The 57,671-nt window shown below is 52.1% G+C and carries 48 protein-coding genes and 1 other annotated feature (1 of these 49 cut by a window edge); of the genes, 33 read left to right on the forward strand and 15 right to left on the reverse strand.

The window, feature by feature from the left end; genetic code table 11:
- Positions 1 to 207 precede the first annotated feature (207 nt).
- The 6 genes from serC to DMB82_RS08915 all read left to right on the forward strand — a co-directional run bounded on the left by serC (position 208) and on the right by DMB82_RS08915 (position 7,889).
- Positions 208 to 1,293: a 3-phosphoserine/phosphohydroxythreonine transaminase gene (serC, locus tag DMB82_RS08890; RefSeq protein ID WP_102116264.1), complete on the forward strand. Its 1,086-nt coding sequence runs from the start codon at positions 208 to 210 to the stop codon at positions 1,291 to 1,293.
- A gap of 81 nt (positions 1,294 to 1,374) precedes the next feature.
- Complete coding sequence (aroA, locus tag DMB82_RS08895) at positions 1,375 to 2,664, forward strand: 3-phosphoshikimate 1-carboxyvinyltransferase (RefSeq protein ID WP_116163452.1); 1,290 nt, start codon at positions 1,375 to 1,377, stop codon at positions 2,662 to 2,664.
- 221 nt (positions 2,665 to 2,885) lie between these two features.
- Positions 2,886 to 3,563: a (d)CMP kinase gene (cmk, locus tag DMB82_RS08900; RefSeq protein ID WP_102116266.1), complete on the forward strand. Its 678-nt coding sequence runs from the start codon at positions 2,886 to 2,888 to the stop codon at positions 3,561 to 3,563.
- 116 nt (positions 3,564 to 3,679) lie between these two features.
- Positions 3,680 to 5,353, forward strand: a complete 1,674-nt coding sequence (gene rpsA, locus DMB82_RS08905) for a 30S ribosomal protein S1 (protein ID WP_095701896.1) — start codon at positions 3,680 to 3,682, stop codon at positions 5,351 to 5,353.
- Between the two features lie 89 nt (positions 5,354 to 5,442).
- Positions 5,443 to 5,727 carry an integration host factor subunit beta gene (gene ihfB / locus DMB82_RS08910; protein WP_005967571.1) on the forward strand — a complete coding sequence of 95 codons (285 nt, stop codon included), beginning with the start codon at positions 5,443 to 5,445 and terminating at the stop codon, positions 5,725 to 5,727.
- A 299-nt stretch (positions 5,728 to 6,026) separates the two neighbouring features.
- Complete coding sequence (locus DMB82_RS08915) at positions 6,027 to 7,889, forward strand: amidohydrolase (RefSeq protein WP_116163450.1); 1,863 nt, start codon at positions 6,027 to 6,029, stop codon at positions 7,887 to 7,889.
- A 62-nt stretch (positions 7,890 to 7,951) separates the two neighbouring features.
- On the opposite strand, the gene hisIE is transcribed toward DMB82_RS08915, so the two are convergent.
- The 9 genes from hisIE to hisL all read right to left on the reverse strand — a co-directional run bounded on the left by hisIE (position 7,952) and on the right by hisL (position 15,250).
- Positions 7,952 to 8,515, reverse strand: coding sequence for a bifunctional phosphoribosyl-AMP cyclohydrolase/phosphoribosyl-ATP diphosphatase HisIE (gene hisIE, locus DMB82_RS08920; RefSeq protein ID WP_230857614.1), 564 nt, complete (start codon positions 8,513 to 8,515; stop codon positions 7,952 to 7,954).
- 62 nt (positions 8,516 to 8,577) lie between these two features.
- Entirely contained in the window at positions 8,578 to 9,354 is a 777-nt protein-coding gene (hisF, locus tag DMB82_RS08925; RefSeq protein ID WP_116163448.1) for an imidazole glycerol phosphate synthase subunit HisF, read from the reverse strand.
- Positions 9,336 to 10,073, reverse strand: coding sequence for a 1-(5-phosphoribosyl)-5-[(5-phosphoribosylamino)methylideneamino]imidazole-4-carboxamide isomerase (hisA, locus tag DMB82_RS08930; protein WP_102116269.1), 738 nt, complete (start codon positions 10,071 to 10,073; stop codon positions 9,336 to 9,338). The genes hisF and hisA overlap by 19 nt, the downstream gene beginning before the upstream one ends.
- Before the next feature lie 6 nt (positions 10,074 to 10,079).
- A complete protein-coding gene (hisH, locus tag DMB82_RS08935; RefSeq protein WP_102116270.1) occupies positions 10,080 to 10,670 on the reverse strand; it encodes an imidazole glycerol phosphate synthase subunit HisH in 591 nt (196 codons plus the stop codon).
- Positions 10,670 to 11,737: a bifunctional histidinol-phosphatase/imidazoleglycerol-phosphate dehydratase HisB gene (gene hisB, locus DMB82_RS08940; protein ID WP_116163446.1), complete on the reverse strand. Its 1,068-nt coding sequence runs from the start codon at positions 11,735 to 11,737 to the stop codon at positions 10,670 to 10,672. The genes hisH and hisB overlap by 1 nt, the downstream gene beginning before the upstream one ends.
- A gap of 15 nt (positions 11,738 to 11,752) precedes the next feature.
- The gene (gene hisC, locus DMB82_RS08945; protein ID WP_102116272.1) at positions 11,753 to 12,826 is read right to left on the reverse strand and encodes a histidinol-phosphate transaminase; all 1,074 of its coding nucleotides are present in this window, start codon (positions 12,824 to 12,826) and stop codon (positions 11,753 to 11,755) included.
- Positions 12,823 to 14,151 carry a histidinol dehydrogenase gene (gene hisD / locus DMB82_RS08950; protein WP_116163530.1) on the reverse strand — a complete coding sequence of 443 codons (1,329 nt, stop codon included), beginning with the start codon at positions 14,149 to 14,151 and terminating at the stop codon, positions 12,823 to 12,825. Before hisD ends, hisC begins: the two co-directional genes overlap by 4 nt.
- A 5-nt stretch (positions 14,152 to 14,156) precedes the next feature.
- A complete protein-coding gene (gene hisG / locus DMB82_RS08955) occupies positions 14,157 to 15,056 on the reverse strand; it encodes an ATP phosphoribosyltransferase (RefSeq protein ID WP_102116273.1) in 900 nt (299 codons plus the stop codon).
- A 49-nt stretch (positions 15,057 to 15,105) separates the two neighbouring features.
- Positions 15,106 to 15,227 (reverse strand) — a sequence feature (His leader region).
- Positions 15,203 to 15,250, reverse strand: a complete 48-nt coding sequence (gene hisL / locus DMB82_RS08960) for a his operon leader peptide (protein WP_106389040.1) — start codon at positions 15,248 to 15,250, stop codon at positions 15,203 to 15,205. (Overlaps the previous feature by 25 nt.)
- A gap of 405 nt (positions 15,251 to 15,655) precedes the next feature.
- Here hisL and DMB82_RS08965 point away from each other — a divergent pair, with 405 nt between their 5' ends.
- On the forward strand, positions 15,656 to 16,492 hold the full coding sequence (locus DMB82_RS08965; RefSeq protein ID WP_102116274.1) for an SDR family oxidoreductase: 837 nt from the start codon (positions 15,656 to 15,658) through the stop codon (positions 16,490 to 16,492).
- Between the two features lie 105 nt (positions 16,493 to 16,597).
- Here DMB82_RS08965 and DMB82_RS08970 read toward each other — a convergent pair whose 3' ends face one another.
- The 4 genes from DMB82_RS08970 to DMB82_RS08985 all read right to left on the reverse strand — a co-directional run bounded on the left by DMB82_RS08970 (position 16,598) and on the right by DMB82_RS08985 (position 23,662).
- Positions 16,598 to 18,550: a methyl-accepting chemotaxis protein gene (locus DMB82_RS08970; RefSeq protein WP_102116275.1), complete on the reverse strand. Its 1,953-nt coding sequence runs from the start codon at positions 18,548 to 18,550 to the stop codon at positions 16,598 to 16,600.
- Positions 18,551 to 18,868: 318 nt separating this feature from the next.
- Complete coding sequence (locus DMB82_RS08975; RefSeq protein ID WP_109225609.1) at positions 18,869 to 20,803, reverse strand: methyl-accepting chemotaxis protein; 1,935 nt, start codon at positions 20,801 to 20,803, stop codon at positions 18,869 to 18,871.
- A 457-nt stretch (positions 20,804 to 21,260) separates the two neighbouring features.
- Positions 21,261 to 21,962, reverse strand: a complete 702-nt coding sequence (locus DMB82_RS08980; protein WP_116163444.1) for a response regulator — start codon at positions 21,960 to 21,962, stop codon at positions 21,261 to 21,263.
- A gap of 95 nt (positions 21,963 to 22,057) precedes the next feature.
- Positions 22,058 to 23,662, reverse strand: a complete 1,605-nt coding sequence (locus DMB82_RS08985) for an ATP-binding protein (RefSeq protein ID WP_116155632.1) — start codon at positions 23,660 to 23,662, stop codon at positions 22,058 to 22,060.
- Positions 23,663 to 24,081: 419 nt separating this feature from the next.
- Here DMB82_RS08985 and DMB82_RS08990 point away from each other — a divergent pair, with 419 nt between their 5' ends.
- The 10 genes from DMB82_RS08990 to DMB82_RS09035 all read left to right on the forward strand — a co-directional run bounded on the left by DMB82_RS08990 (position 24,082) and on the right by DMB82_RS09035 (position 35,066).
- On the forward strand, positions 24,082 to 25,452 hold the full coding sequence (locus DMB82_RS08990; RefSeq protein WP_116163442.1) for a 2-hydroxycarboxylate transporter family protein: 1,371 nt from the start codon (positions 24,082 to 24,084) through the stop codon (positions 25,450 to 25,452).
- A gap of 238 nt (positions 25,453 to 25,690) precedes the next feature.
- Complete coding sequence (locus tag DMB82_RS08995) at positions 25,691 to 26,575, forward strand: fumarylacetoacetate hydrolase family protein (protein WP_102116280.1); 885 nt, start codon at positions 25,691 to 25,693, stop codon at positions 26,573 to 26,575.
- An 87-nt stretch (positions 26,576 to 26,662) separates the two neighbouring features.
- Positions 26,663 to 27,727, forward strand: a complete 1,065-nt coding sequence (gene citC / locus DMB82_RS09000) for a [citrate (pro-3S)-lyase] ligase (RefSeq protein WP_102116281.1) — start codon at positions 26,663 to 26,665, stop codon at positions 27,725 to 27,727.
- Positions 27,728 to 27,750: 23 nt separating this feature from the next.
- Entirely contained in the window at positions 27,751 to 28,041 is a 291-nt protein-coding gene (gene citD, locus DMB82_RS09005; RefSeq protein ID WP_102116282.1) for a citrate lyase acyl carrier protein, read from the forward strand.
- The gene (gene citE, locus DMB82_RS09010; protein WP_039357952.1) at positions 28,041 to 28,916 is read left to right on the forward strand and encodes a citrate (pro-3S)-lyase subunit beta; all 876 of its coding nucleotides are present in this window, start codon (positions 28,041 to 28,043) and stop codon (positions 28,914 to 28,916) included. Before citD ends, citE begins: the two co-directional genes overlap by 1 nt.
- Before the next feature lie 53 nt (positions 28,917 to 28,969).
- Entirely contained in the window at positions 28,970 to 30,499 is a 1,530-nt protein-coding gene (gene citF, locus DMB82_RS09015) for a citrate lyase subunit alpha (protein WP_116163440.1), read from the forward strand.
- Between the two features lie 26 nt (positions 30,500 to 30,525).
- Positions 30,526 to 31,053 (forward strand): citrate lyase holo-[acyl-carrier protein] synthase, encoded by a 528-nt coding sequence (citX, locus tag DMB82_RS09020; protein WP_102116284.1) that lies wholly within the window; start codon positions 30,526 to 30,528, stop codon positions 31,051 to 31,053.
- Positions 31,031 to 31,936: a triphosphoribosyl-dephospho-CoA synthase CitG gene (citG, locus tag DMB82_RS09025; RefSeq protein WP_116163438.1), complete on the forward strand. Its 906-nt coding sequence runs from the start codon at positions 31,031 to 31,033 to the stop codon at positions 31,934 to 31,936. The genes citX and citG overlap by 23 nt, the downstream gene beginning before the upstream one ends.
- A gap of 381 nt (positions 31,937 to 32,317) precedes the next feature.
- Positions 32,318 to 33,073 carry a flagellar brake protein gene (locus DMB82_RS09030; RefSeq protein ID WP_116155630.1) on the forward strand — a complete coding sequence of 252 codons (756 nt, stop codon included), beginning with the start codon at positions 32,318 to 32,320 and terminating at the stop codon, positions 33,071 to 33,073.
- 622 nt (positions 33,074 to 33,695) lie between these two features.
- Positions 33,696 to 35,066 (forward strand): APC family permease, encoded by a 1,371-nt coding sequence (locus DMB82_RS09035; protein ID WP_095699252.1) that lies wholly within the window; start codon positions 33,696 to 33,698, stop codon positions 35,064 to 35,066.
- A 61-nt stretch (positions 35,067 to 35,127) separates the two neighbouring features.
- Here DMB82_RS09035 and sbcB read toward each other — a convergent pair whose 3' ends face one another.
- The gene (sbcB, locus tag DMB82_RS09040; RefSeq protein WP_116163436.1) at positions 35,128 to 36,555 is read right to left on the reverse strand and encodes an exodeoxyribonuclease I; all 1,428 of its coding nucleotides are present in this window, start codon (positions 36,553 to 36,555) and stop codon (positions 35,128 to 35,130) included.
- 303 nt (positions 36,556 to 36,858) lie between these two features.
- Between sbcB and DMB82_RS09045 the strand changes: the two genes are divergently transcribed.
- From DMB82_RS09045 to DMB82_RS09100, 12 genes are all read left to right on the forward strand, one after another.
- Positions 36,859 to 37,803: a siderophore ABC transporter substrate-binding protein gene (locus DMB82_RS09045; protein WP_420875179.1), complete on the forward strand. Its 945-nt coding sequence runs from the start codon at positions 36,859 to 36,861 to the stop codon at positions 37,801 to 37,803.
- A 22-nt stretch (positions 37,804 to 37,825) separates the two neighbouring features.
- Positions 37,826 to 38,788: an ABC transporter permease gene (locus DMB82_RS09050; RefSeq protein ID WP_102116290.1), complete on the forward strand. Its 963-nt coding sequence runs from the start codon at positions 37,826 to 37,828 to the stop codon at positions 38,786 to 38,788.
- The gene (locus tag DMB82_RS09055) at positions 38,775 to 39,782 is read left to right on the forward strand and encodes an iron chelate uptake ABC transporter family permease subunit (protein WP_102116291.1); all 1,008 of its coding nucleotides are present in this window, start codon (positions 38,775 to 38,777) and stop codon (positions 39,780 to 39,782) included. The genes DMB82_RS09050 and DMB82_RS09055 overlap by 14 nt, the downstream gene beginning before the upstream one ends.
- Positions 39,779 to 40,537, forward strand: a complete 759-nt coding sequence (locus tag DMB82_RS09060; RefSeq protein ID WP_116163434.1) for an iron ABC transporter ATP-binding protein — start codon at positions 39,779 to 39,781, stop codon at positions 40,535 to 40,537. The genes DMB82_RS09055 and DMB82_RS09060 overlap by 4 nt, the downstream gene beginning before the upstream one ends.
- 122 nt (positions 40,538 to 40,659) lie before the next feature.
- Positions 40,660 to 40,977, forward strand: coding sequence for a PTS system regulator TmaR (gene tmaR / locus DMB82_RS09065; protein WP_005967626.1), 318 nt, complete (start codon positions 40,660 to 40,662; stop codon positions 40,975 to 40,977).
- Between the two features lie 357 nt (positions 40,978 to 41,334).
- Positions 41,335 to 43,608 carry a ComEC family protein gene (locus DMB82_RS09070; RefSeq protein WP_116163528.1) on the forward strand — a complete coding sequence of 758 codons (2,274 nt, stop codon included), beginning with the start codon at positions 41,335 to 41,337 and terminating at the stop codon, positions 43,606 to 43,608.
- Positions 43,609 to 43,645: 37 nt separating this feature from the next.
- Positions 43,646 to 45,394 (forward strand): lipid A ABC transporter ATP-binding protein/permease MsbA, encoded by a 1,749-nt coding sequence (msbA, locus tag DMB82_RS09075; protein ID WP_102116528.1) that lies wholly within the window; start codon positions 43,646 to 43,648, stop codon positions 45,392 to 45,394.
- Positions 45,391 to 46,392 (forward strand): tetraacyldisaccharide 4'-kinase, encoded by a 1,002-nt coding sequence (lpxK, locus tag DMB82_RS09080; RefSeq protein ID WP_116163432.1) that lies wholly within the window; start codon positions 45,391 to 45,393, stop codon positions 46,390 to 46,392. The genes msbA and lpxK overlap by 4 nt, the downstream gene beginning before the upstream one ends.
- Positions 46,393 to 46,503: 111 nt before the next feature.
- Positions 46,504 to 46,686: a Trm112 family protein gene (locus DMB82_RS09085; RefSeq protein WP_005967647.1), complete on the forward strand. Its 183-nt coding sequence runs from the start codon at positions 46,504 to 46,506 to the stop codon at positions 46,684 to 46,686.
- Positions 46,683 to 47,435: a 3-deoxy-manno-octulosonate cytidylyltransferase gene (gene kdsB / locus DMB82_RS09090; protein WP_102116294.1), complete on the forward strand. Its 753-nt coding sequence runs from the start codon at positions 46,683 to 46,685 to the stop codon at positions 47,433 to 47,435. Before DMB82_RS09085 ends, kdsB begins: the two co-directional genes overlap by 4 nt.
- Positions 47,436 to 47,741: 306 nt before the next feature.
- Positions 47,742 to 49,055 carry a pectate lyase PelN gene (pelN, locus tag DMB82_RS09095; protein ID WP_116155624.1) on the forward strand — a complete coding sequence of 438 codons (1,314 nt, stop codon included), beginning with the start codon at positions 47,742 to 47,744 and terminating at the stop codon, positions 49,053 to 49,055.
- 397 nt (positions 49,056 to 49,452) lie between these two features.
- Positions 49,453 to 50,346 carry a YcbJ family phosphotransferase gene (locus tag DMB82_RS09100; RefSeq protein WP_010309630.1) on the forward strand — a complete coding sequence of 298 codons (894 nt, stop codon included), beginning with the start codon at positions 49,453 to 49,455 and terminating at the stop codon, positions 50,344 to 50,346.
- Here the strand turns inward: DMB82_RS09100 and elyC are convergent.
- A complete protein-coding gene (elyC, locus tag DMB82_RS09105; protein ID WP_116163430.1) occupies positions 50,298 to 51,146 on the reverse strand; it encodes an envelope biogenesis factor ElyC in 849 nt (282 codons plus the stop codon). The genes DMB82_RS09100 and elyC overlap by 49 nt on opposite strands.
- Before the next feature lie 166 nt (positions 51,147 to 51,312).
- Here elyC and cmoM point away from each other — a divergent pair, with 166 nt between their 5' ends.
- The 4 genes in view from cmoM to mukB are tightly spaced (at most 53 nt apart) and all read left to right on the forward strand, a layout consistent with a single transcriptional unit that may run on beyond the window.
- Positions 51,313 to 52,098 (forward strand): tRNA uridine 5-oxyacetic acid(34) methyltransferase CmoM, encoded by a 786-nt coding sequence (cmoM, locus tag DMB82_RS09110; RefSeq protein ID WP_102116298.1) that lies wholly within the window; start codon positions 51,313 to 51,315, stop codon positions 52,096 to 52,098.
- Entirely contained in the window at positions 52,095 to 53,420 is a 1,326-nt protein-coding gene (gene mukF / locus DMB82_RS09115) for a chromosome partition protein MukF (RefSeq protein WP_116163428.1), read from the forward strand. Before cmoM ends, mukF begins: the two co-directional genes overlap by 4 nt.
- Positions 53,401 to 54,123, forward strand: coding sequence for a chromosome partition protein MukE (gene mukE / locus DMB82_RS09120; protein WP_102116300.1), 723 nt, complete (start codon positions 53,401 to 53,403; stop codon positions 54,121 to 54,123). The genes mukF and mukE overlap by 20 nt, the downstream gene beginning before the upstream one ends.
- A gap of 53 nt (positions 54,124 to 54,176) precedes the next feature.
- Positions 54,177 to 57,671, forward strand: partial view of a chromosome partition protein MukB gene (gene mukB / locus DMB82_RS09125; RefSeq protein WP_116155623.1) — the 5' portion only. It continues 945 nt past the right edge of the window; only the first 3,495 of its 4,440 coding nucleotides appear in the window; its start codon is at positions 54,177 to 54,179; the stop codon falls past the right edge of the window.

Below are 57,671 nucleotides of genomic sequence, written 5' to 3' on the forward strand. Positions count from 1 at the left end.
CATAATGAAAGCGCAATAAGCGTTGCAGCCGCGATTGACGAGTGATAAAACCGATAGCAGGGTAAAAGTAGTGTGGTTATGGCGGTTGTTCCGTTATAACTACTATCTTGTAACAGCGGTATTTTTATAACCGTCAGGTTTATAAAAATGGTATTTGTAACAACGGTGATAAAAAGAGCCGCTATTTTTCAGGTGTGGTGAGGGGAAATGACTCAGATTTTTAATTTTAGCGCCGGTCCAGCAATGCTGCCGGTTGAAGTACTGCGTCGTGCTGAACAGGAATTGTGTAATTGGAATGGCCTGGGTACATCGGTCATGGAAATCAGCCACCGCAGTAAAGAGTTTATGCAGGTTGCCGCTGAATCCGAACAAGATCTGCGTGATTTGCTGAAAATCCCCTCCAACTACAAAGTGCTCTTTTGCCACGGTGGTGCGCGTGCGCAATTCGCCGCAGTGCCGTTAAACCTCCTGGGCGAACGCTCAACAGCCGACTACATCGACGGTGGATATTGGGCCCACAGCGCAATCAATGAAGCAGAAAAATACTGCACACCTAACGTGATTGACGTGAAAACGCGTGTAGGCGATCTGCGCGGCATTAAGCCGATGCGTGAATGGAAATTGTCTGATGACGCGGCGTTTGTGCATTACTGTCCGAATGAAACCATTGACGGTATTGCGATCGAAGAAGAGCCGGATTTTGGCGATAAAATTGTGGTCGCCGACTATTCTTCCAGCATTCTGTCTCGCCGTATTGACGTCAGTCGCTATGGTGTGATCTACGCCGGTGCGCAGAAAAATATCGGCCCGGCCGGTCTGACGCTAGTCATCGTGCGTGACGATTTGCTGGGCAAAGCGCGCCGTGAGCTGCCATCGATTCTGGATTATCAGGTTCTGGCGGACAATGACTCCATGTTTAACACGCCACCGACCTTTGCCTGGTACCTGTCCGGCATGGTCTTCAAATGGCTGAAAGAGTACGGCGGTCTGGCTGAAATGGAAAAACGTAACCAAGAGAAGGCCGACCTGCTGTATAGCGCGATTGATGGTAACGATTTCTATCGTAATGACGTCGCGGTAGCGAACCGTTCTCGCATGAATGTGCCGTTCCTGCTGGCGGACTCTGCGCTGGATAAAGTCTTCCTGGAAGAATCCGTTGCTGCGGGTCTGCACGCGCTGAAAGGTCATCGCGTAGTGGGCGGCATGCGTGCTTCTATCTACAATGCGATGCCGCTGGAAGGCGTGAAAGCGCTGACGGAATTTATGGCTGACTTCGCGCGTCGCCACGGTTGATTAAGACCGCCCCTCGATACATTTTGATCAGCCCCGGACTTTCCGGGGTTTTTATGTCCACGTTGAAAGAATAGGCTTTACATGCAGGAATCCCTGACGCTACAACCCATCAAACTGATTAACGGTACCCTTAACCTTCCTGGCTCAAAAAGCGTCTCTAACCGTGCGCTTTTGCTGGCGGCCTTGGCTGAAGGAAAGACCCGGCTGACTAACCTGTTAGACAGTGACGATGTCCGCCATATGCTTACCGCTCTAACGGCGTTGGGAGTGGACTACCACCTGTCGTCTGACCGGGCTGTGTGTGAGATTTCGGGGCTGGGTGGTGCGTTTACGGCATCGCAACCGTTGGAACTGTTTTTAGGGAATGCTGGTACCGCGATGCGTCCACTGGCTGCCGCACTGTGTCTGACCGATGGCGATATTGTGCTGACAGGCGAACCGCGGATGAAAGAGCGCCCAATCGGGCATTTGGTCGATGCACTGCGTCAGGGCGGGGCGAAAATTGACTATCTGGAGCAGGAAAATTACCCACCGCTTCGTCTGCACGGTGGTTTTCAGGGCGGCGAAATCAGCGTAGATGGCAGTGTATCAAGCCAGTTCCTGACTGCGCTGCTGATGACCGCGCCTCTGGCTACGCAGGATACGCAAATCAGCATTCAGGGCGATCTGGTTTCCAAACCGTATATCGATATCACGCTGCATATGATGAAAGCGTTTGGTATTGAAGTGCGTCATGAAAACTATCAGCGATTCTTCGTGGCGGGTCGCCAGCAGTATCGCTCACCGGGTGACTATCTGGTGGAAGGTGATGCGTCATCAGCCTCTTACTTCCTGGCTGCCGCGGCGATTAAAGGCGGTGTTGTGCGTGTGACCGGCGTAGGCCGTAATAGCGTACAGGGCGACATTCGCTTTGCTGATGTGCTGGAAAAAATGGGAGCAACCGTGCGCTGGGGTGAGGATTATATTGAATGTGAACGCGGTGAGCTGCACGCGATCGACATGGATATGAATCACATTCCTGATGCTGCGATGACTATCGCGACGGCGGCGCTTTTCGCGCAGGGTGGTACTACCACGCTGCGTAATATCTTTAACTGGCGCGTGAAAGAAACCGATCGTCTGGCGGCAATGGCGATTGAGCTACGTAAAGTTGGCGCGGAAGTTGAAGAGGGTAATGACTACATTCGCATTACGCCGCCGACTAAGCTAAAAGTGGCAGAAATCGGCACGTACAACGATCACCGTATGGCGATGTGTTTCTCGCTGGTCGCGCTATCGGATACGCCAGTTACGATTCTGGATCCGAAATGTACGGCTAAAACCTTCCCGGACTACTTCGAACAGCTGGCACGCCTCAGCGAGCTAGCCTGATCTCTCTCTAAGGCACGGTTTCCGTGCCTTTTTTCTCTATCGATTTCTCCAAGCTACGCTCAGCATTTCTTCTGAAATTGCGTACCGCGTTCAGAAAATGTCTTATTTTTCGCGCCATTCCGGCATTGGGGTAACCTTTCTCTGTATTGATGCGTATAATGATGCTCCGTAATGCCATAAAACGGCATAAGCGGAACTTCCCAGTATTAAAGGAGAGAGAAATGGCGGTAATGGCACCGGTAATTACGGTTGACGGACCGAGCGGCGCAGGCAAAGGTACCTTGTGTAAGGCATTGGCTGAAGCTTTACAATGGAACCTGCTGGACTCGGGGGCTATCTATCGTGTTTTGGCTCTGGCGGCATTGCACCACCATGTGGATATCAGTTCGGAAGATGCGCTGGTTCCGCTGGCTTCTCATCTCGATGTGCGTTTTGTTGCAGAAGATGGGCAACTGAAAGTCATCCTGGAAGGCGAAGACGTTAGCCATGAAATTCGGACTGAAGCGGTAGGTAACACGGCGTCTCAGGCCGCGGCTTTTCCTCGCGTTCGTGAAGCATTATTACGTCGGCAGCGTGCATTTCGCGAGGCTCCGGGGTTGATTGCTGATGGCCGAGACATGGGAACGGTCGTCTTTCCTGATGCACCCGTGAAGATTTTTTTGGATGCCAGTGCGGAAGAACGCGCACAACGTCGCATGCTACAGTTGCAGGGGAAGGGCTTTAATGTTAACTTTGAACGTCTTTTGTCTGAGATAAAAGAACGGGATGAGCGCGATCGTAGCCGCCCTGTTGCGCCGTTAGTGCCTGCTGCCGATGCGTTGGTGCTGGATTCAACGGAAATGACGATCGATGAAGTGATAGCGCGCGCGTTGGCTTATGCCCGCGAAATTTTAGCGTAATCACAAAAAACTAAATTTTTACCTCGCTGTAAGGATGCACAGCGGGGCATGTTAAACAACCCCATCGAGCAGGATGCCAGATGGACGTTAAATTGAAACCCTTAAGATTATCAAACATGACTGAATCTTTTGCTCAACTCTTTGAAGAATCCCTGAAAGAAATCGAAACCCGTCCTGGTTCCATCGTACGTGGTGTTGTTGTTGCTATTGATAAAGATGTCGTACTGGTTGACGCCGGTCTGAAATCTGAATCTGCTATTCCGGTAGAGCAATTCAAGAACGCACAGGGCGAACTGGAAATTCAGGTTGGTGATGAAGTTGACGTTGCTCTGGACGCTATCGAAGATGGCTTCGGTGAAACGCTGCTTTCTCGCGAAAAAGCTAAACGTCATGAAGCATGGCTGACGCTGGAAAAAGCTTACGAAGAAGCTGCAACGGTTACCGGTATTATCAACGGTAAAGTTAAAGGCGGTTTCACTGTTGAGCTGAACGGCATTCGCGCGTTCCTGCCAGGTTCTCTGGTAGACGTTCGTCCGGTTCGCGACACGCTGCATCTGGAAGGCAAAGAGCTTGAGTTCAAAGTTATCAAGCTGGATCAGAAACGCAACAACGTTGTTGTTTCCCGCCGTGCAGTTATCGAATCTGAAAACAGTGCTGAGCGCGATCAACTGCTGGAAAACCTGCAGGAAGGCATGGAAGTTAAAGGTATCGTTAAGAACCTTACTGACTACGGTGCATTCGTTGATCTGGGCGGCGTTGATGGCCTGCTGCATATCACTGATATGGCTTGGAAACGTGTTAAACATCCAAGCGAAATCGTCAATGTGGGCGACGAAATCACTGTTAAAGTGCTGAAATTCGACCGCGAACGTACCCGTGTGTCTCTGGGTCTGAAACAGCTGGGCGAAGATCCATGGGTCGCTATCGCTAAGCGTTACCCAGAAAGCACGCGTCTGACTGGCCGCGTAACCAACTTGACTGACTACGGCTGCTTCGTTGAAATCGAAGAAGGCGTTGAAGGTCTGGTGCACGTTTCCGAAATGGATTGGACCAACAAAAACATCCACCCATCCAAAGTTGTTAACGTTGGCGACGTAGTAGAAGTCATGGTTCTGGACATCGACGAAGAACGTCGTCGTATCTCTCTGGGCCTGAAACAGTGCAAATCTAACCCATGGCAACTGTTCGCAGAAACCCACAACAAGGGTGACCGCGTTGAAGGTAAAATCAAGTCTATCACTGACTTTGGTATCTTCATCGGTCTGGACGGCGGCATCGACGGTCTGGTTCACCTGTCCGACATCTCTTGGAACGTGGCTGGCGAAGAAGCCGTTCGCGAATTCAAGAAAGGTGATGAAATCGCCGCTGTTGTTCTGCAGGTTGACGCAGAGCGCGAGCGTATCTCCTTGGGTGTGAAACAACTGTCTGAAGACCCGTTCAATAACTACCTGTCTGTTAACAAGAAAGGTGCTATTGTTACTGGTAAAGTTACAGCAGTTGACGCCAAAGGTGCTACAGTTGAATTAGCAGACGGTGTTGAAGGCTATCTGCGTGCTTCTGACGCTTCTCGTGACCGCGTTGAAGATGCAACTCTGGTATTGAGCGTTGGCGACAGCGTTGAAGCGAAATACACCGGTGTTGATCGTAAAAACCGCGTTGTTAGCCTGTCTGTTCGTGCGAAAGACGAAGCTGATGAGAAAGATGCAATCGCAACTGTTAACAACAAGCCGGAAGAAAACAATTTCTCCAGCGCGATGGCAGAAGCGTTCAAAGCAGCTAAAGGCGAGTAATCACTACGGTGGAATGAGCAACGTAAATTGCTCATTCTTGTAACGGTAGTCAGTTATCCTGGTTATTGATAACCGCACTTGGAGGAGCTATGACCAAGTCTGAACTTATTGAAAGGCTTGCTGGACAGCAATCTCATATCCCAGCCAAAGTGGTTGAGGATGCAGTGAAAGAAATGCTCGAACAAATGGCTTCTACGCTAGCCGAAGGCGACCGTATTGAAATCCGTGGGTTTGGCAGTTTTTCACTTCACTACCGTGCACCGCGTGTAGGTCGTAATCCGAAAACGGGTGACAAAGTTGAGTTGGAAGGTAAGTACGTCCCTCACTTTAAGCCAGGTAAGGAACTCCGCGACCGCGCTAATATTTACGGCTAATCGTTAGTCTTAAATACCAGCCTTATAAAAGCACCCATCTCGGGTGCTTTTTTACATTTATCGCTCTTGTTCTCTCCAAACTTCCCACTATTGATGCTTCGAGCTGATTACTCATCAGAATGCGATCCCACGTAATACGCTTCCTTTTTGCCCTTCACGTTTCTAAGTGATCGCCAGCACACGAAATATGAATTTTTTGATTTTCAACTGCTTGGACGTTGACGCTTCTAATTTAATTGCCTATTTTTTATTCGGTACATTAACATTTCTAATGCGTTACCTCTAAATAAGGAAAGTGTATGAGTGAAGCATGTGGCCATTCCGGTAGCATAAGCTGTTCCTGCTGTAGCCCTCTGTGGAAATCATTTTTCCCCGATACGCCAGTTGAGATCCCTGAGGGGGAGAACAGCCTACATATTGAAACGAAGCTATTCCGTTCCGCACCAAATAAGGATGGGAGCCCTGGAGAAGCTATTCTGACGTTAGAGGATGGGAAGGAAGTTGCAGTTGAGGCCATGGGCATTCGTGACGGACTGGTGGTTGCGACGGGTTCGTATCAGGATGTGAAAGCCAAAATGCCGAAAAACACGTCTGAGCATCAATTATCAGGCAAACAAACGCTGTTACCGGGGTTGATTGAGCCGCATGTCCACATCACTAGCTCCGCGATGCTTTCTGGTATTGGTAATGATGTTAGCCCATTTGAAGAGCAAAAATTACGCAAAAGTTATAACCGTAGCTGGGTGATATCCCATCTACAGGAGAAGGCGTTACCGCATAAATCCGATAAATGGCTTATCGGATTTGGTGCTGATCCATCGCTGTTTGTTGAGGGAAATAAGGCATTTGATGCTGATGCTCTCGATAAAATCACGACACTCCAACCGGTATTTGTCCTCAATGCCTCGATGCATCTTGCTTATATCAATCATGCAGCGATTAAGTGTGTTAAAGACTATTATGCAGATAAACCACCCCTTGTCCCACCTATCAGCGAAAACGGTATCCTTAAGGAAATAGTTGGTATCCAGCCAGTGCTAAATGTCATGGTCAGTAGCTACCCTAAAACGGAATTGGCGGTAAAGCTCATTGCCTCAATGAGCAAACTGTTTGCTTTGGCGAGTAAACGTGGCGTGACTTATATGCTCGATGCGGGTGTTGAACCAAAAGGCGATAAGCCTGGCTTCGATCAAGTTGGTTTTCTTGACAAATGGGCTCATCTTTCGATTTGTCCGGTGCGTATAGGCGGTGCGCTGATTGTTACGAGTAGTGAGGATTTTGAAAATAAAGTGGTGAATTATTACTCTCCGGGGTATGGAGATGAACACTTTCACTTGCCGTATATCAAGGTTATTTCAGATGGTTCAAACCAAGGGCTGACGGGGTATCAATCCACCCCGTACTGCTGTAATCACCTCTATGAAAAAACGCCGAGCGTGGATAATGTCGGTGCCTTCAACTTTGACCCATCCACTAATATCAATACGCTGGTGCAGAACGTTGTAGATAAAAACTGGTCATTGATGATTCATACGAATGGCGATGAAGCCATCAAGCTGACCTTAGCGTCTTTTAAACTGGCTGGCGTGACATCAGATACTTACGAACTGCGGCGGGATCGTTTGGAACATGCCTCCCTGCTCACTGACGATCATCTTGTGGAAATGAAACAGCTCGGTATTTCCCCCAGTTTCTTAATTGGTCATGTGGGGTATTGGGGCTGGGCATTCCAGCAAACCATTCTGGGAGAGGATCGCGCTAATCACCTTGATCGCTGCCAATCCGCTCTTAATCACGGGATGAGGATTACGCTACACAGCGATAATGGTGTTACACCGCTTGGCCCGCTGCGCATGATGGAACAGGCGATTTCTCGTGTTATGGAAGGCGCACCTCAACAGGTGACTCCTGCTGTGTTGCGCGAGCAAGAGCGGATTTCCCGTTTCGCCGCGCTTAAAGCCGCAACTTATGATGCCGCCTGGCAGTGTCATGCAGATCAATGGGTCGGATCGTTGGTCGCTGGTAAATGTGCTGATTTTATTATTCTGGCAGATTCCCCGCTGACCTATGATTCAGCAGATAAAAATAATCCCGTGAAAGGTATGCGTGATATTCCGGTTCTGGAAACCTGGAAAGGGGGGCGTAAGGTGTACTCAAGCTAACACGGCGATGTTGCCATCATAAAGCCCCGCGTTATCAGCAAGCGATAACGCAGGGAACTGACTTACTTATTATGACGGGCTTTCAGGCGATTGATAATCGTCGCCAGATCTAAATCCTGATCCTGCAACAGCACCAGCAGGTGGTACATCAAATCCGCGGCTTCGTTGGTCAGTTCTTCGCGGTCATGCACCGTTGCTGCTAATGCCGCTTCCAATCCTTCCTCACCGACTTTCTGCGCAATGCGCTTGGTGCCGCTGGCATACAGACGCGCAGTGTAAGAACTATCTGGGTCAGCATGCTTACGCTCGGCTAGCAGTTGCTCTAGCTGATAGAGGAACGTCCAGTCGCTGGCAGCAGGCGAGAAGCAACTGCTGGTGCCAAGGTGACAGGTTGGTCCGATAGGGTTAACCAGAATCAGCAGTGTATCGTTATCGCAGTCTGGCGTAATAGAGACGACATTCAGGAAATGGCCGGAAGATTCGCCTTTAGTCCACAGACGCTGCTTGGTACGCGAAAAAAACGTCACTTTGCCGCTCTTTTCTGTGGCCTGTAAGGCATCCTGATTCATGTAGCCCAGCATCAACACTTCACCGGATACGGCATGTTGCACGACAACTGGCAGCATACCGTCCGTTTTTTCCCAATCGAGTTGGTTTCGTTGTTCGTCGTTTAGAAAAACTGCTTCGCTTAACACACTCGAATCTCCACACCCTGTTGCTTAAGATATTGTTTCAGTTCGCCAATATTAATAATTTGCTTGTGAAACACCGATGCAGCCAGCGCGCCATCAACGTGGGCGGTTTGGAATGCATCCAGAAAATGTTCCATGGTGCCTGCGCCGCCGGAAGCAATAAGCGGGACATGACAGACATTACGCACCAGATTTAACTGGTGTAAATCATAGCCGTTGCGCACGCCGTCCTGATTCATCATGTTCAGGACAATCTCACCCGCGCCACGCTTTTGCACTTCTTCAACCCAATCCAGCGTTTCCCAGGTGGTGACTTTGGTGCGCGCTTCATCGCCAGTGTACTGATTGACATGGTAGCGGCCCGTCGCAGCATCGTGCCAGGTATCAATCCCAACAACGATGCACTGGACGCCATAGCGGTCAGCCAGTCGGGTAATCAGCTCAGGGTCGGCCAGCGCCGGTGAGTTGATGGAAATCTTATCCGCGCCGAAAGAGAGGATCTGACCTGCTTCTTCCACGCTTTTAATGCCGCCCGCCACGCAGAACGGAATATCAATCACTTCCGCGACGCGGGATACCCAGCTTTTATCGACTACACGGCCATCGGAAGAGGCGGTGATATCATAAAAGACTAACTCATCGGCCCCTTCCTGCGCGTAGCGCTGCGCCAGTGGGACGATGTCGCCGATGATTTCGTGGTTGCGAAACTGTACACCTTTGACGACCTGACCGTTACGCACGTCCAGACAGGGAATTATCCGTTTTGCCAGCATGAAATAGCCTCCGCGACGTTGAATTTACCTTCCAGCAGCGCACGACCCACGATCACACCCTGCACACCGCTGCCGCGTAAATTGGCGATATCCGTCAGATTACCGATGCCGCCGGATGCCTGAAAGGCAATCTGCGGGTAGCGCTGGCTGATTTCACGATAGAGCTCGACGTTGGAGCCGCTCAGCGTACCGTCACGAGAAATGTCAGTGCACAGCACATGTTTCAGACCAAACGGCAGATATTGTTCGACGACCTGCTCAAGCGTGGCGTTTGAATTTTCCTGCCAGCCGCTGATAGCGACGAACTTCGTGCCGTTAGCATCGATGCGCACGTCCAGCGCCAGCACCAGCGCTTCTGCGCCGTAGCGGGTGAACCATTGTTGAACGAGTTCCGGCTGCTTAACGGCGGTGGAGCCGATGACGACACGGCTGGCTCCGGCTTTTAATAACGCTTCCACGTCCTGTTCGGTGCGGATACCGCCGCCGATTTGAACCGGTACGCTAACGCCTGCCAACAGCGTGGTTAACAATGGGATTTGGCGGGCAGAAGGATCTTTTGCACCGGTTAAATCCACCAAATGCAACACGCCAGCCCCTTGTTGCTGATAATCCTGTAAACGGGGAAGCGGATCGCTGCCGTACTGGCGCTGTTGGCCATAATCACCCTGATGTAGACGGACAACCTGTCCATCAATCAGATCTAATGCGGGAATAATCATGACGCTCTACATCTCCAGAAAGTTTTTCAGCAGTTGCGCGCCCGCAGCACCCGAACGCTCAGGGTGGAACTGCACGCCAAAGAAGTTATCTTTTTCCAGCGCAGCGGTGAAGGCTTCGCCATAGTTGGCTTGTGCAATCGTGTTTTCGCAGACCGGCATGGCATAGCTGTGAACGAAATAGAAATAGGCCCCGTCATCGATATCGCGGAACAAACGATGCCCGGCCTTTGGAATGACCTGGTTCCAGCCCATATGCGGCAGCGGTAAGCCGTGGTCAACCATCTTTTTCACTGGCGTGTCGACAATCCCCAGCGTGGGGATACCGCCGTTTTCGTCGCTGTTTGTGCCCAACAACTGCATGCCGAGGCAAATACCGAGCACAGGTTGAGTACAGGCTTTGATCAGCGCGATCAGTTCACGTTCTTCCAGTTGATTCATCGCCGCCTGCGCGGTGCCAACGCCCGGCAGAAACAGCTTGTCCGCTTGTAGGACAATCTCGGCCTCGCGGCTCACAATGGGCGTGTACCCCAACCGCTGCACGGCGTAGGTCACCGAAGAGAGGTTAGCGCAGCCGGTATCAAGAATGACGACCTTCATCAGAGCACTCCTTTCGAGCTCGGCAGCGTGTCACCCTCGACGCGAATGGCCTGACGCAGCGTGCGTCCGAAGACTTTGAACAAGCTTTCCACACGGTGATGATCGTTACGCCCTTTGGTTTTCAGGTGCAGCGTGCAGGCCATGGAATAAGACAGTGAGCGGAAGAAGTGTTCGACCATTTCCGTACTCAGATCGCCGACGCGCTGGTAGCTGAACTCCGCTTTGTATTCCAGATGCGGACGGCCTGAAATATCCAGCGCACAGCGTGCCAGACACTCATCCATCGGCAGGACGAAGCCAAAGCGGCCAATGCCGCGTTTGTCACCCAGCGCTTTATTCAGGGCTTCGCCCAGCGCCAGACCGGTATCTTCTACCGTGTGGTGATCGTCGATATATAGATCGCCTTTCACCTCAATGTTCATGCGGAATCCACCGTGGGTGGCGATTTGATCCAACATGTGATCGAAGAAGCCGACGCCGGTGTTGATCTTGCTGCCGCCTTCCTGATCCAGCCAGACGTTCACGTCAATTGCGGTTTCACGCGTGACGCGGTTGACATGTGCGTGGCGGTTACGCTTGGTTAACTGGTTGGTAATCGCTTGCCAATTCAGTGCACCGCGTTGGTAGAGGAGGCCGGTTATGCCCATATTTTGTGCCAGTTGGATATCGGTCTGGCGATCGCCGATGACGTAGCTATTTGCTACATCCATCAGGCCATTATTCAAATAGGCAGTGACCAGTTCAGTCTTGGGCTTGCGGCAAGTGCAGTTATCCGCCGGCAGATGCGGGCAGATCAGCACTTGCTCAAAACGGATGCCCTGCGATGTCAGAATCTGCATCATCAGGTTGTGCGGTGGATCGAAGGTTTCCTGCGGAAAGCTCTCGGTTCCCAACCCATCCTGATTCGTAATCATCACCAGCGTATAGCCCGCTTTTTGCAGCGCCAGCAGCGAGGGAATGACATCTGGTTCCAGCGCCAGTTTATCCAGACGGTCAACCTGAAAATCTTCAGGCGGTTCAGCAATCAATGTTCCGTCACGGTCGATAAAGAGGTATTTCTGGCCCACGTGAGCTCCTTAAAATTAAGCGTTGATGCCCGGCAATGATTGTAATGCAGCAACAACGCGTTCACATTCGTAGCGGTTGCCGATAGTAATGCGCAAACAGCCTGCTAGGCTCGGTTGCTTATTTTGGTCACGCAGAATAATGCCTTGATCCCACAGCGTTTTAAATACAGAGGGGGAGGCGGTAAAGCGCACCAGCAGATAGTTACTCTCACTGGGGAAGATTTCTTCAATGCAGGGAATGTCTTTTAAGGCATCGCTCAGCCAGCGGCGAGTGGAGGTAATTTCCTCAACATTCGCCTTCATTTTAGCGATCCCTTCGTGACTCAGCGCCTGCGCGGCGATATCTGCCACTGGGGTAGACAGCGGGTAAGGGGCAATCACCTTCAGCAGAAGCTGAATGACCTCAGGGTTCGCTAGCGTGAAGCCACAGCGCAATCCAGCGAGTGAAAAGGCTTTGGACAAGGTACGCAGAATCACCAAATGTGGGAATTCGTCCAGCCAGACCGAGGTGGTCGCCTGCGGACAGAATTCAATGTAGGCTTCATCAATAACGACCAACGCTTTGCCCTGTGCCAGCGTGAGCAACTGGCGTAAATCCTCCCGTGCAATCAGGTTGCCGGTTGGGTTGTTCGGGCTACATACGTAAATGACCTTAGTGCCGTCTAACTGTGCTTCAATCGCATCGAGATCCAACTGCCAGTCTGATTTACTGGCTACGGTGCGACGTTCGACGCCAAACGTCTCAGCGCTGACGGCGTACATGCCATAGGTTGGCGGACAGAACAGGATGGCATCTTTCCCCGGTTCGCAGAACGCGCGGATCAGCAGCTCGATACCTTCGTCGGCACCGCGGCTGACCAGAACCTGCTCAGGCGTTACGCCAGCATATTCAGCGTAACGGTTGATCACCATGACCGGCTGACATTCCGGGTAGCGGTTCAGCGTCTGTAGCGTTAACTGAAATGCTGGTGCTTCCGGATATTCATTGGCATTCAGCCAGACATCGCCGTTCCCACCCAGACGACGGGCAGATTGGTAGGGGGTCAACGCACGGACGTTGGCGCGTGCCAATTCTTCAATGCTGCTCATACTTGCTCCTTCAGTGCTGCAACACGCAGGGTAACGGCGTTTTTGTGGGCAGTCAGCTGTTCGGCCTGTGCCAATATTTCTATGGTCGGCGCCAGTTGCAGTAACCCCTGCGGCGTGAGCTGCTGTACGGTCATGCGTTTCTGGAAATCGGCTAAACCCAAGCTTGAATAGGTCGAGGTATAGCCATAGGTCGGCAGAACGTGGTTGGTGCCGGAGGCGTAGTCGCCCGCGGATTCCGGTGACCAGTCACCAAGGAACACGGAACCCGCGCTGGTGATGCTATCAACCAGTGATTCGGCGTCGCGCGTCTGGATGATCAGGTGCTCTGGGCCATATTGATTGCTGATTTCAATGCATTGTGCCAAATCACGCGCGACGATGACACGGCTGCTGGCAAGTGCCTGACGCGCGATGTCCGCACGGGACAGTTGTGTGAGCTGCTCTTCAACGGCGTCCGCCACGGCTTTGGCCATTGCTGCGTCAGGCGTGAGCAGGATGACCTGTGAATCCGGACCGTGTTCTGCCTGCGACAACAGGTCGGAGGCGACAAACGCGGGCGTCGCGCCGCTGTCGGCGATCACTAATACTTCGGATGGCCCAGCAGGCATATCAATGGCCGCGCCATCGAGTTGCTGACTAACCTGCCGCTTGGCTTCTGTCACATAGGCGTTGCCGGGGCCAAAGATTTTATCCACTTTCGGCACGCTCTCGGTGCCAAATGCCATCGCGGCAATCGCTTGCGCCCCTCCGAGCTGAAAGACTTCTTTGATGCCGCACAACTGTGCAGCATACAGAATTTCATCGGCAATCGGCGGCGGTGAGCACAGCACCACGCGGCCGCAGCCTGCGATGCGTGAAGGTGTTCCCAGCATCAGCACGGTTGACGGCAGCGGGGCTGAGCCCCCAGGAATATACAGCCCGACGGTTGCGATAGGGCGCGTGAGCTGCTGGCAACGTACGCCCGGCTGTGTTTCGATATCGACAATCGGCAGCTTTTGCGCGTTGTGGAATGTCTCGATATTACGCACGGCGATCGCCATCGCCTGTTTGACGTCATCGCCCAGACGAGTGGAGGCGGCGGTAATCTCGGCCTCGGTCACGCGAATCGCATTGACCTGAACCTTATCGAACTGTGCACTGTAGTCACGTAACGCGCCATCACCACGGCTTTTCACGTTTGCCAGAATATCGCTCACGACAGCGGTAATGCGATCTGACGCGGAAATCGCCGGACGAGTCAGTAGCTGACGCTGTTCTTCAACTGAACAGCGTTGCCAGTCGACGAGCGTGCTGAAGCTGCCAGTGCTTTTGGTGTTGTCAGCCATCGTCATCACTCCATCATTTTTTCAATCGGCAGGACCAGAATGGAGCTGGCACCTAATGATTTCAGCTTTTCCATCGTTTCCCAGAACAGCGTTTCGCTGCTGACCATGTGCATGGCAACACGACGCTGATCGCCGGCCAGCGGGAGAATGGTCGGACGTTCGGCACCAGGCAACAGGGAAATAATTTCGTCCAGACGTTCGCTAGGTGCGTGCAGCATGATGTATTTTGATTCACGCGCCTGAATCACGCCTTGCATACGGGTCAGTAGCTTATCGATTAGCTGCTGTTTCTCTGCTGGCATTTCGCCGTCGCGCTGAATCAGGCAGGCTTTGGAACGGTAAATCACTTCGACTTCGCGCAGGCCGTTGGCTTCAAGCGTAGCACCGGTTGATACCAGATCGCAGATAGCATCGGCCAGACCGGCACGCGGTGCGACTTCGACGGAACCGTTGAGCAGACAGGATTTGAAATTGACAGACTGTCTGTCGAGATATTGTTTGAGCAGGTGAGGATAAGAGGTGGCGATACGTTTGTTTTGCAGACATTCAGGACCGGTATAGGCTTCGTCCAATGGCATCGCCAGCGACAGGCGGCAGCCGCCGAAATCCAGACGACGCAGTGTGAAGTAACGCGGATCTTCGCCCTGTGCACGACGGTTTAACAGCTCTTCTTCCAGCACGTTTTCGCCGATAATGCCCAGATCGACCACGCCATCCATGACCAGACCGGGGATGTCGTCATCGCGTACGCGCAGGATATCAATCGGCATATTTTCTGCAAACGCAATCAGACGCTGTTGCTGTAAGTTGATTTTGATCCCGCAGCGCGCCAGCAGTTCGCGTGAATCGTCGCTCAGACGGCCTGACTTCTGCATTGCTATCCGTAAACGTGTTTTATCCAGCATGGAAACCTCATTAACCTGTCAAATTTAAATTTTTGGAAATAGAGCGAGCATAAAAAAACCCTCGGAAGGTGATCTTCCGAGGGCTCTCTTTGTGTTCTGCGCCACTGGAAGATCTTAACGTCTTCCAGCACCAACTGCCCGAAAGACTAATCAGGATGATGGTGATGATGGTGGTTAAACAGAACGCGTGTCATAAAGTGTCTCTTTGTTGTGTCAGTGTTTATTAAATCAATAACGATTTCTGTCGAATAACCTAAACCATGTTCGGGCTGTTGTGCAACATTTTTTTAGCAGATGTGGGAAGTTCGTTTTGGTTGCGTGATGTGCCAGCATAATCGCGCTGGATATCCGCTTTTGATAGGCAGAAAAGACTACGGAATCGGACAGGCATCCGTAGCGGTGGGCGTCAAAGCCGTTTACTCTGTAGGCGTGTATGTACTCGTCATACTTCAAGTTGCATGTGCGTTGGCTGCATTCAGTCACCCGAATCACTTACTTGAGTAAGCTCATCGGGATTCCTTCTCTTGCCGCCTGCCTGAAACTCGAATTATTTAGAGTACTAAGTGTTATAACAGGCTCCTTGCAGGGGAGAACGGCTGATGAAAAAAGTATCGATTGTGGGATTGGGCTGGTTGGGTATGCCGCTAGCTCTGGCGCTCAATGGGCACGGCTACCACGTGACAGGGACGAAAACCACTCAGGATGGCGTGGAAGCAGCGCGAATGAGCGGCATTGAGTGCTATCAACTGGCGCTGACGCCTGAACTGGAATGTGACGCTGATGAACTTAGCGTATTACTACAGGTTGACGTATTGATCGTGACCTTGCCCGCTAGCCGAACGGCGGAAGGGGGCGAAGGGTATGCGCAAGCGGTACAGCAATTGGTGAATATGGCGCGTGTGTTTCATGTCCCGCGTATTATCTTCACCAGTTCAACCTCGGTTTATGGCGATAGCAGCGGCACGGCAAAAGAACACTCGCCGCTACAGCCGACGACGGTAGCAGGGAAAACACTGGTGTCCCTCGAACAGTGGTTGCAGCATCTACCTGATACCTCCGTCGATATCTTGCGTCTTGCGGGGCTGATCGGTGGTGAACGCCATCCTGGACGTTTCCTTGCGGGCAAAACCAATCTGCCGCGCGGTAATCATGGCGTGAATCTGGTGCATCAGGAAGATGTGCTGGCGGCGATCCTGTTGCTGCTTAAGCTTCCGAACGGCGGGCATATCTATAATCTGTGTGCACCAGAACATCCTGCCAGACAGGATTTTTACCCGGAACAGGCGCGCAGATTGCACCTGTCTCCGCCGCAGTTTTCGCCCGTAACCGACAGCGCTCAGGGGAAAATTGTTGATGGACAGCGTATCTGCCATGAACTCGGGTTTGAGTATCAGTACCCTAATCCCTCAACGATGCCGTTGAACGAGGGCTTGTAGCGCTAACCACCATGCGTGCTGATTTGTTGATACCCCGATTTTTTTGAGACCACTATAGGTTTTCTGATATGCCCGGATGTATGTGACGCATCCGGGCTTGAGGCCTTAAAATGACGTCCAGTCGCTTTCTGACGACGCGGATTTTTTGTCTGCCGTTGACACCCGTTTTGGCAACGCGTGGCGTGGCGTAGAGGATGACGCAAGTGAAGCGGATCGGGTGTCGGATTGAGACACGCGGAAGTGTTCGAGCAGCTTCTCTAGCAGCACCGCCTGCTCTTCCAGCGAATTGGCGGCAATAGACGATTCCATCACCAGCGACGCGTTCTGCTGCGTGGTGGTATCCAACTCGCCGATCGCCTGCGCGATTTGCCCAATACCTCGGCTCTGTTCCTCAGAAGCAGAGGAAATTTCCCCCATGATGTCGTTCACGCGGGAAACGGAATCGACGATTTGTTCCATCGTATCTCCGGCAACGGCCACAAGATGGCTACCCGCATTGGTGCGTTCGACCGATTCTGAAATCAACGCTGCGATGTCTTTGGCTGCCTGCGCACTGCGTTGTGCCAAATTGCGGACTTCGCCTGCCACCACGGCAAAACCGCGCCCTTGTTCACCGGCGCGTGCGGCTTCTACCGCGGCGTTCAGCGCCAGAATGTTAGTCTGGAAGGCAATACTGTTGATGACGCTGGTGATATCAGCGATTTTTTTGGAGCTGGCCGCGATATTGTCCATCGTTGTCACCACCTGTTTCACGACCTCACCACCTTTCAGCGCATTCTTGGAGGCATCGGCAGCGATTTGGCTAGCATGCTTGGCGTTGTCGGCGTTGTTTTTCACCGTTGACGTCAGTTCTTCCATGCTAGCCGCGGTTTCAACTACGGCGGCCGACTGCTGCTCTGTACGTGAAGACAGATCGCTATTGCCTGTGGCAATTTTGCTTGCCGACTGGCTGACGCTACCAACGCTGTCCCGCACTTCGGAGATAACGTGGCGCAGCTGTTCATTCATCGTCCCCATTGCGTGGGTAAGCCGCCCCAGTTCATCGTGGCGATCGGTTTGAATCGAGGTGGTGAGATCGCCACTGGCAATACGTTCCGCCAGCGACAGGTTATGGATGATGGGGCGGGTAATAATCCGGGTGATGTAGATCGAAATAATGATACCGATGATGACGGCGATGAGACCGATAATCATGGTAATGGTGGCAGAGTTATAGGCCAGCTCATCGTTTTTCGCTTTGATAATGGCCGTCAGTGCGTTGATGTCGGCACTGCTTTTCGTTCCTGCTCTCATGACCAGATATTCTGCTTTTTTCACGTCATCGAAAGCGGTGTAATAGTCTGCGTTAATCTGTTGATATTGCTTGATGTAATTGCGTAATGCGTCAGCCTGACCTTTCAGATCGGCAGGTAAAATCGGTAAGGCCTGATAGGCTGATTCCGTTTCCGCATAACGGTTATTCAGTGCAGTGACGGTTTTCTCATCTTTTGTTATTTGCAGCTCATAACTCAGCTTTTGCACTTCACTTAACAAGAAAGCGAGTCTACTAATCGCGTAATAGGCATCATTATCGGGGAATGAACTGGTGCTATGAATGGTCTGTGCAACAGGTTCCAGCGTGGCTTGTGCATGGAGTTGATTTATTTTTCCCTGAATAGCAACCGCTTTTTGTGTTGCAACAGACATTGCGGATACCGATGTCTGAAAGCCTTCTAAGTTTTCTTTTAAGCTGTTGATGTGGCCTAACTCATCGGTGCTCCAGGCCAGCGTTTTTGCACTGTCTGTTAAGTCTGTCGCGCTTTTAACGAATTTCGCCAGAATATCTTTTGTCTTTTCATCAGGGGCGTAGAAATATTTAACACGATTTATTTTTGCCTGAAACACCTCAATATTGATGCTGTAAATAAGATTGGTTTTCTCATAGATATCTTTGATGTCTTTAAATCTTTTTGTACTAAGCGATGAGGCAACAATAACGAGTAATAAAATAATGCCGAATCCCGCATACAGTTTATGTGCGATTTTTGTGTTACGGATTCGACTGGCAAGATTCTGCATTATAACTCTCCATGTAGGACGATTTATTAGTAATAATGATCACGATTTTATTGCTAACGATTATTTCACGGTTAATAACGATGTCATGTTTCACGACGGTTTCATTGCTAGCTACTATGAGTTATCGGGCTTTCTTATCGCGATGTTAGTGCCAGAGTAGGGGATAATAACATTTTGTGATGGATATCAAGGCGGGCTGTGCAAATGCACAGTGTTTTATGGGGATACATCCAAAACAACGTAGCTTACTGATTATTTAACGATTTATTGATCATTGAATTCAGCCCTGACGTCATATCAGGGCTGAAGGATCTAATGTTAGAACGTTGTCCAGCCTGAATCCTGCGACTGTTTTGATGCAGGTGGCAGGCGTTTCTGCTGTGGCGGCAAACCGGAGAGATTTGCTTTGGGTTTGCGCCCCTCTTGATCGGACAGGCGGAAGTTCGCCACCATACTTTCGAGTATTGCAGACTGTTCTTCCAGCGAGTTAGCGGAGATTGAGGATTCCATTACCAGCGCCGCATTCTGCTGCGTGGTGGTATCAAGCTCGCTGATGGCGCGAGAAATTTGCTCAATACCGCGGCTTTGCTCATCGGAGGCGGAGGCGATTTCCCCCATGATGTCGTTAACCCGCGAGACAGACGAGACAATCTGATCCATCGCGGTTCCCGCGTTTGCCACCAACTGCGTGCCGACATTGATACGGGATACTGACTCAGATATCAGAGTAGCGATTTCTTTCGCCGCTTGAGAGGTGCGTTGAGAAAGCGTCCGTACCTCGCTGGCAACCACGGCGAATCCACGGCCTTGCTCCCCAGCTCGAGCGGCCTCTACGGCGGCGTTAAGCGCCAGAATATTGGTCTGGAAAGCAATGCTGTTGATAACGGCGGTGATGTCGGCAATCTTTCGTGAGCTGTCTGAAATCCCTGACATGGTATCCACTACATCGCGTACTACTTCGCCGCCTTTGTGCGCATTTTGCGAGGCTTCAGTACTGATTTGGCTCGCTTGTTTGGCGTTTTCGGCGTTGTTTTTCACGGTCGACGTCAGTTCTTCCATGCTGGCGGCAGTTTCTACCACAGCGGCAGACTGCTGCTCGGTGCGCGAGGAGAGGTCGCTGTTACCTGCGGCAATCTTGGCCGCAGAGGTGGACACGCTGTCCACGCTGTCGCGCACATCGCTGATCATATGGCGCAGCTTCTCGTTCATTCTTCCCATGGCGGACGTTAGCTGACCCAATTCATCATCGCGGTCAGCCACGATCGTTGACGTCAGATCGCCTGCGGCGATTTTTTCCGCCAGAGAAAGGTTGTGAATCACGGGGCGGGTGATTTGGCGGGTAATCAGCAGCGAAATGATAATGCCGATCACGACGGCGATGAGGCCAATGATCATCGTGATGGTAGCGGAACCGTATGCCAGTGCATCATTCTTCTCTTTGACGATAGCGATAAGCGCTTTAATAGAGGCGCTGCTTTTATCCCCGCCGACCTTCACGCCGTCTTCGGCTTTTTTCAGATTGTTGACGCTCTGGAAGTAGTCAGCGTTGAGCTTTTTATAGCTGGTGACATAGCTCCGCAGGCCCTCTGCGGCGACCTGCTGTTCAGGCGTCAGTGCCGCAGTGGCGGCCTGGTAGTTGCTGTCAAAGCGACCAAAAGCCTCATCGAGCTTCTTCGCGGCATCGGCATTTTGCTTAAGCTGCAACTCATAGGATAACTGCTTGAGTTCTGAAACCTGCGTTGCCAAATCTTCAGCCTGATATTGCGTTGCGCTATCAGAAGGCTGCTGGCGCAGTTTGGTGTAAAAATCCGCGGTAATGTTTTGCCCGTTGGCGGCGCTGATTTTGTCGCGATTTTCTACCACGCGCTGCGTGGATTTCCCCATCTCGGTGATAGCGTTCTGGAATTCGGTCAGGTTCTGGCCGAGATCGTTGACGAGGGGAGCGCCTTCCGGACTCCATGAGAGCGTTTTCGCTTCAGTGGTTAACTCTGAAGCATGTTTAACGAAGCCCGCCATAGTTTCACGTGACTTCTCTTCATACGAGTAAAAATACTTCAGGCGATTTATTTTGGCCTGAAAGACTTCGATGTTGATGTTGTAAATAAGATTGGTTTTTTCATAGATATCACGAATTTCTCTGAAGCGACCTGCGCTCAGTAGCGATGCAATGATGACCAGTAGCAAGATCACCCCAAACCCAAGATACAACTTTTGGGATATTTTAAGATTTCTGATTTTTTTGGCTAAGAACATGACGTCTCTCCGGGGATGAATTACTGGTGTCGGGTAACGAATTAATAGCGTATATGACCCATAATGCTTATCGGATTTATAGTGGTTTTTTTTAGTGTGAGTGAAGAAACGAATAATAATTTGTGAGGCTTCTCTCGTATTGTTGGACAATTGCACTGCAAGCGCTGGTCGAATTACCAATCTGCGTTACGGTAACCGCTGTAGAGATAAATACAGGGAACTATGATTATTTTTAAAAACTTGAGAAGGAACGGGGTAATTTAGAATTTTTTTTTGAAATATAAGCAGGGTAAAAATAACGAATGGTTAAGTTTTGAATTAATAGAGGTAAGGTGCACTGAGTAGTGCATGACGTTATTACGTTAGCGGATTTTTATCTCAATTTTTATCGTACATTGTTGTCTGACTGTGCCGAATGCCCTATGACGGCTAATCTCACCGTCATAGGATAGGGGGGCTAGTGGGTGCTTTTGGTACGATACAGCCGACGTGGGTGACCAATCTTGCCGTAACGCATTTCGATATCGAGGAACTGATTTTCAACGCAGAACTCCAGATAGCGACGCGCCGTCGTTTTACTGAGTCCGGTTTTTTCGACGATATCATCGATAGAATAGAGTGTATCGCCGTCATCGTTAGCAAAAATCTGCTTGATCAGCCCCAGCGTGTTCTCTTCAATGCCTTTCGCTGAGGAGGAGGAGACTGCGCCGGACGATTGCAACTGATAGAGAATATCTACGTTCTGCTGATCGACAATTTTGTAAGTGTGCTGAGTTTTCACGAATTGAATAAATCGCTCCAGCGAAGAGCGCAGCCGTGGGTAGGAGAGCGGTTTGATAATGTAGTCAAAGGCCCCGCAGCGAATCGCCTGAGCGCAGGTATTCATATCGCTGGCGGCGGTAATGAAGATGACGGAACAGTTCATTCCTTTGAGTAGTTGGCTTTCAATCAGCGAAACCCCTTCGCCGTCAGGCAAATAGTTATCCAGCAAAATCAGGCGCGGCCTGTGCTGCTGAAGGAGCTTTTTGGCTTCAAAAAGCGTAGCGGCAATCCCGACGACACGCAGATTGAAATGTTTTTCAATAAATTCAGCATGAATATTTGCCAGCTTACTTTCATCTTCAACGATTAAGACATCGAAATGTTCAGTGTGCTGCATGGTGTGAATCCCTGTTAGTCTCTGAATTATAAATAAAATAGTGTGTCCGTTATACCTCAAGCGGCCTGTGCGTTGTTCACTACGCGCCGCTCAAATTATTGGGGGGACATCGGAATAAATAGGGAAAATATGCTGCCATTCGGCTGGTTGGCCGAGACTTCGATCATTCCCTGAGCCTGATTGACGTAGCTGGCAACCAGATGCAGCCCCAGCCCGTGATCGCCCTGCGTTTTACTGGTCACGCCGATTTCAAACAGGCTATCGGCAATGGCCGGATCGATACCCGTCCCTTGATCGGCGACTTCAATGACCAATTCTTGTTCGCTGTCATAGATATACACCTCGACAGGATAATGTGGTGCGGTGGTGGCTAATGTGGCTTCCATCGCGTTGTCCAGCAAATTACCAATGATGGACATCAGTTCCGTTTCGCTCAGCGCCGGTGGAATATGGGTAAGCTGGCAGCGTGGATCGAAAACAATCTCAATGCCTTTTTCCCGTGCCGTCGCGTATTTGCCCAGCAGCAGCCCGCACAGCGCGGGTGAACAGAAGCGGCGCGACACAAAATCCAGCACCACCTGCGCGCTTTCGGACTGCGCTTCAATATATTTGATGGCTTCGTCATAGCGTTTTAGGTGTAGCAACCCGGCCAGCGTCGCCGTCCAGTTCAACTGCTCATGGCGCAAAATGCGCAGACTATTCGCGTAACGTTTTACCTGACTGAGCTGCATGCTAAGCGTGTGGATATCGTTTTTACTGCGGAAGCTGATGACCCAGCCCTGAAGCTCATCCTCCAGCATGATCCGCACTCGGCTGGCAATCACGGTGGCGTGGTTAAAACGGCAGATTTCATCGTGGGTGTCGCTGTTCCACATAGCCTCGCCGGAGAAAAAGGGCACAGGCTTAATGACGGTATCAATCGGCTTGCCGCGCAACAGATAGGACGGTTCGTTCAGCCCGAGGATTTCTTTGGCGGCATGGTTAATGGCGGCAATACGGTGCTGCTTATCGATGGCGATCACCCCTTCGTAGATCGATTCGAGCAGCGCCTTCTGCTGCCTGACCAGCATACGAATCTCAAGCGGTTCGAGGCCAAACATTTGTTTCTTTAGATTACGCGAGAACCACCAGGAAAAGAGAAACAGCGCGACAAACATCGCCAGAATCGCCAGCAGAATATGCGCCAGCTTACTGAATGTCAGGTTATCGATGTGGGTTTTCAAATAGCCGACGGAAACAATACCAATGACCTGACCGTCAGCCACGATTGGCGCCTTGCTGCGTAGTGAGACGCCTATGCTGCCGTGGCGCACGGTGATCACGCTTTTTCCCGCTAATACGTCGAAGTTATCGCCGCCCACCATCTGCGTGCCTACGAGCTTGTCACTTTCCGCGTATTCAGAATGAAACAGATGACGCGCCTGATTATCCCCGATCACAATATAGCTGGCATCGCTGCGCTGCTTTAACTGTTGAACGAGTGCATCTATCTGTTTGATATCTTTATTCTTCACTGATTCAACCAAGGAGGGAATGATGGCGATTTCTCTGGCCTGTACCTGCGCGCGCGTACCCAGCTCGGAATACAGCTGCTTGTCAATATCGTGATAATAATAAATGCCCGTCATCAGAAGTAACGAAGAGAAGAAGACGATCAAATAGATAAATAATTTGATATGAAAGGAAAGTCTCACTCTCATGATGTGCGGTAGCCTGCCAGTGAACGAAAAATAGCTGGTGAATTTATCACGAATGGTAATAAGAATGGGCCGAGAGGAAAAAACTTGTGAGCAATAACACGTTTAAATAGGTTGTTATCAATATGAAGGCAGTAATAAATAGATAAAATTAAACGACTCTGTTTTGTTTAATAAACAACTTAATTACTTTTCATCAACATAGTCATTTTTAGGAAATAAAAACCATAAACTCCATAGAAACCGTAAAATTTATTCTGAACGTAAAATCATCTAATCGACTGTGTAATAAACGATTTTCTAATATAAACCATAAAAACCATAAACGCCTTTAAAACTCGTTTTTTAATTTGAAGAGAATCACATAATAATATGTTCCCGCCCCCTATGATGCGCGGACAAAATAAAACGGGGACAGAGTTATGAGCACGACTGATGATTCATATATTGTGGTAAATAATGAGGCGGCTGGGAAGGCCTCATTAAAGGAAAAATGGTGGCATGTTCTGGATACCTATAAAGTAGGTATTATTCCTGTGCCGCTCTTTGTGCTGGCGGGGGTATTAATCGGCATCGACTGCCTGAGTGGCAAGTTGCCGAGCGACATCGTCGTGATGGTCGCGACGCTGGCATTCTTCGGGTTCGCCTGTGGTGAATTTGGTAAACGTCTGCCGATTATCGGCAAGATGGGGGCGGCGGCAATCTGTGCGACCTTTATCCCCTCGGCGATGGTGCATTACGGCCTGCTGCCGGACGTTGTCGTTGAATCCACGACCAAATTCTATAAAAGTACCAACATCCTGTATCTCTACATCTGCTGCATTATTGTCGGCAGCATCATGAGTATGAATCGGCAGACGCTGATTCAGGGCTTCCTGCGTATTTTCTTCCCTATGCTGTGCGGTGAAGCTGCTGGGATGCTGGTGGGCATGGGTGTAGGTATGGCGCTCGGTCTGGATCCATTCCAAATCTTCTTCTTCCTGATTCTGCCGATTATGGCGGGCGGGGTGGGTGAAGGCGCTATCCCGCTGTCTATCGGCTATGCCACGATTTTGCATATGGATCAGGGCGTTGCGCTGGGGCGCGTTTTGCCTATCGTCATGTTGGGTAGCCTGACCGCGATCATTCTTGCTGGTGTGCTGAATCAGTTGGGTAAACGCTTTCCACACCTGACCGGTGAAGGAGAACTGATGCCAAATAAAGATAATAGTCTGGGCAGCAGCGCAAGCAGCACTCCGGTTTCAGCCTTTAGCGGCAAAGCCGACGTCACGACGATTGCTTCTGGCGCGCTGCTGGCAATCCTGCTGTACATGGTGGGTATGCTTGGTCACAAAGTCATCGGCCTGCCTGCACCGGTTGGCATGCTGTTCGCGGCGGTGCTGGTGAAGCTGGCTCACGGTGTTTCACCGAAAATGCTGGAAGGTTCTCAGGTCGTTTACAAATTCTTCCAGACCTCTGTGACGTATCCGATTCTGTTTGCCGTTGGCGTGGCGATTACGCCATGGCAGGAACTGGTGAACGCTTTTACGATTCAAAACCTGCTGGTGATTATTTCTACCGTGGTGACGTTGGTCGCGACCGGCTTCTTTGTGGGTAGAAAAATCGGTATGCACCCGATTGATGTTGCCATTATCTCCTGCTGCCAGAGCGGACAGGGCGGCACCGGTGACGTCGCGATTCTGACGGCAGGTAACCGTATGGTGCTGATGCCATTCGCGCAGATTGCTACGCGTATCGGCGGTGCGATTAACGTTTCGATTTCACTGCTGGTGCTCGCCAACTTTTTAGTCTGATGTCATTCAGAAAATAAAAAGCGCTGAGCTATACCCGTCATACTTCAAGTTGCATGTGCGTTGACTGCGTTCACTCACCCGAATCACTTACTTGAGTAAGTTCATCGGGATTCGCTCTCTTGCCGCCTTCCTGAAACTCGAATTATTTAGGGTATATAAATATTACGTTGAAGAATGAGCTGAGTTAACAGAATAAAAGCCGCCACTGCGCGTGGGTTTATTTTGCACAGGAAATATTATGAAACTTGCAAGCTATCGTTATAACGGTAAGGACAGTTACGGTATTTATACGCCAACGGGATTAATCGATCTCGGCGGTAAAATTGGTCACCGTTACCCCGATCTGAAAACACTGCTGGCACAGAATGCGTTACACGTGGCACAGGAATTCAGTATGAATACGCCGGATATTCCGGTTGCGGATGTGACGTTCTTACCGGTTATTACCGCTCCAGGGAAAATACTGTGCGTGGGGATGAATTACGCCGCTAAACGTCATGAATTTAATGAAGAAAATCCCGCACCAACATTATTTGTGCGCTTTGCGGATTCACAAACTGGACATGCGACGCCGGTGATCAAACCGCATTATTCCAGCGAGTTTGATTATGAAGGCGAGCTGGCGGTCGTTATCGGTAAAGGCGGACAGAATATTGCTCAGGATGTCGCGCTCTCTCATGTCGCAGGCTACAGCTGCTACATGGATGGTTCTGCGCGTGACTGGCAGCACAGCTGGTTTACCGCTGGCAAAAACTGGCAGAAAACGGGTGCGTTTGGCCCTTATCTGACCACTACGGATGAAATTCCCGATCCGCATGTGCTGGCGATCCGCACGTATCTGAATGGCCGCATGGTACAGGACGACAATACCAGCAGCATGATCCACAAGGTCGCTGAACTGATTGAATACATCAGCACCTTTACCGAGCTGAGTGCTGGCGACGTGATCATTACCGGTTCACCGGGCGGCGTGGGTAAAAAACGCAATCCGCCGCTGTTTATGAAAGCGGGCGATTGTATTGAAGTTGAAATCGAAAACATTGGCCATTTGCGTAACACGATCGTGGATGCGGCTGTGCCGGTGAAATCGGTTCCGGCAGCAGTTGAAGCCGTCGCGCACTGAATAGTCGTGTAAGTACCAGGCTGCCGGCGCTAAACCGGCAGCCTGCAATAGATTGCCTAAATAATTCGAGTTGCAGGAAAAACCGTGATGTATGCCAATGATTCCGTCTTTTTTGACACGCTGGATGTGCGCCTTCGGGAGCAGGAAAGGGACGCAGTGCGCCAGTTCCTTGCATACTGCCAGCTCGGCATGGATGACGATATTGACATCGTGGTGGTTGGCAAACGGAGCGGGCGGCTGATTGCCTGCGCAGGGCTAGCTTCCAACACCATTAAATGCGTTGCGGTCGATCCTGAATTCAGACACCTCAATCTGGGCGTGCAGGTGGTGAATGAAGTCATACAGCAGGCGGCGCAGCGCGGCCACTTCCACCTGTTTCTCTATACCCGACCGGAAAATGTCGACATCTTTCGCGGATGTGGTTTCTACCCGCTGGCGTGCTATCAGGACAGCGCGGTGCTGATGGAAAACACGCCGATTGGCATCCAGCAGTATTGTCAGTCTTTAGCGGCCTTTGCTCATCCTGAACCGCTCGCGACGCGGACAGATAAAAAAATCGGCGCGATTGTGATGAACGCGAACCCTTTCACGCTGGGCCACCGCTATCTGGCAGAGCATGCGGCGCAGTCGTGTGACTGGCTGCACGTTTTCGTGGTGCGTGAAGATGTGTCCTTTTTCCCATTCAGTGAACGTCTGGAGATGGTACAGCGCGGTGTGGAATCTATCCGCAATGTGACAGTCCATGCTGGTTCGAACTACATGATCTCTAAAGCGACGTTTCCCGGCTATTTCCTGAAGGAAGAGAAACTCATCACCCGTGCCCATGCGGCGCTGGATTTAATCATTTTCAGGAAATATATCGCGCCGGCGCTCGGTATTACCCAGCGCTTCGTCGGCACCGAACCCTTTTGCCCGGTGACGTATCAATACAATCAGGACATGCACTACTGGCTGGAGAAAGACCAAACGGTGTCTTCCCCCGCGTTAAACGTGGTTGAAATTGAACGCAAACGGCAAACCTCAGGACTGGCTATTTCCGCTTCGGAAGTCAGGAAATTACTCAAGCTTCGGCAGTACAGCCGTATTCAGGACATCGTGCCAGCCTCAACTTTTGCGCATTTACAGCGCTACTACGAACCCGAATACGCGTAATTAAAATTAATCAGGATAAGTCTATGAAGATTGTTAAGGAGTCCTTAGCAGGCACCTTTGAATCCAGCGATTTGCTGGTCAAAGTGGCACCGGCTGACGGGAAACTCACCGTGGTCATCAACAGCGAAGTCATGAAACAGTTCGGCCACCAAATCAACCAGGTTGTGAATGACACGCTAAAAGAACTGGGCGTACAGGAAGGGACGATCATAGTGGATGACAAAGGTGCGCTGGATTGTGTCATCCGTGCTCGCGTGCAAAGCGCAGTACTGCGCGCCGCAGATGGACAGCAGATTGAATGGGAGAAATTGTAATGAATAAGCTTCGCCGCAGTATGTTATTCCTCCCAGGCGCGAACGCCGCCATGCTGTCCAATGCGTTTATCTACAAGCCTGACTCCATCATGTTCGATCTGGAAGATGCGGTTTCCCTGCGTGAGAAAGACACCGCGCGCCTGCTGGTTTTCCATGCGCTCCAGCACCCGATGTACCGTGATATTGAAACCGTGGTACGCATCAACCAGCTCAGTACGCCGTTTGGCCTGCTGGATCTGGAAGCTGCTGTGCGCGGTGGTGCCGATGTGATCCGCCTGCCAAAAACTGACTCCACCGACGATGTCGATGAGCTGGAACATCATCTGGTTCGTATCGAAAAAGCCTGTGGCCGTGAAGTCGGCTCCACGCGCATCATGGCGGCGATTGAGTCAGCGGTGGGCGTGATTAACGCCGTTGCGATTGCCCGTTCTTCCGAGCGCATGATCGGGATTGCGCTGGCGGCGTTCGACTATGTGATGGATATGCAGACGGAACGCGGTGACGGCACGGAACTGTTTTATGCCCGTTGTGCGGTGCTGCACGCGGCTCGCGCTGCCGGTATCGACGCCTTCGATGTGGTCTATCCCAATGTTAATGACGATGCGGGCTTCCTGAAAGAGGTCGATCTGATCCGCAGACTGGGTTTCAACGGTAAATCCCTGATTAACCCGCGCCAGATTGAGCTGTTACACAACGCTTATGCCCCTACGCAGGATGAAGTGGACTATTCCCATCTGGTGATCAAAGCCGCTGAAGAGGGTGAACGTGCCGGCTTGGGCGTTATTTCCCTGAACGGGAAAATGATCGACGGGCCCATTATCGACCACGCCAGAAGAGTATTGGAACGTGCTCAGGCCTCCGGCGTCCGCAAATAGCCATTGCGTGATTACACCGCAATGGCCGCTCTCAGGAATTACAGGATTAGACAATGAGTCATTTTATTGAAGCACTGCAAAAGCAGTACCCGGAAAAACGTCATCTGCAACCCTTCGTCAACGCCAACCACAATACGCCGTGGCTGAATGATGTCGCCCAGAAACATGAGCGCAAACTGTGTGCCGATTTGGAGGAGGCGATTCGTCACAGCGGACTGAAAGACGGGATGACGATCTCTTTCCACCACCATTTCCGCGAAGGCGATAAAGTCATTAATCGGGTGATTGAGACGCTGGCTCGCATGGGTTTTCGCGATCTGACATTGGCATCCAGCTCGCTGATGAGCTGTAACGCGCCGCTGATCGACCACATTAAAGCGGGCGTGATCAGCCGGATTTACACTTCGGGGATGCGTGGCAAGCTGGCCGATGCGATTTCTCATGGATTAATGAAAGAACCGGTACAGATTCATTCTCACGGTGGTCGCGTCCATTTGCTGCAAAGCGGTGAACTGAATATCGATGTCGCTTTCCTCGGGGTACCGTGCAGCGATGAATTTGGCAACGCCAACGGCACCACCGGGAAATCCAGTTGCGGCTCACTGGGCTATGCGATGGTCGATGCGCAGTTTGCTCGAAAAGTAGTGCTGTTGACTGAAGCGCTGGTGCCGTTCCCGAACATGCCGGCCAGCATTGTGCAGGATCAGGTGGATTACATCGTTCAGGTGGATGAAGTCGGCGATCCGGCCAAAATTAGCGTAGGCGCGGCGCGCGTCACCAGCAACCCGCGTGAGCTGCTAATTGCCCGTTCCGCGGCAGACGTGATTGAACATGCCGGTTATTTCAAAAATGGTTTCTCGATCCAGACCGGCTCCGGCGCGGCCTCGACGGCCTGTACGCGTTTCCTCGAAGATAAAATGCGTCAGCAGAACATCGTGGCACGCTTCGCCCTCGGCGGCATCACGGGCGGGATCGTCGATCTGCACGAAAAAGGGCTGATCGAGAAACTGATCGATACCCAGTGTTTCGATGCCAATGCGGCTGCATCGCTGGCGAAGAACCCGAATCACGTCGAGATTTCCACTAACGTTTACGCCAACCCAAGCTCTAAAGCAGCCTGCTGCGATCAGCTCGATATGGTGATTCTCAGCGCGCTGGAAATTGACACTGATTTTAATGTCAACGTGATCACCGGTTCAGACGGCGTGATGCGCGGTGCGTCCGGCGGACACTGTGACGTCGCGACGGCAGCGAACCTGACCATCGTTGTTGCGCCGCTGATTCGTAGCCGCATCCCGACTGTGGTGCGTCAGGTGACGACGCGGGTTACACCGGGAGAAAGTATTGACGTACTGGTGACCGATCACGGCATTGCCGTCAACCCGGCGCGACCTGAAGTTGCTGAACGCCTGAAACAGGCGGGTCTGACTGTGATGACGATTGAAGATCTGTATCAGCGTGCGATTGCGCTGGTGGGGGAACCACGCGCTATCGAGTTTCACGATCGCATCGTCGGCGTTATTCGCTATCGTGATGGCAGCGTGATTGACGTCGTTCGTCAGGTGAAGGAAGCCGACGAATAAGCGGTAAACGCATGAGGGAATCGATAATGACAAATGCTGTTTCCATCTCGCTGGAAACCTTACTCGCGGCGAAGGAACGCCGCGCAGTTCGCCAACAAGAGTGGCTTGCCCGCCACGGTGTGACGCTGGTGTCGCTGACGCTGGTCACGCCAGGGCCGATAAAAGATAGCGAAGGCTATCGGCAGGTGATGGCCGAAGCTATCAAATCGTTTGCCTTGCTGTGTCAGACGCGGGGATGGACGGTGCTGGAGCAGCAAACACTCTGGCTGGCAACGGGCGCGGAAGGGCTGTGGGCGATCACCAAAGATGCGCTGTCCGTGAAGGCTGCGACTATTGCGCTGGAAGATAGCCATGAGCTGGGGCGGCTATGGGATTTCGACATCTTCAGCCCGGAAGAGGGATCGATTGGCCGGTCGATGCTGGCGCACAGCGGGCGCACCTGCCTATTGTGCGACCAGATGGCACACGCCTGTAGCCGTTCGCGCCGCCATTCACTACCTGAGCTGCTTGAGCACATTGAGGAAAAGGTTCATGCCTACTTTACGCCAGCCTGACGGTATCCTGTCGGCCGCGGTATCCCGTTTCGCCATCGGCGATTATCGGGAACGCGACGCGTTACCCGATATCGACCGACGGGTGGCCAATGCGCTGACGATGGAAGTCATGCTGACGCCGAAGCCCGGACTGGTGGATCGCGCCAATAACGGATCTCACCGCGATATGGATGTTGCGCTGTTTCAGACCAGCATTCAGGCGATCTCTCCCTGGTTCCGGCATTTTACCGAGGCGGGTTATCAGCACGCCAGCGTACCGCTAGCGCAACTGCTGTTTCAGGTTCGGCCTATCGGCATCGCCTGTGAACAGGCGATGCTGTCGGCGACGAAAGGCGTGAATACCCATAAAGGTGGGATTTTCGCATTTGGCCTATTGTGTACCGCCGCCGGTTGGCTGGCAGGACGGGGAGAGCGTGTAACGCAGCGCAGTCTATGCGATAGCGTCGCCGCCATGTGTCACGATCTGGTGCGTAATGAGCTAGCGGCATGTTCTGGTGCAGCGACGGCGGGTGAACATCTTTATCAGCGTCATGGACTGACGGGGGCGAGGGGAGAGGCTGCCAGTGGGTTCAATACCGTATGCCAGTACGCGTTGCCCGCCCTGATTCAGGCGATTGCTACTGGGGGGGACGATGAAACTGCGCTGTTACGGACGCTGCTGGTGTTGATGGCCCACAATCCGGACACCAATGTCGTTTCACGCGGCGGCATGGACGGATTAGCGTTTGTGCAAGATTACGCACGGAGATTGCTGACGGGTCCGCTGGATCGTCAGGCGCTAAGAGAGATGGACGACGCGCTGATTGCCAGAAACCTTAGCCCAGGCGGTAGCGCCGATCTACTGGCCTTAACTTGGCTGCTGTATCACTATCCTGCAGAATAGCAAACGAACAGGTGCGATAAAAGGCGCTGGCAGCGATGCGATTCATTATTTGACTGCGCCTTAACACTTTTCCTCTTGTTCCACTAAATTTATTGAGAAAATTGCCGATATAGTTTTCACTAACTATACCCCTCATACTTCGAGTTGCCTCTGTGCTGGCTGGTTAAATTCATTCTCGACGAATGTGTTCTTTGCTTGCCACCCTCCTGTAACTCGAATTATTTAGGGTATGTATCATGCTATTTCAGGGACTCCGAGTAATCGTTTTCAATATGCAGCCAGTGCGGTGGCATCGTGTTGGCACACATGACTTGAAAGATAACGAAGAGGCGTGCATCAATATAAACCATTGACACATAGTCCATGTAAATAATGGTGGGGATGAAAGCGGTGGATGAAAATTTGAAAGAGCAGTTTGTTAAGCGCAACAAACTGGCCATCTGTGCAACGCTGCGCGAATTAAAGAAGAATGCTACGTCTCTGATGGTTCACCATCCTCATGGACAGTTTATCAGTAAAATTCTTGACGTTGCACCCGACAACAACCTGTTTGTCTTCGATTTAGGCGGCATTGAGCGTGAGAATAACCGCGCGCTGTATGCAGGTGCACTGTCTTTTGTCGCTGAACCCGCAGGGGCAAAAGTCGAATTTAATGCCGAAATTGCAAAAACGGTGGACTACGACGGGCTGCCAGCCTTTAGCGCGCAGATTCCTGAACTGCTTTATCTCATCCAGCGTAGAACCTATTTCCGCATCAATACGCCGCTGTGGCCGCCATTGACGTGCCGTGGCGAACTACCGGATGAGAGCATTTTCCTGTTCACCATCAAAGATCTTTCTCTGGGAGGATTGAGCCTGTATACCGACCGTGATACCACGGGGCTGTTGACCGAAGGCGATATCATTAAGAGCGTGGAGATGGATCTGGCTGACCACGGTTTTTTCTGTGTTGATTTGCAGTTCGTCGGTCAGGCAATGGTGAAGATCGTCGATAACAAAGGTGAAGTGAAGCTGACGCAGCGTTTGAGCTTCAAGTTCCCTTCACTGAACGCGGCGCAGGAACGCGATCTTCAGCAGGTGATTTTTGAATTGGAAAGATTACAAAACGAAAAGAAAAAGCGATTCCAGGAGTGGTAATTTTTAAGCACCACTTTTTGTGTGGGCTTCACACATAACAGCAACGTTTTTATAACGAGTATTATCTTATTTATCCTACTTATTTACCGATAAGTTATGCGAAAAGCCAACGTACAGGCAGCGCGAAGAAGGGTGGGGATAAATAAATGGTTTCCAACGTTCTCAGAGCCTTGTCAGATGAGATCGAGTGGTGCAGAATACGCGCCTTGCAAATAACCGACGTCTAATAGCGTCGGTTATTTTTTTACATTTATGCTCGTCAACCTTCTGGTTACAGGGGTATTGGTGTGGTTTCTTACCTTTCTCTGTAGCTCAGGTTGGCTGGGTATAGGGTCTTCAACCAAAGAGGCCGGACAACGATCCGGATAGATAATTTTGTGTGTGCCTGTGAGCACAGTGAGGAAAGGAAAGATGGGGCAATTAACACGTTTCGCACCGGTGCCCGCCGGTTTGTGCTGCAAAGGTATTGGTTATGGCGCGACGCAGTCGCAAGTTATCTCTGGTGCTGTTACAGCCACCTCTTCTCATCGTGATTCAGGCGAGTCCTGTATCCACTCCCTTATTTTTAGTGTGTTCGCCGACAACAGTGCCGCTTTTGCTGTGACTGACGGAGGTGCGCGCCATGTCGCTTGATTCTCAACTGCCTAATGCTGGCGCAAAACGTGCTCAGTTAAAAAGAACGCTCACGCTGTGGCCTGTCGTTATGATGGGGCTGGCGTACATGCAACCGATGACCATTTTTGATACCTTCGGTATCGTGTCTGGCCTGACCGACGGCCATGTGGCGACTGCCTATGCGTTTGCGCTGGTCGCCATTCTGTTCACGGCGCTGAGCTATGGCAAATTGGTAAAACGTTTCCCATCTGCGGGTTCTGCGTATACCTACGCGCAAAAAGCGATCAGCCCGCACGTCGGGTTTATGGTCGGCTGGTCGTCGCTGCTGGACTATCTGTTCATGCCGATGATCAACATCCTGCTGGCGAAAATCTATCTGGAAGCGATCTTCCCCGGCGTACCGTCATGGATTTTTGTGGCGGCGCTGGTCGGGTTGATGACGCTGTTTAACCTGCGTGGCATCAGTCTGGTTGCTAACCTGAACTCCATTATCGTGGTGGTGCAGGTTGCGATCATGGCGGTGTTCCTGGGGCTGGTGATTCACGGTGTTTATCTGGGCGAAGGTGCCGGTACGCTAACTAGTACGCGTCCGTTCTGGTCTGAGAATGCTCACGTCGTGCCGATGATCACCGGGGCAACCATTCTCTGCTTCTCGTTCCTCGGTTTTGACGGCATCAGCTCGCTGTCAGAAGAAACGCAGGATGCAGGTCGGGTGATTCCAAAAGCCATCTTCCTGACGGCGCTGATCGGCGGCGTGATCTTTGTTGCCGTGGCGTACTTCCTGCAACTGTATTTCCCGGATATTTCGCGCTTTAAAGAGCCGGATGCGTCTCAGCCGGAAATCATGCTGTATGTCGCGGGTAAATTCTTCCAGTCCGTTATTCTGGTGTTCTCCTGCGTCACTGTGCTGGCATCGGGTATGGCGGCACATGCAGGCGTGTCTCGCCTGATGTATGTGATGGGGCGTGATGGCGTATTCCCAGAGCGCTTCTTCGGCTATATCCACCCGAAATGGCGTACGCCGTCTTTGAACGTCTTGCTGGTTGGCGTCATTGCACTGTCTGCGGTGTCGTTCGATCTGGTGACGGCAACCGCGCTGATCAACTTCGGTGCACTGGTGGCGTTTACGTTCGTGAACCTGTCGGTCATTTCACAGTTCTATATTCGTGAACGCCGTAACCGCACAGTGAAAGACACCATTAACTTCCTCGTGATGCCCGTGCTGGGCGCGTTGACGGTGGGGGCGCTGTGGGTGAATCTGGAAGCCAGCTCAATGACGCTGGGTCTGGTGTGGGCAACGATTGGATTGCTCTATCTGGCATTCGTGACGCGCAGCTTCCGTCAGCCAGTACCGCAATGTAGTGAAGAGCCGGTTTAAATAAACTGACGGCTTACATAAAAGAGAAAAGCGGAGCCAGTGCGCTCCGCTTTTTTATGCTTTAGCCCACTAGTTCCTGCGCATAGGCGTACAGCGCTTTTAGCTGTGCCATCTTCTCTTTATCGTCTTCATGCAACTGATACAGGTTGCTGAGTTCCGACAGATAGGACTGCAAGCGCTCCGGCGTAAATACCGCACGCCGATGCTGCAACCAACGCTGCTGTTCCCGGTCATCCAGCGTGCCGGGGAAATTGCGGGCACGGTAGCGGAAGAACAGCGGTTCCAGACGATTATCGGCAAACGTGAGGTCCAGCGCGGGCAGGTTCTGCGGGGCGGTCTCCTGAATAATCGTCATCGCTATGCGGTCGGCATCGCTAAAGAAGCCATCATAAAGCCGCAGATCGACATCATCAGAAGCGGTGAAAGCAGGGGCGTCGGCAAACAGTTCCACCACTTTTTCTCTGACGCTCGCGTTGTTACGCAGTAGCTCTAAATTGTCCAGACAGCGTTGACGATCGATCCCTAATCTTTCTGCGTCTTCTGGCCGTAAGGTATTGGCTGGCGCTAATACCGGACATTTGTTGATGTGCACTAGCTTAAGTGGAACCGCGCTCTGATTGGCTTCCAGTGCATTCCGGCGGGTGTATAACCGTTCGCGCAAGGCTGCGCTGTCCAGTTCCAGCAGCGGCGTCATATCGCCAGCCAGATCGCACATGATGACCGCATTACGGTTGTCCGGGTGCCAGGCGAGCGGCACAACCCAACTGGTGTTGCTCCTTGCCGCGCCAAACATGCCAGACACGTGAACGAGCGGCTTCATTTGCGGGATATCAATCAGCGCGGAAATTTTGTTTTTGTTACGTAGCGGGAACAGATAGTCAAACAGCTTAGGCTGCGCCTGCTTGAACAGCTTCGCCATAGCGATGGTGGCATAAACGTCGGACATCGCATCATGCGCCTGCTCGTGCGCGATGCCGTTGGCTTTTGTCAGATGTTCAAGGCGAAAACTGGGCAGGCCGTCATCATTTTCCGGCCAGACGATACCTTCCGGCCGCAGGGCATAGCAGGCGCGTAACGCATCCAGCAAATCCCAACGGGAATTCCCGTTTTGCCAGCTGTAGGCATAAGGATCGTAGAAGTTACGATAGAAAATATTACGGCTGACTTCATCATCAAAGCGAATGTTGTTGTAGCCCATGATGCAGGTGCCGGGCACGCTGAATGCTTCGTGGATCTGACGGGCGAACTCCGCTTCATTGACGCCTTTTGCCAGCGCGACCTGCGGCGTAATTCCGGTGATCATTACCGCTTCCGGTTCTGGCAGGTAATCATCCGACGGACGGCAATAAATGACGAGCGGTTCACCGATAATATTGAAATCCATATCGGTACGGACACCCGCAAACTGCGCGGGGCGATCGCGCGCCGGATGCTTACCGAACGTCTCGTAGTCGTGTATGAAAAAAGTGGGTTGTGTTTTCTCGGCCATATATGCAGTTAGCTACGTGTGCGCGCTAAGCCTGAAATCAGGCAAAACAATCTGGAAAACGGCAAGGATACCATTGAATCGACTTTTCTGTGGCGCTTTCCTGATTTGCATCACTTCCCTGACTTACATCAATAGGAGGGTAGACATAATCGCTAGGCATGACTGTGTCCATTCGGTTACAATTTTCGTTTTAATGCGAATGATAATTAAATTCTTTATTGCCGCGTAGCGTCCGCTGCGGGGTAGCATTCGGCGACAAACAGCGAAATGGAGAACACACTTATGCGGTTAAATGCGGTGCGATTGAATGCAACGTTTGCAGTGAAGGCGACGTTATTGGCATCTATGTTTGTTCTGACCGGCTGCGATCAGCAGGCATCGTCTTCAGAAGGAAGCCACACGGTCAGCATTGAGCATGCGCAGGGCACCACTCAGGTTCCACAGCCGCCGAAGAAAGTGATGGTGTTTGATCCTGCCTCATTGGATACGCTGGACGCGTTGAAGGTTGAAGGGATTGCCGGTGTACCCAAAAGCAGCACGCCACTGCCTGCGTTTTTATCAAAATACAACAGCGATACTTACCTGAACGCCGGGACGCTGTTTGAACCTGCCTATGAAGCGCTGAGCAGCGCGAAGCCCGATCTGATTATTGCCGGTGGACGTACGCGCGACGCCTACGAGAAGCTGAGCGGTATTGCACCGACGATCTCGATGGATGTGGATGAGCACCAGTTTATGACGAGCTTTATCCAGCGCATCGAACAACTGGGCACGATCTTCGGCAAAGAAGATGAAGCGAAAAAACAGATTGATGATTTCAAGCAGCAGATCGCCCAAACGCGTGCCAAAACAGAAAAAGCAGGCAATGCGCTGGTTCTGATGGTCAGCGGCGGCAAGATGTCGGCCTACGGTCCTAAGTCGCGCTTTGGCTTCGTGTTTGATGAGCTGGGCTTTAAACCGGCGACCGAATTTCCTGAATCCGGGCGTCATGGCAACGTGGTGACCTCCGAATTCTTACTGAGCGTGAACCCAGAATGGTTGTTCATCCTCGATCGTGACAGTGCGATTGGTCGCCCGGGTGGGGAATCGGCCCAGCAGGTGCTGGATAACCCGCTGATTCACAAAACCAACGCCTGGAAAAACAATCGCGTGATCTATCTGGATTCTGCATCGCTGTATATCGCTGGGGGGCTGCAAAGCTATAAAAACCTCGTGACTACCGTCAGCGACGCGTTAGATAAGCAATAACGGCAGGGTTACGGCAGAATCAATGAAGTCTTTTTACTCTTCGCTGGGTCTTGCGTTTCTGGCCTGCATGATCGTTGTCAGCCTGTTTGTTGGGGCAGGGCAACTGAACATGCAGGCCGTCTGGAACGACCCGGAAATGCGCGATATTTTCTTTATCAGCCGCGTTCCCCGCACGCTAGCGTTGCTGCTGGCAGGCAGTGCCATGAGTGTGGCGGGTCTCATCATGCAGTTGCTGACGCAAAACCGTTTTGTCGAACCGTCTCTGGCGGGGACCACACAGTCGGCTAGCTTAGGTTTGCTGGTGGTGATGATCGCCGTGCCCGGCGCGACGATTTTCACCAAAATGGTGGTGGCGAGCCTGTTCGCTTTAGCGGGTACCTTCCTGTTCATGATGCTGCTACAGCGAATTGTGCTGAAATCCGCGCTGGTGGTGCCGCTGGTCGGCATTATGCTGGGTGCGGTTATCAGTTCAATCACCACGTTTGGCGCGATGTATTTTGATCTGCTACAGGCGCTCGGCAGTTGGGAATCTGGTGATTTCTCCGGTGTCTTGCAAGGGCGTTACGAGCTGCTCTGGCTGGTTGGTGCGTTAACGCTGGTGGCCTGCTGGATTGCTGACCGCTTCACGGTCGCAGGCATGGGGCGTGAATTTTCCGTCAATGTCGGCCTCAACTATCGGCAGGTGATGCTGATGGGGCTGAGCATTATCGCCATCGTCAGCGGCGTGGTGGTCGTGGTGGTGGGTAGCTTGCCGTTTATCGGACTGATCGTGCCGAACTTGATCAGCATGATGATGGGCGACAATGTGCGCAAAACGATCCCTTGGGTGTGCCTGCTTGGCGGCGGTCTGGTGCTGTGCTGCGACATTATCAGCCGCGTGATTCGCTACCCTTTCGAGATTCCGGTGAGCGTGATTCTTGGCGTCATTGGCGCTGCCGTTTTCCTTCTTTTATTGCTAAGCCAGAAACGCCATGTCAGTCAATGAACGTAATACGGTGCTGACCGGAACCGTCAGCGAAAAACATGCGGGGTTATCGCCGACGCAGCGGTTGATGTGGCTGGCTGTTGCGGCTGTCGTGGTGATCGTGCTGTTTATGACCATCAATCTAGGCAGCAACCTGCGCTATATTTTGACGCACCGCGGGCTGATGCTAACGACGATGCTGCTGGTGGCGTTTGCTGCCAGCGCGTCGACGGTGCTGTTCCAAACGGTGACGAATAACCGGGTACTGACGCCATCAATTATGGGGTTTGAAGCCCTGTTTATCCTGATTCAGACCTCGCTGGTGTTTGTTTTCGGCATTAGCGGTATTCCGGCTCTGGGCGTTGAAGGCAAATTCGTTCTTGAGACGCTGCTGCTCATCCTCTTCTCCGCGCTGCTGTACCGCTGGCTGTTTACCGGCAGCCGCAATAACCTGCATCTGGTTTTACTGGTCGGGATTATCTGCGGCACGCTGTTTCGCAGCATGGCGGGCTTAATGCAGCGTCTGCTGACGCCCGGTGAGTTCGCCATTCTACAGGGGCGGATGTTTGCCACCTTTACCCGTACCGTGCCTGAACTGGTGGCGCTGTCGGTTGGCATTACGCTGGTGGTCGCGGTGGTGATCTGGCGTATGCGCTTTCGCTTTGATGTGCTGGCGCTGGGGCGTAATAACGCGATTAACCTGGGCATCGACTACAAGCGCAGCGTCACGGTCATTCTGCTGCTGGTTTCCGTGCTGGTCGCCATTTCAACGGCGCTGGTCGGCCCGCTTACCTTTTTGGGCTTTATGGTCGCGAACCTTGCCTATTTAGTGATTGGCTCCAGCCAGCATCGCCTGTTGCTGCCCGCGGCTTTCCTGCTGGGCGTGATTTCACTGGTTGGCGGACAGTTGGTGCTTGAGCATCTTCTGGATATGTCTGGAGCGCTGTCGGTCGTGATCGAATTTGTGGGTGGATCGCTGTTTATTGTGTTGCTACTGAAAAAGGTTTCCGTGTGATTGAGATCGGCAATGTAACTAAAACGTATAATAACGTTAAGGTATTAAACAATGTCACGGCGACGGTGCCGCGTGGTGGCGTCACGTCGATTATCGGCCCGAATGGGGCAGGGAAGTCGACATTGTTGTCCATCATCAGTCGCCTGCTAGACGCGGATCGCGGACAGGTCAAAGTCAACGGCATGGACGTGATGACCACGCCAAGCGATAAGCTGGCGACGTGTTTGTCCGTGCTGCGGCAGGAAAACCAGTTTACCAGTCGCTTAACGGTAGCGGAGCTGGTAGGGTTCGGTCGCTATCCGTATACCAAAGGGCGGCTGAATGCTAACGATCGTGAACGTATCAGCGCCGCGCTGGCGTTCCTCAATCTGACCGAATTGAAAGATCGCTTTTTAGATGAGCTTTCTGGCGGCCAGCGGCAGCGGGCCTATGTCGCGATGGTGCTGTGTCAGGACACGGAATACGTGCTGCTGGATGAACCTCTGAATAATCTGGATATGAAACACGCCGTAGCGATGATGAAGCAGATTCGCCGTGCGGCCGACGAGCTAGGCAAAACCATCGTGCTGGTTATCCACGATATCAACTTTGCTTCCGCCTATTCGGATTACATTATTGCGATGCGCAAAGGGCAGATCATCTACACGGGAAAACCGGAAGACATCATGGTATCCGAGGTGTTGGAAGATATTTTCGATACGGAAGTGGCCATCGAGCAGGTTCATAATCAGCGTATCGCGGTATATTATCGATGACAGAGTATCCGCTCAGCGAGGTGTTAACGCAAAGGGCGTAAGCACTGCTTGAAAGACGCTGGGTATAACCTGTATGGTGAATGCATAAAGAATTTATGTATGACTTAAGGTAAGGGTAAAAGATGGATAAGGACACTAAGCCGTGTTTCCAGGATGTGCTGGAATTCGTGCGTATGTTTCGTCGTAAAAACAAACTTCAGCGTGAAATCGTCGACAACGAGAAGAAAATTCGTGATAACCAGAAGCGCGTTCTGCTGCTGGACAACCTGAGTGAATATCTTAAACCTGGCATGTCCATTGAGGACGTACAGAACATCATCGCTAATATGCGCGGTGATTATGAAGATCGCGTCGATGACTACATCATCAAAAACGCCGATCTGTCGAAAGAACGCCGTGAGCTGTCTAAAAAGCTGAAAGCGATGGGTGAAGTTAAGTAACCTGACCCACCGCTTTTACTGTAAACAACGTTACAGTAAATAGCGCCTGTAAAAGGATCGCTTCTGCGGTCCTTTTTCTTTTAGTCCTGTTCCATCGCTTTTCCTTTCTACACGTTACCTGTTTTTGGCGCCGATGAGTTTGGCGCTGATGATCGTATCTAACGCTCAGAGAATTGGAATCCAGCTCGCACGCTGGATGCCATTGTTCGCAAGACTATCGCTTTTTTGCGAGGCGTTTCCCTACCTGAATTTTTTGTCCTGTTGCATCCGCTTGGATTACTGCAACATTTCAGCGCGAACCACAGGGAAAGAGAGAAATATGTGTCATGGCAAAGGACGATGTCAGTAAAAGGGACGATGTCAGTCAATAGCCTGGCTTTGGCGAGTGTGCTGGGTATTCTGCCGCTGCTTTTTTTACCGCAGATCCCCGCACCAACGCTGCTGTGGTGGGGGATGGGGCTATCCACCTGCGTGATGTTAGCCGGATATCGTCACGCGGGGATACGCTGCGTGGCGCTTGTTGCCATGAGTTTTTGCTGGGCATCGTTGAATGCTCAAACTTTACTGTTACAAATCGAGCGCGTTACGCAGGGTCAGGTTAACGCTGTCGTGACGATCAGTAGCATTCGGTTCAATGAGCATGATGATGATTTGATCACGGTGCGGCTGGAAGAGATCAATCAGCACAGAGTCTTCCCTCCATTATATGCCCAACTGACCTTATCTCCGGCGATGGAAAACTGGTGTGGTGGTCAACGTTGGGCAATCACCGCCAGTCTACGACCTATTCACAGTCGACTAAATGAAGGCGGTTTTGATAGCCAACGCTGGGCGATAGCCAAACGGCAACCGGTGTCGGGTCGTGTGATAACGGCAAAGGCGGTTGATAGCCAGTGTGACTTTCGCCAGCGCACGATTATACAGGCGGAGCAGCAGGTGCAGGGATTAGCGTGGCGTTCTATTTTACTGGCGCTGACGTTTGGTGAGATGAAAACGGTTAGCCCGGAACTCAAGGCGCTACTTCAGAATACTGGGACGATGCACCTGATGGCGATCTCTGGCCTCCATATCGTACTTGCGGGGCTAGTGGGTTGGGGAATGGCACGGGCGTTACAGTATGGCTTTCCTGTGCAGTGGATTGGCTATCGCTTCCCATTACTGACGAGCGCTGTGGCTGCCTGGGGATATGTCTGGCTGGCAGGAGGAAATCCGCCTGCGGTGCGATCGGCACTGGCGCTTAGCGTATGGGTTTGCCTAAAAGTGTGGAGCGTCAACGGTTCAGCCTGGCAGGTCTGGCTATGGTGTGTTGCGCTGATTCTGGTCAGCGATCCATTGAGCGTACTGTCAGACAGTTTTTGGCTATCTTGCCTCGCTGTCGCATCGCTCATTTTCTGGTTTCAGTGGGCACCGCTTCCTCATCGGCTACAGACCCGACGGCGCTGGTTCTGGCTGCGCTGGGTCCACCTGCAAACGGGAATCACGCTGCTATTGATGCCCTTGCAGCTTCATATTTTCCACGGTTTCAGTATCACTTCGCTGCCCGCAAACCTTTGGGCTGTGCCTTTGGTGTCCTTCGTTACCACGCCGCTCATTTTGCTGGCATTGAGCACGCTGGCATTCGCGCCGCTGAGTGAAATGCTCTGGTGGCTGGCGGATATTTCGCTGCGTGTGGTATTCGCTCCGCTGACGTATCTACAGACGGGGTGGGTATATCTTGATGCATCGCTGCTGCTCGTGAGCGTCGCGGGCTGGGGCGCGGTGGTGATATGGCGCTTTAGCTGGTGGCTCGTCTATCCGATGAGTGTCAGTGCTCTGATTGTGGTTTTACTGGTTTTTCGCATAAAGACTGATGAACCGGACTGGCGCGTGGACATGTTGGATGTCGGGCATGGTCTGGCGATTGTGATCGAGCAGCGTGGGAAAGCAGTGCTATACGACACGGGAAACCGCTGGGAAGGAGGCGATATGGCGACGCGAGAAATTCTACCTTACCTGCGATGGCGGGGCGTCGACGTGGAAAACATTATTCTGAGCCACAGCCATAGGGATCACATCGGCGGGTTGGAAACGCTACGGGTGGCTTACCCTGAAGCAACGATATATAGCGCGACCAACGCGATGCATCATCGTCCTTGTCTACGCGGCGAACGTTGGCGTTGGCAGGATCTCACGTTTACCGTGCTGTGGCCGTTAGCGCTAGTAGAACGGGCGGAAAATAACGACTCCTGCGTTATTCGCGTTGATGATGGAAAATACAGCGTCTTACTGACAGGCGATCTGGAATTAGATGCGGAAAAGGCATTGATTAGGCTAGATCGTCATGCCCTGCGTGCGAATTTGTTACAAATCCCTCACCATGGCAGTAAGACATCTTCGTCGCCTCCTTTTATTCGTGCGGTTAATGCCGAATTCGTTATGGCTTCTGCGGCGCGCTATAACCCGTGGCGCCTGCCTTCAGTAAAGGTTGTTGAACGATATCGGCAATATGGCTACTCATGGCTGGATACTGCGTCATTCGGGCAGTTAAGTGCACATTTTTTCAGCGATTCATGGCACATTCTGCGGTTCAGGGATCACATATCGCCCCGTTGGTATCATCAGTGGTTTGGCGTAGAGCGGTATAATGAGTAAAATAGTCGGCTATTTCTTCCCGATTCAGGTTCACTACATGCTGAATGATAAAGATCTCTCCACTTGGCAGACTTTTCGCCGCCTATGGCCGATGATCTCTCCTTTTAAGGCAGGGCTTGCTGCTGCTGCAATCGCACTCATTATTAACGCAGCTGGCGATACGTTAATGCTTTCTCTGCTCAAGCCCCTATTAGATGAGGGATTTGGTAAAGCAGAACGTTCCGTATTGCTGTGGATGCCGCTGGTCGTCATTGGGTTGATGCTCGTGCGGGGGGCGTCAGGTTTTGTTTCCAGCTATTGCGTTTCCTGGGTTTCCGGCAAAGTGGTGATGAATATGCGTCGCCGCCTATTCTCCCATATTATGGGTATGCCGGTGTCGTTCTTCGATCAGCAGTCAACTGGGACATTGTTATCCCGCATTACCTATGATTCGGAGCAGGTTGCAGCGTCGTCATCTGGCGCGTTGATTACGGTTGTCAGGGAAGGGGCATCGATTATCGGCCTGTTTATTCTGATGTTCTACTACAGTTGGCAACTGTCCATCATCCTGATTGTGATTGCGCCGATCGTATCGATTGCTATGCGTGTGGTATCCAAACGCTTCCGCAATATCAGTAAAAACATGCAGGACACGATGGGCCATGTCACTACCAGCACGGAACAAATGCTTAAAGGCCACAAAGAAGTGCTGATGTTTGGCGGTCAGGACGTTGAGACTAAACGTTTCGATCAGGTCAGCAACCGGATGCGTCAGCAGGGCATGAAAATGGTGTCCGCCTCGTCAATTTCCGATCCCATCATTCAGTTGATTGCTTCGCTGGCATTGGCCTTTGTGCTGTATGCCGCTAGTTTCCCCAGCGTGATGGAAACCTTAACGGCTGGGACGATCACGGTGGTGTTCTCTTCCATGATTGCGCTGATGCGTCCGCTAAAATCACTGACCAACGTGAACGCGCAGTTCCAACGCGGTATGGCTGCATGCCAAACGCTGTTCGCCATTCTGGATATGGAACAGGAACGTGATACCGGCAAACTGGAAATCGAACGTGCTAAAGGTGAACTCGAATTCCGTCAGGTGAATTTCGCCTATCCAGGAAGAGAAAATCTGGCGCTGAAGAATATCAATCTGCATATTCCCGTGGGTAAAACGGTGGCGTTGGTTGGTCGTTCTGGGTCAGGTAAATCGACTATTGCCAGTTTGATCACGCGTTTTTACGATATTCAATCCGGTGAAATTCTGCTCGATGGTCACGATCTACGTGAGTATCGTTTGTCTTCCTTACGCAATCAGGTGGCACTGGTTTCTCAAAACGTTCATTTGTTCAACGATACGGTAGCGAACAACATCGCCTATGCCCGCAATGAGCACTATAGCCGTGAGGACATCGAGCGTGCGGCCACAATGGCGTATGCGATGGACTTCATCAATAAGATGGAACATGGTCTGGATACGATCATTGGTGAAAATGGCGTGATGCTTTCCGGTGGACAGCGGCAGCGCATCGCGATTGCCCGTGCGCTATTACGTAATAGCCCGATACTGATATTGGATGAGGCGACGTCGGCGCTGGACACGGAATCTGAACGTGCCATTCAGTCTGCACTAGACGAACTGCAAAAAGATCGTACCGCACTGGTGATTGCACACCGCCTTTCCACGATTGAAAAGGCAGATGAGATTCTGGTGGTTGAAGACGGCAGAATTATTGAACGTGGTGACCATACTGCCTTGCTGGCGGCGAACGGTGCCTATGCTCAACTGCATAGAATGCAGTTTGGCGAATGATTGAGCGCATCTGGTCTGGGCGGTCGCCGCTCTATTGGCTGCTGCTGCCGCTTTCGTGGCTATACGGACTCATCACGTTTCTGATTCGCCAGAGCTATCGACTAGGATGGCGGAAAAGCTGGCGATCGCCCGTTCCCGTTGTGGTCGTGGGGAATCTGACGGCAGGCGGTAATGGGAAAACACCCGTCGTCATTTGGCTCGTCGAACAGCTGCAACGCAGAGGCTATCGTGTCGGCGTAGTATCACGTGGTTACGGTGGGAACGCTGAACGTTATCCGCTGCTACTGGATGAGTCGGTCACGACGGCGCAGGCAGGTGATGAGCCAGTGCTGATTTTCCAGCGCACCGGTGCGCCCGTGGCGGTTGCCCCGCGTCGGCGGGATGCGGTGAGCGCATTATTGGCACAGCACACGCTAGATGTGGTGATCACCGACGATGGATTACAGCACTATGCGTTAGAAAGAGATATCGAACTGGTGGTGATTGACGGAGTGCGGCGTTTTGGCAACGGATGGTGGCTGCCTGCTGGCCCAATGCGGGAAAGAGAAAGTCGTCTGGCGTCGGTGGATGCCGTTATTGTTAACGGCGGCACGCCGCGCGCAAACGAGATAGGCATGACACTCACGGCAGGTATGGCGGTTAATTTGCTTTCTGGTGAATCCCGCCCGCTGAACCAGTTGCATGATGTCGTTGCGATGGCAGGCATCGGACATCCGCCGCGTTTTTTTGCGACGCTGCGCGAGGCTGGCGTTAGCATTGCACGTGAAGTCGCCTTTGCTGACCATCAATCGTACCAGCCAGAACAGCTCGACTCGCTGACTCAGGATGCGATGCAACCGTTGCTAATGACGGAAAAAGATGCCGTAAAATGTAAGGCGTTTGCTCAGGGTAACTGGTGGTATCTGCCCGTCGATGCCGTGTTAGCCGAGCCCTACGGCACGCAATTGCTCGACAAACTGGAACATGTGCTTAATCGGAATGCGGGCAGCAGAGCATAAATTGGTCTGCTACCACGGTTTCAGATATCCCTTGTGGGTATCACCTTATTAGATCGCTGCTGTAGCGAGAAAGAATATGCCGGTCATCGATCGGCCAAATATGGAGGAAGCATGGATCACCGTTTACTTGAGATTGTTGCCTGTCCTGTTTGTAATGGTCGGCTGTACTTTAATAAAGAGAAACTGGAACTGATATGCAAGGTCGATGGTTTGGCCTATCCGGTTCGTGATGGTATCCCTGTGCTGCTGGAAAATGAGGCGCGTAAACTGGGGGCTGATGAGATAACACAATGACCTTTACTGTGATCATTCCTGCGCGTTTTGCGTCAAGCCGGCTGCCGGGTAAACCGCTGGCGGACATCAACGGCAAACCAATGGTCGTCCATGTGATGGAACGAGCGCTGGAATCGGGGGCACAGCGCGTTATTGTGGCCACCGATCATCCCGACGTCGAGGCTGCCGTGCAGCAAGCCGGTGGAGAAGTGTGCCTGACCCGTGCCGATCATAATTCTGGTACGGAGCGTCTGGCTGAAGTCATCGAACGTTACGGTTTTACTGATGATGACATCATCGTGAACGTTCAGGGCGATGAACCGCTCATTCCTTCGGTTATCATTCGTCAGGTGGCGGAAAACCTTGCTGCCAGTAAAGCGGGAATGGCAACGCTGGCGGTGCCGATTGAAACCAGCGAAGAAGCATTCAACCCGAACGCGGTAAAAGTGGTTACCGACGCAGAGGGATACGCGCTGTATTTTTCCCGTGCGACGATTCCCTGGGACAGAGAGCGTTTTGCTCAGTCTAAGGAAACCATTGGCGATCACTTCCTGCGCCATATCGGTATCTATGCTTACCGTGCGGGCTTTGTGCGTCGTTATGTCAGTTGGGCACCGAGCCAACTGGAGCAAATCGAATTACTGGAGCAACTACGCGTGCTGTGGTACGGCGAGAAGATTCATGTTGCGGTCGCCAAAGCCATTCCTAGCGTCGGCGTGGATACCCCAGAAGATCTGGCCCGCGTACGGCATGTCATGGCGAGTCAGTAAGTCCTACCATACCCGCCTGTTATAAGCACGTCATGGGGGAATCTATTCTCTTGCCGGAATAGACTTTCCCCCATGATGTTTCTCTTAATAGGATACTTTATCTTTTAAATTATTTAGCACTTATTTAGATAACTATTCTTAAAAATTCTTAAATTACGCGGCGTCGCTTTATTTATGCGGATGGTTTATTCCCATGCTGAATTGAATCATCGCGAGGGGAACTTTTATTTTCATAGTTAAATGCTACTATCAATTTGCCATGTTTTTGCATGGCGTTTTGTTATTTCAACTAAGGACGGTAATGATATGAATGCTAAACGTTACATCGCAAAAATTCTTCTCGGCGGCATGTTAATGGGGGCTGCCGCGGGCAGCAGCGCGGCGGTTTATTACATGGCTCCCAACGGCGACGACGCGAATAACGGCAGTAAAAACTCGCCCTGGAAAACAATCGACCGTGCACAGAAAACATTAAACCCTGGCGACCGCCTGTGGATCCGTGGCGGTAAATATGTATTTACCAAAGGGCTAAACGTCTGTACGACGCGTACCGATGTGGTGAACGCGATCACGCTGAGTAAGAGCGGCACTGAAGGTAAGCGCATTGAGTATTGGGCCTCTAGCGGGGAAGTGCCGATTTTTGATTTCAGCCAGATGCAGGATGATTGCCGGGTTAAAGGGTTCAACGTCGTTGCAGATTGGGTTTCCGTAAAAGGGCTGGAAATAACCGGTGTCCCACAGCGTAATAACCTTAACCATGAATCCTGGGGGGTGTGGATAAGGGGCAGCAATAATATATTCGAGCAGTTGAATATTCACCATATTATGGGAACCGGGCTGTTCATCCAGCGTGGTGGGAATAACCTGGTATTGAATAGTGACTCTCACCATAATTACGATCCACTGACCTCTAATGGTGCTGGCCAAAGTGGTGATGGCTTTGGTGCGCATATCCCTGCTAACCAACCGGGTAATATTTTCCGCGGTTGCCGGGCGTGGTCAAACTCGGATGATGGCTTCGATTTAATTAATGCCTATTCTCCGGTGCTCATTGAAAATTCCTGGGCCTGGTCGCACGGTTATTTACCGGGGACGACACAATCACTGGCTGCGGGTAACGGTAACGGTTTTAAAATCGGTGGCTACGGCGGTGTTTATGTGGCGAATGCGGTGAAGCATACCGTGCGTAACTCGGTGGCGTTTTTAAATAAAGCAGCGGGTTTTTATGCCAATCACCATCCGGTAGCGAACGATTTCTTTAACAACACGGGCTATAAAAATAACCCGAACTTTACTATCCGCGGCATCGATGCAAACGGAAAAGCGATTGGGCTGGGTACGCTACGCAACAACGTTTCTCACGGTGGTAAAGACCTGTCGTTCTCCGATGGCGCGAACATGCGCTATAACTCGTGGGATCTGAAAATTGCAGTATCAGATTCTGACTTCGAGAGCGTGTCCGTGACCGGATGGGATGCACCGCGTCAGGCCGACGGCAGTTTACCAGTGCTGAAGAGTCTGCGTCTTGCTTCAGGTAGCGCGCTGATCAACAAGGGTGGCGATGTCAAACTGCCTTATAAAGGATCAGCACCAGACCTGGGTGCCTTTGAACGCGAATAATGGCGACGTATTAACACGCTAGCCTATCACTCTCGATATTCCCTGCTGACGGGCAGGGAATATCGCTGCAACAACCCCGGCAGGGTGTGCTCCCTGCCGTCATGAGATCCCCGCTTATACGCTAAATAATTCGAGTTTCAGGCAGGCGGCAAGCGAGGGACAAATTCGTCGGGAACGAATTTGACCAGCCAAAGGCTGGCCTTCGGTGAGAGACAGGATGTCTCTCATTTCATCCCGATGAGCTTACATAGGTAAGTGATTCGGGTGACTGAACGATGCCAACGCACATGCAACTTGAAGTATGACGAGTATATTTGATCTGCGTTGAAGTATTTGTCATCCGCTCACCGCATCATGGTGAATGGAGCTATTTGGCTCAACTGAGGTATCGCCGTTTATGGAACAGTTGAAATCGGAACTCAGTACGGTGTTAGGGGAAAGCCTCAGCCGACTTGAGCGCATAAGCGAACAGCCGTATGCGGATCTGTATGCCTTGTATGATAAAGAAGGCAACGCCATTCCTTTGTTGGCTAAAAGTTATGTTTGTCAGGGCGTGGCACAGCAGGAAGCTTACAAACTCTCGATGCTGGCGCGTGAGGGCGACGTGCGTCTGCCAACCGTTTACGGGCTGGTGCTGACGCAACAGCAGCCTTATCGGGAACTGCTGCTGATTGAGCGTTTGCGCGGTGTGTCGGTGGAAGCGCCACCACGAAGCGGCCAGCGCTGGACCTTGCTGATGGACCAAATCGTTGAAAATGTATTGGCCTGGCACCGAATTGATAGTCATGGCTGCGTCGGTTCGGTGGACAGCACGCAGGACAATGATTGGTTCAGTTGGTATCAACAGCGTCTGGAAGTCCTGTGGTCCACGTTGCTCAATGTCAATGCGCCACAGCTTACGCAGCAGGACCGGAGCGTGCTTTATCGTTCGCGCCAGTGTTTAGAGATGCTGTTTGAGGATTTCGAAGATGGCTGCGTGCTGGTACACGGTAACCTGTCGCTGCGCAGTATGTTGAAGGACGCACGTAGCGATCAGCTATTGGCCATGATCAATCCGGGAATGATGCTGTGGGCACCCAGAGAGTATGAACTCTTCCGCCTTTGTGAGTCCGGCATGCCGGAGCAGTTGCTTTATCACTATCTGAAACAGGCACCGGTGTCTGAATCCTTTGTCTACCGGCGCTGGCTATATGTCATTTGGGAAGCGGTATCCCGCTATATCCACACGGGACAGCTAGACCGTCAGCTATTTGATGTGGCTTCCCGTGAGTTGTCCCCTTGGCTGGAGTGAGCCTGCGGTTGTTCCGCGTCGTGCGGTGCTGCCGTGGTTCCCTTCAGTGCCTGCCAGAGGCGACCGAGCGTTTCATACCAGGCTCGCTCGCTGTGCGATAAATAGTAAGCGGAAGGGAATACTTTTTCCCACGGGTTGAGCGCGGAGGTGATCGCCATCTGGTTGGCTGGCGCGGGAATCGGCGCTAACCCCTGAGCCTGGAAGAATCGCATGGCGCGAGGTAAATGGTTGGCTGAGGTCACCAGCAAGAAAGGGCGTTCGCCAACAATCTTAGCCGTTGCCGCCGCTTCCTCTTCCGTATCCCTTGGCGTATCCAGAATGATGATGTCCTGCTGGGGAATGCCCAAGCTTTCGGCGACCAGTGCCGCGGTTTTCGCACTGCTGACAGGGTTCCCCTGAGCGGCTCCACCGGTAAAAATCAATTTTGCGCCGGGATTGGCATGATAAAGGCGAACCCCTTCCGTGACGCGCGGGAGGCTGTTGCTGATGAGATTAGAACTGGGTGCCCATTCTGCGTTATAGGTATATCCCCCGCCTAGCACGACAATATACTCGGCTTTGCTCGCCTGTGGCGTCTGTCGCCAGGTCGGGTAGTGTGATTCCAGTGGTAATAAAAGTCGATCGGCAACAGGTTGTAGGCTGAGCAGAATAAGCATCAGCCAACTGGCTAATATTATCGTTTTCCCCGTGCGCTGCCGCTGGGTAAACCAAAGCAGCAACAGGCCAACACCCATCAGAAGCAATAGCAATGGCAGGGGCTGAAGAAGGCCACCGACGAACTTTTTGAGTGTGAAAAGCATAAAATTGCATTCCTTTTGAGTGAAAAAACCGCATTTGGGAAGATATCATGCGGTAAGGCCATTTATTCTAAGCCAGCCTGTGCCAAAATGGCAGACTGTAAAAAATCGCATCGCGCAGACATGTCCTGCACGAGATCCCCGTTTATATGATGCGGAACAATGACTGATGCAGGATCGCAATTTTAACGATATCGCCGAAAAATTTGCTCAGAATATCTATGGCACGACGAAGGGGAGACTTCGGCTGGCGGTATTGTGGCAGGATCTTAGCGATCTTTTGACCCGACTTCCGGCACGGCCTTTGCGCATCCTTGATGCGGGAGGCGGTGAAGGGCAGATGGCTTGTCGTCTGGCGGCTTTAGGACATCAGGTCTTGTTGTGCGATGTTTCCGGTGAGATGATTCAGCGCGCCAAAAATGCGGCAGCGGAGCAGGGCGTTACCCATAATATGCGTTTTGTGCAGTGTGCCGCACAGGATGTCGCGCACTATATGGACAGCCCCGCCGATCTGATATTGTTCCATGCGGTGCTGGAGTGGGTCGCGCAACCGCAGCAGGTACTGAAAACACTGTACGATTGCCTGTCGCCGGGTGGTGCCTTGTCCCTGATGTTCTATAACCATCATGGGCTGTTGATGCGTAACATGGTGGTGGGCAATTTTGATTATGTTCAGGCCGGAATGCCTAAGGGCAAACGGCGCTCGCTCTCGCCGGATCACCCGCTGAACCCGCAAGACGTGTACGGCTGGCTTGATGAGATGGGGCTGACCATTAGCGGGAAAACTGGCGTGCGCGTGTTTCATGACTACTTGAAAAACAAACAGCAGCAAGTTGAGAAATTTGACGACATTCTGGAGATTGAACAGCGGTATTGTCGGCAAGAGCCTTTTGTGAGTTTGGGCCGTTATATCCATGTCATGGCGCATAAACCCCATTTGAAGGATGCATTATGAGTGATTTTTCCCAGACTGTACCCGAACTGGTCGCCTGGGCACGAAAAAACGATTTCTCCATTTCTCTCCCCACCGAACGTCTGGCGTTTTTGATGGCGATTGCCACGCTTAACGGCGAACGCATGGATGGTGAAATGAGTGAAGGTGAGTTGATTGATGCCTTCCGTCACGTGAGTCAGGGATTTGATCAGACGAACGAAACCATTACCCTTCGCGCCAATAACGCGATTAACGATCTGGTGCGCCAGCGCTTGCTTAACCGTTTTACCAGCGAACAGGCCGAAGGTCATGCGATTTATCGTCTGACCCCGCTGGGGATTGGCATTACCGATTATTACATTCGGCAGCGTGAGTTCTCGACGCTGCGTCTTTCCATGCAGCTCTCTATCGTGGCGCAAGAACTCAGTCGTGCAGCCGATGCGGCGGAGGAAGACGGCGATGAGTTTCACTGGCACCGCAACGTATTTGCGCCGCTGAAATATTCCGTTGCAGAAATTTTTGACAGTATCGATCTGTCACAGCGCGTAATGGATGAGCAGCAGCAGGGCGTTAAAGACGATATCGCCGCGCTGTTAAATCAGGACTGGCGAGCCGCGATCAGTAGCTGTGAACAACTGCTGACGGAAACGTCATCGACGCTGCGTGAGCTACAGGATACGCTGGAAGCCGCAGGCGACAAATTGCAGACGAGCCTGTTGAGCATTCAGGATGCGATTATGAATAATCCGCATAATCTGGAATTTGTCGACAAGCTGGTATTTGACCTGCAAAACAAACTCGATCGCATCGTGAGCTGGGGACAGCAGACGATAGATCTGTGGATTGGTTATGACCGCCACGTACATAAGTTTATCCGTACCGCGATTGATATGGATAAAAACCGCGTCTTTGCCCAGCGGTTGCGTCAGTCGGTGCAGAGCTATTTCGATAGTCCTTGGGCGCTGACGTTCGCCAATGCCGATCGCATGCTGGATATGCGCGACGAAGAGCTGACGCTGCGTAGTGAAGAAGTCACCGGTGAACTGCCGCCGGAGCTGGAATACGAAGAGTTTAGTGAAATGCGCGAGCAGCTTATCGCGCTGGTCGAGCAGGCGCTGCATAAATATAAAGCGCAACAGATTCCGCTGGATTTGAGTGAAGTGATGCGTGAATACCTCGCGCAGCATCCTCGCTCGCGGCATTTTGATGTTGCCCGAATCGTGGTCGACCAGGCTGTACGTCTGGGCGTAGCCGAAACAGATTTCACCGGATTGCCTGCATTGTGGCAGGCGATCAATGATTACGGAGCCAAGGTGCAGGCCCATGTCATCGACAAATATTGAACAATTTATGCCAGTGAAGCTGGCAACCGCGCTGTCGAATACTCTCTTTCCTGCGCTGGACAGCCAATTGCGCGCCGGGCGTCATGTTGGCATTGAAGAACTGGAAAACCACGTATTTTTGATGGATTTCCAGGAGGTGCTGGAAGCGTTCTACAGCCGCTATAACGTGGAACTGATTCGCGCGCCGGAAGGGTTCTTCTATCTGCGTCCGCGCTCTACCACGCTGATCGCTCGCTCGGTGCTGTCTGAACTGGATATGATGGTAGGGAAAATTCTCTGCTATCTCTATCTGAGCCCAGAACGTTTGGCGCACGAAGGCATTTTCAGCCAGCAGGAGCTGTATGAAGAGCTGCTGAGTCTGGCGGATGAAAGCAAACTGCTGAAGCTGGTTAACCAGCGTTCGACCGGTTCCGATCTGGATCGCCAAAAATTGCAGGAAAAAGTCAGAACGTCGCTTAACCGCTTACGTCGGTTAGGCATGATCTACTTTATGGGCAATGACAGCAGCAAATTCAGAATTACTGAATCGGTGTTCCGCTTCGGGGCTGATGTGCGCAGCGGCGATGATGCCCGCGAAGCACAGCTACGCATGATTCGCGATGGTGAAGCGATGCCTGTTGAAGGTAGTTTGTCGCTGAAAGATGACAGCGATGACAATGATCGCACCGATGATACCGCGCCAGAAACGGGCGAGGATGAATAAGAGCTTATCCCATTCCTACTGGGGCAGGCTTTAAGTGTTGAGGATGAACAGGAATGATTGAACGCGGTAAGTTTCGCTCACTAACGCTGGTCAACTGGAACGGCTTTTTTGCCCGCACCTTCGATCTGGACGAACTGGTTACCACGCTATCCGGCGGTAACGGTGCCGGGAAATCCACCACGATGGCCGCCTTTATTACGGCGCTGATCCCTGACCTGACGCTGTTGCACTTCAGGAACACCACCGAAGCCGGTGCCACCAGCGGCTCACGCGATAAAGGTCTGCACGGTAAATTGCGCGCCGGCGTCTGCTACTCCACGCTGGATGTCGTTAACTCACGTCATCAGCGCGTGCTGGTTGGGGTCCGTCTCCAGCAGGTGGCAGGGCGCGACCGTAAAGTCGATATCAAACCCTTCACCATTCAGGGATTACCGACGGCGATACAGCCGACGCAAATTCTGACGCAGATGGTCGGCGATCGTCAGGCGCGTGTGCTCTCATTACAGGAGCTGAAAGATCGCGTCGAGGAGATGGAAGGCGTTCAATTCAAGCAGTTTAACTCCATCACCGACTATCACTCGCTGATGTTTGATTTAGGCGTGGTGCCGCGTCGTCTGCGTTCTGCTTCCGATCGCAGTAAGTTCTATCGTCTGATCGAAGCGTCGCTGTACGGCGGTATTTCCAGCGCGATTACTCGCTCGCTGCGTGACTACCTGCTGCCAGAAAACAGCGGCGTACGGAAAGCGTTTCAGGATATGGAAGCCGCGCTGCGTGAAAACCGCATGACGCTGGAGGCGATTCGCGTCACCCAGTCCGATCGCGATCTGTTTAAACATCTGATCTCTGAAGCGACCTCCTATGTTGCCGCCGACTACATGCGGCACGCCAATGAGCGCCGTATTCATCTGGATGGGGCGTTGGAACTGCGTCGTGACCTGTTCTCCAGCCGTAAGCAACTGTCCAGCGAGCAATATCGTCATGTAGAAATGGCGCGGGAGCTGGCGGAGCAGAGCGGGGCCGAAGGCGATCTGGAAACAGATTATCAGGCCGCCAGCGACCACCTGAACCTGGTGCAGACAGCGATGCGCCAGCAGGAAAAAATCGAGCGCTATAACGCCGATCTGGAAGAATTGAGCTATCGCCTCGAAGAACAGAACGAGGTGGTGGAAGAGGCACGGGAGCAGCAGGCGGAAAATGAAGAACGTGCCGATGCTGCCGAGCTGGAAGTGGATGAGCTGAAAAGCCAGCTTGCCGATTATCAGCAGGCGTTGGACGTGCAGCAGACGCGTGCTATTCAGTACCAGCAAGCTCAGCAGGCGCTAGAACGTGCCCGCACGCTATGTCAGTTGCCGGATTTAACGGCTGAGAATGCGGATGAGTGGCTGGACAGCTATCAGGCCAAAGAGCAGGAAGCGACAGAAATTTTGATGCTGCTGGAGCAAAAACTGAGCGTGGCCGATGCGGCGCACGGCCAGTTTGAACAAGCCTATCAGCTGGTGACTAAGATTGCTGGTGCGGTGAATCGCAACGAAGCCTGGCAGGTTGCGCGCGATTTGCTGCGTGACAGCGCTTCACAACGCTATCAGGCGGAGCGGGTACAGCCGCTGCGGATGCGGTTGTCTGAGCTGGAACAGCGACTGCGTGAACAGCAAGATGCCGAGCGGTTATTGCAGGATTTCAGCAAACGCAACGGTCAGGATTATCAACCGGAAGAGCTGGAATCCCTCCAGCAAGAACTTGATGCCCGCATAGAAACGCTGTCATCGCTGGTGGCGGAAGCGGGTGAGCGTCGCATGGCGCTGCGTCAGGAGTTGGAGCAAACCCAACAGCGAATTCAGAAGCTGACGTCGCGTGCGCCAGTCTGGCTGGCTGCGCAGGAAATGCTGACGCAGTTGAGCGAGCAGAGCGGCGAAACGTTTGAAGATAGCCGTCAGGTAACGGAGTTCATGCAGCAGTTGCTGGAGCGCGAGCGTGAAACCACGGTTGAACGTGATGACATCGCTGCGCGTAAACGGCAGATCGAAGCGCAGATTGAGCGCCTGAGTCAACCCGGTGGTTCGGAAGACCCGCGCCTGAACGCGCTGGCGGAACGCTTTGGCGGCGTGCTGCTGTCTGAGATTTATGATGACGTGACGTTGGATGATGCGCCGTACTTCTCGGCGCTGTATGGCCCCTCCCGCCATGCCATTGTGGTATCCGATCTCTCGCTGGTTCGCGATCAGCTTGCCGGTCTGGAAGACTGTCCAGAAGATCTGTACCTGATCGAGGGGGACCCGCAGTCGTTTGATGACAGCGTATTTGCCGTTGACGAGCTGGAACGTGCCGTCGTGGTGAAAGTCGCGGAGCGCCAGTGGCGTTATTCGCGTTTCCCAGAAGTGCCGCTGTTTGGCCGCGCCGCGCGGGAAATGCGCCTGGAAAGCCTGCGTGATGAGCGCGAAGCGCTGGCGGAACAGTATGCCACGCTGTCGTTTGACGTGCAGAAAACGCAGCGCTTGCACCAGTCTTTTGGTCGCTTTATCGGTACCCATCTGGCCGTTGTTTTTGATGACGATCCCGAAGTGGAAATCCGTACGCTCAGTGCCCGTCGCGGCGAGCTGGATCGGGCGATGGCGAGCTTTGATGGCGAAAACCAGCAGCAGCGTCAGCAGTACGATCAGGCGAAAGAAGCCAGCGCACAGCTGAATAAACTGATTCCGCGCATTAGCCTGCTTTGCGATGAGACATTGCAGGATCGTGTGGAAGAGATTCGTGCGGAACTGGATGAAACGGAAGAGTCTGCCCGTTTCATTCAGCAGCACGGTGCAACGCTGGCTAAGCTGGAACCGTTGGTTTCTGTCCTGCAAAGCGACCCGCAGCAGCATGAGCAGTTGCAGGAAGATTATGCGCAGGCGCAGAACGCCCAGCGGCAGGCAAAACAGCAGGCGTTTGCGTTGACCGAAGTTGTGCAGCGTCGCGCGCACTTCAGCTATGCCGATTCAGCTGGAATGCTGGGTGAGAATGCTGGCTTGAATGACAAACTGCGCCATCGTTTAGAACAGGCTGAAGCAGAACGGACAAAAGCGCGTGAGCAGCTACGCCAGCATCAGGCACAGCTGACGCAGTACAGTCAGGTTCAAGCCTCGCTGAAAAGTTCTTACGATGCCAAACAGGACATGCTGAAGGAACTGACGCAAGAACTTCAGGATATCGGCGTACGTGCGGATGCGGATGCCGAAGCGCGCGCTCGTCAGCGTCGTGATGAGCTGCATGCCGCATTAAGCACCAACCGCTCGCGGCGTAATCAGTTGGAAAAACAGATTACGTTCTGTGAAGCAGAAATGGACAGTTTGCAGAAGAAGCTGCGTAAACTGGAGCGTGATTACCATCAGATGCGTGAGCAGGTTGTGACGGCGAAAGCGGGCTGGTGTGCAGTCATGCGTTTGGTGAAAGACAACGGCGTCGAGCGCCGTCTGCACCGCCGTGAACTGGCGTATATGGAAGGCGATGAACTGCGTTCCATGTCGGATAAGGCGTTGGGTGCGCTGCGTCTGGCGGTTGCGGATAACGAA

This window comes from Pectobacterium aquaticum (assembly GCF_003382565.3).
Taxonomy (GTDB): Bacteria; Pseudomonadota; Gammaproteobacteria; order Enterobacterales; family Enterobacteriaceae; genus Pectobacterium; species Pectobacterium aquaticum.

Coding starts and splice junctions, on each gene's coding strand:
- serC (WP_102116264.1), top strand. CDS start 208: ATGACTCAGATTTTTAATTTTAGCGCCGGTCCAGCAATGCTGCCGGTT.
- aroA (WP_116163452.1), top strand. CDS start 1,375: ATGCAGGAATCCCTGACGCTACAACCCATCAAACTGATTAACGGTACC.
- cmk (WP_102116266.1), top strand. CDS start 2,886: ATGGCGGTAATGGCACCGGTAATTACGGTTGACGGACCGAGCGGCGCA.
- rpsA (WP_095701896.1), top strand. CDS start 3,680: ATGACTGAATCTTTTGCTCAACTCTTTGAAGAATCCCTGAAAGAAATC.
- ihfB (WP_005967571.1), top strand. CDS start 5,443: ATGACCAAGTCTGAACTTATTGAAAGGCTTGCTGGACAGCAATCTCAT.
- DMB82_RS08915 (WP_116163450.1), top strand. CDS start 6,027: ATGAGTGAAGCATGTGGCCATTCCGGTAGCATAAGCTGTTCCTGCTGT.
- hisIE (WP_230857614.1), bottom strand. CDS start 8,515: ATGCTGCCAGTTGTCGTGCAACATGCCGTATCCGGTGAAGTGTTGATG.
- hisF (WP_116163448.1), bottom strand. CDS start 9,354: ATGCTGGCAAAACGGATAATTCCCTGTCTGGACGTGCGTAACGGTCAG.
- hisA (WP_102116269.1), bottom strand. CDS start 10,073: ATGATTATTCCCGCATTAGATCTGATTGATGGACAGGTTGTCCGTCTA.
- hisH (WP_102116270.1), bottom strand. CDS start 10,670: ATGAAGGTCGTCATTCTTGATACCGGCTGCGCTAACCTCTCTTCGGTG.
- hisC (WP_102116272.1), bottom strand. CDS start 12,826: ATGAGCAGCATTGAAGAATTGGCACGCGCCAACGTCCGTGCGTTGACC.
- hisD (WP_116163530.1), bottom strand. CDS start 14,151: ATGGCTGACAACACCAAAAGCACTGGCAGCTTCAGCACGCTCGTCGAC.
- hisG (WP_102116273.1), bottom strand. CDS start 15,056: ATGCTGGATAAAACACGTTTACGGATAGCAATGCAGAAGTCAGGCCGT.
- DMB82_RS08965 (WP_102116274.1), top strand. CDS start 15,656: ATGAAAAAAGTATCGATTGTGGGATTGGGCTGGTTGGGTATGCCGCTA.
- DMB82_RS08970 (WP_102116275.1), bottom strand. CDS start 18,550: ATGCAGAATCTTGCCAGTCGAATCCGTAACACAAAAATCGCACATAAA.
- DMB82_RS08975 (WP_109225609.1), bottom strand. CDS start 20,803: ATGTTCTTAGCCAAAAAAATCAGAAATCTTAAAATATCCCAAAAGTTG.
- DMB82_RS08980 (WP_116163444.1), bottom strand. CDS start 21,962: ATGCAGCACACTGAACATTTCGATGTCTTAATCGTTGAAGATGAAAGT.
- DMB82_RS08985 (WP_116155632.1), bottom strand. CDS start 23,662: ATGAGAGTGAGACTTTCCTTTCATATCAAATTATTTATCTATTTGATC.
- DMB82_RS08990 (WP_116163442.1), top strand. CDS start 24,082: ATGAGCACGACTGATGATTCATATATTGTGGTAAATAATGAGGCGGCT.
- DMB82_RS08995 (WP_102116280.1), top strand. CDS start 25,691: ATGAAACTTGCAAGCTATCGTTATAACGGTAAGGACAGTTACGGTATT.
- citC (WP_102116281.1), top strand. CDS start 26,663: ATGTATGCCAATGATTCCGTCTTTTTTGACACGCTGGATGTGCGCCTT.
- citD (WP_102116282.1), top strand. CDS start 27,751: ATGAAGATTGTTAAGGAGTCCTTAGCAGGCACCTTTGAATCCAGCGAT.
- citE (WP_039357952.1), top strand. CDS start 28,041: ATGAATAAGCTTCGCCGCAGTATGTTATTCCTCCCAGGCGCGAACGCC.
- citF (WP_116163440.1), top strand. CDS start 28,970: ATGAGTCATTTTATTGAAGCACTGCAAAAGCAGTACCCGGAAAAACGT.
- citX (WP_102116284.1), top strand. CDS start 30,526: ATGACAAATGCTGTTTCCATCTCGCTGGAAACCTTACTCGCGGCGAAG.
- citG (WP_116163438.1), top strand. CDS start 31,031: ATGCCTACTTTACGCCAGCCTGACGGTATCCTGTCGGCCGCGGTATCC.
- DMB82_RS09030 (WP_116155630.1), top strand. CDS start 32,318: ATGAAAGCGGTGGATGAAAATTTGAAAGAGCAGTTTGTTAAGCGCAAC.
- DMB82_RS09035 (WP_095699252.1), top strand. CDS start 33,696: ATGTCGCTTGATTCTCAACTGCCTAATGCTGGCGCAAAACGTGCTCAG.
- sbcB (WP_116163436.1), bottom strand. CDS start 36,555: ATGGCCGAGAAAACACAACCCACTTTTTTCATACACGACTACGAGACG.
- DMB82_RS09050 (WP_102116290.1), top strand. CDS start 37,826: ATGAAGTCTTTTTACTCTTCGCTGGGTCTTGCGTTTCTGGCCTGCATG.
- DMB82_RS09055 (WP_102116291.1), top strand. CDS start 38,775: ATGTCAGTCAATGAACGTAATACGGTGCTGACCGGAACCGTCAGCGAA.
- tmaR (WP_005967626.1), top strand. CDS start 40,660: ATGGATAAGGACACTAAGCCGTGTTTCCAGGATGTGCTGGAATTCGTG.
- DMB82_RS09070 (WP_116163528.1), top strand. CDS start 41,335: ATGTCAGTCAATAGCCTGGCTTTGGCGAGTGTGCTGGGTATTCTGCCG.
- msbA (WP_102116528.1), top strand. CDS start 43,646: ATGCTGAATGATAAAGATCTCTCCACTTGGCAGACTTTTCGCCGCCTA.
- lpxK (WP_116163432.1), top strand. CDS start 45,391: ATGATTGAGCGCATCTGGTCTGGGCGGTCGCCGCTCTATTGGCTGCTG.
- DMB82_RS09085 (WP_005967647.1), top strand. CDS start 46,504: ATGGATCACCGTTTACTTGAGATTGTTGCCTGTCCTGTTTGTAATGGT.
- kdsB (WP_102116294.1), top strand. CDS start 46,683: ATGACCTTTACTGTGATCATTCCTGCGCGTTTTGCGTCAAGCCGGCTG.
- pelN (WP_116155624.1), top strand. CDS start 47,742: ATGAATGCTAAACGTTACATCGCAAAAATTCTTCTCGGCGGCATGTTA.
- DMB82_RS09100 (WP_010309630.1), top strand. CDS start 49,453: ATGGAACAGTTGAAATCGGAACTCAGTACGGTGTTAGGGGAAAGCCTC.
- elyC (WP_116163430.1), bottom strand. CDS start 51,146: ATGCTTTTCACACTCAAAAAGTTCGTCGGTGGCCTTCTTCAGCCCCTG.
- cmoM (WP_102116298.1), top strand. CDS start 51,313: ATGCAGGATCGCAATTTTAACGATATCGCCGAAAAATTTGCTCAGAAT.
- mukF (WP_116163428.1), top strand. CDS start 52,095: ATGAGTGATTTTTCCCAGACTGTACCCGAACTGGTCGCCTGGGCACGA.
- mukE (WP_102116300.1), top strand. CDS start 53,401: ATGTCATCGACAAATATTGAACAATTTATGCCAGTGAAGCTGGCAACC.